At 67.9% G+C, this 57,671-nt stretch carries 46 protein-coding genes and 2 rRNA genes (2 of these 48 running past the window's edge); 27 read left to right on the top strand and 21 right to left on the bottom strand.

What is annotated here, in order from left to right; genetic code table 11:
- The 3 genes in view from FG323_RS13520 to FG323_RS13510 are tightly spaced (at most 44 nt apart) and all read left to right on the top strand, a layout consistent with a single transcriptional unit that may run on beyond the window.
- Positions 1-1,051, top strand: partial view of an SEL1-like repeat protein gene (locus FG323_RS13520; protein ID WP_141455189.1) — the 3' portion only. The gene continues 392 nt to the left of window position 1, outside the view; only the last 1,051 of its 1,443 coding nucleotides appear in the window; the start codon falls outside the window, past its left edge; it ends in the stop codon at positions 1,049-1,051.
- On the top strand, positions 1,048-1,557 hold the full coding sequence (locus FG323_RS13515; protein WP_255470177.1) for a PH domain-containing protein: 510 nt from the start codon (positions 1,048-1,050) through the stop codon (positions 1,555-1,557). The genes FG323_RS13520 and FG323_RS13515 overlap by 4 nt, the downstream gene beginning before the upstream one ends.
- A gap of 44 nt (positions 1,558-1,601) precedes the next feature.
- The gene (locus FG323_RS13510; protein ID WP_141455313.1) at positions 1,602-3,095 is read left to right on the top strand and encodes a PH domain-containing protein; all 1,494 of its coding nucleotides are present in this window, start codon (positions 1,602-1,604) and stop codon (positions 3,093-3,095) included.
- 4 nt (positions 3,096-3,099) lie between these two features.
- Here FG323_RS13510 and FG323_RS13505 read toward each other — a convergent pair whose 3' ends face one another.
- Complete coding sequence (locus tag FG323_RS13505) at positions 3,100-4,164, bottom strand: CDP-glycerol glycerophosphotransferase family protein (RefSeq protein ID WP_181444241.1); 1,065 nt, start codon at positions 4,162-4,164, stop codon at positions 3,100-3,102.
- On the opposite strand from FG323_RS13505, the gene FG323_RS13500 reads away from it, so the two are divergent.
- From FG323_RS13500 to FG323_RS13470, 7 genes are all read left to right on the top strand, one after another.
- The gene (locus tag FG323_RS13500) at positions 4,160-4,978 is read left to right on the top strand and encodes a glycosyltransferase family 2 protein (RefSeq protein WP_141455187.1); all 819 of its coding nucleotides are present in this window, start codon (positions 4,160-4,162) and stop codon (positions 4,976-4,978) included. The two genes, FG323_RS13505 and FG323_RS13500, sit on opposite strands and share 5 nt — an antisense overlap.
- 2 nt (positions 4,979-4,980) lie before the next feature.
- The gene (gene asnB / locus FG323_RS13495; protein WP_141455186.1) at positions 4,981-6,888 is read left to right on the top strand and encodes an asparagine synthase (glutamine-hydrolyzing); all 1,908 of its coding nucleotides are present in this window, start codon (positions 4,981-4,983) and stop codon (positions 6,886-6,888) included.
- A gap of 149 nt (positions 6,889-7,037) precedes the next feature.
- Entirely contained in the window at positions 7,038-7,985 is a 948-nt protein-coding gene (locus FG323_RS13490; RefSeq protein ID WP_141455185.1) for a UDP-glucuronic acid decarboxylase family protein, read from the top strand.
- On the top strand, positions 7,982-8,893 hold the full coding sequence (locus FG323_RS13485; RefSeq protein ID WP_141455184.1) for a glycosyltransferase family A protein: 912 nt from the start codon (positions 7,982-7,984) through the stop codon (positions 8,891-8,893). Before FG323_RS13490 ends, FG323_RS13485 begins: the two co-directional genes overlap by 4 nt.
- Before the next feature lie 243 nt (positions 8,894-9,136).
- Positions 9,137-10,339, top strand: coding sequence for an O-antigen ligase family protein (locus FG323_RS13480; RefSeq protein ID WP_141455183.1), 1,203 nt, complete (start codon positions 9,137-9,139; stop codon positions 10,337-10,339).
- A complete protein-coding gene (locus FG323_RS13475) occupies positions 10,336-11,175 on the top strand; it encodes a glycosyltransferase family 2 protein (protein ID WP_141455182.1) in 840 nt (279 codons plus the stop codon). The genes FG323_RS13480 and FG323_RS13475 overlap by 4 nt, the downstream gene beginning before the upstream one ends.
- A 25-nt stretch (positions 11,176-11,200) precedes the next feature.
- Positions 11,201-12,322 (top strand): glycosyltransferase family 4 protein, encoded by a 1,122-nt coding sequence (locus FG323_RS13470; RefSeq protein ID WP_141455181.1) that lies wholly within the window; start codon positions 11,201-11,203, stop codon positions 12,320-12,322.
- Between the two features lie 4 nt (positions 12,323-12,326).
- Here the strand turns inward: FG323_RS13470 and FG323_RS13465 are convergent, their stop codons facing one another.
- The 4 genes from FG323_RS13465 to def all read right to left on the bottom strand — a co-directional run bounded on the left by FG323_RS13465 (position 12,327) and on the right by def (position 16,932).
- Positions 12,327-14,015 carry a glycosyltransferase family 39 protein gene (locus FG323_RS13465; RefSeq protein ID WP_181444223.1) on the bottom strand — a complete coding sequence of 563 codons (1,689 nt, stop codon included), beginning with the start codon at positions 14,013-14,015 and terminating at the stop codon, positions 12,327-12,329.
- A gap of 73 nt (positions 14,016-14,088) precedes the next feature.
- Positions 14,089-15,396, bottom strand: coding sequence for a 16S rRNA (cytosine(967)-C(5))-methyltransferase RsmB (rsmB, locus tag FG323_RS13460; RefSeq protein ID WP_255470176.1), 1,308 nt, complete (start codon positions 15,394-15,396; stop codon positions 14,089-14,091).
- Positions 15,393-16,313: a methionyl-tRNA formyltransferase gene (fmt, locus tag FG323_RS13455; protein WP_141455178.1), complete on the bottom strand. Its 921-nt coding sequence runs from the start codon at positions 16,311-16,313 to the stop codon at positions 15,393-15,395. Before fmt ends, rsmB begins: the two co-directional genes overlap by 4 nt.
- A gap of 103 nt (positions 16,314-16,416) precedes the next feature.
- The gene (gene def, locus FG323_RS13450; protein WP_141455177.1) at positions 16,417-16,932 is read right to left on the bottom strand and encodes a peptide deformylase; all 516 of its coding nucleotides are present in this window, start codon (positions 16,930-16,932) and stop codon (positions 16,417-16,419) included.
- Between the two features lie 131 nt (positions 16,933-17,063).
- On the opposite strand from def, the gene FG323_RS13445 reads away from it, so the two are divergent.
- The 11 genes from FG323_RS13445 to FG323_RS13395 all read left to right on the top strand — a co-directional run bounded on the left by FG323_RS13445 (position 17,064) and on the right by FG323_RS13395 (position 28,491).
- Positions 17,064-18,233, top strand: a complete 1,170-nt coding sequence (locus FG323_RS13445; RefSeq protein ID WP_141455176.1) for a LysM domain-containing protein — start codon at positions 17,064-17,066, stop codon at positions 18,231-18,233.
- Positions 18,234-18,309: 76 nt separating this feature from the next.
- Positions 18,310-19,449, top strand: a complete 1,140-nt coding sequence (gene dprA / locus FG323_RS13440; RefSeq protein WP_141455175.1) for a DNA-processing protein DprA — start codon at positions 18,310-18,312, stop codon at positions 19,447-19,449.
- A 42-nt stretch (positions 19,450-19,491) separates the two neighbouring features.
- Positions 19,492-19,965 (top strand): DUF494 family protein, encoded by a 474-nt coding sequence (locus FG323_RS13435; RefSeq protein WP_141455174.1) that lies wholly within the window; start codon positions 19,492-19,494, stop codon positions 19,963-19,965.
- A gap of 30 nt (positions 19,966-19,995) precedes the next feature.
- Complete coding sequence (locus FG323_RS19945; protein WP_141455173.1) at positions 19,996-20,709, top strand: GYF domain-containing protein; 714 nt, start codon at positions 19,996-19,998, stop codon at positions 20,707-20,709.
- A 98-nt stretch (positions 20,710-20,807) separates the two neighbouring features.
- Positions 20,808-21,911: an RDD family protein gene (locus FG323_RS13425; RefSeq protein ID WP_141455172.1), complete on the top strand. Its 1,104-nt coding sequence runs from the start codon at positions 20,808-20,810 to the stop codon at positions 21,909-21,911.
- Between the two features lie 31 nt (positions 21,912-21,942).
- Complete coding sequence (locus FG323_RS13420; protein ID WP_141455171.1) at positions 21,943-22,845, top strand: RDD family protein; 903 nt, start codon at positions 21,943-21,945, stop codon at positions 22,843-22,845.
- Between the two features lie 12 nt (positions 22,846-22,857).
- Positions 22,858-23,796 carry an RDD family protein gene (locus FG323_RS13415; protein ID WP_141455170.1) on the top strand — a complete coding sequence of 313 codons (939 nt, stop codon included), beginning with the start codon at positions 22,858-22,860 and terminating at the stop codon, positions 23,794-23,796.
- A gap of 172 nt (positions 23,797-23,968) precedes the next feature.
- Positions 23,969-26,482, top strand: a complete 2,514-nt coding sequence (locus FG323_RS13410; RefSeq protein ID WP_141455169.1) for a DNA topoisomerase I — start codon at positions 23,969-23,971, stop codon at positions 26,480-26,482.
- A 68-nt stretch (positions 26,483-26,550) separates the two neighbouring features.
- On the top strand, positions 26,551-27,114 hold the full coding sequence (locus tag FG323_RS13405) for a Sua5/YciO/YrdC/YwlC family protein (RefSeq protein WP_141455168.1): 564 nt from the start codon (positions 26,551-26,553) through the stop codon (positions 27,112-27,114).
- Positions 27,115-27,160: 46 nt separating this feature from the next.
- Positions 27,161-27,877 carry a DUF4124 domain-containing protein gene (locus tag FG323_RS13400; RefSeq protein ID WP_141455167.1) on the top strand — a complete coding sequence of 239 codons (717 nt, stop codon included), beginning with the start codon at positions 27,161-27,163 and terminating at the stop codon, positions 27,875-27,877.
- Positions 27,877-28,491 (top strand): DUF4124 domain-containing protein, encoded by a 615-nt coding sequence (locus FG323_RS13395; protein ID WP_255470175.1) that lies wholly within the window; start codon positions 27,877-27,879, stop codon positions 28,489-28,491. The genes FG323_RS13400 and FG323_RS13395 overlap by 1 nt, the downstream gene beginning before the upstream one ends.
- 54 nt (positions 28,492-28,545) lie before the next feature.
- Here FG323_RS13395 and FG323_RS13390 read toward each other — a convergent pair whose 3' ends face one another.
- Positions 28,546-29,322 (bottom strand): SDR family oxidoreductase, encoded by a 777-nt coding sequence (locus FG323_RS13390; protein WP_141455166.1) that lies wholly within the window; start codon positions 29,320-29,322, stop codon positions 28,546-28,548.
- Positions 29,323-29,379: 57 nt separating this feature from the next.
- Here FG323_RS13390 and FG323_RS13385 point away from each other — a divergent pair, with 57 nt between their 5' ends.
- Positions 29,380-29,601, top strand: a complete 222-nt coding sequence (locus FG323_RS13385) for a hypothetical protein (RefSeq protein WP_141455165.1) — start codon at positions 29,380-29,382, stop codon at positions 29,599-29,601.
- Positions 29,602-29,868: 267 nt separating this feature from the next.
- On the opposite strand, the gene sppA is transcribed toward FG323_RS13385, so the two are convergent.
- Complete coding sequence (sppA, locus tag FG323_RS13380) at positions 29,869-31,782, bottom strand: signal peptide peptidase SppA (RefSeq protein ID WP_141455164.1); 1,914 nt, start codon at positions 31,780-31,782, stop codon at positions 29,869-29,871.
- A 90-nt stretch (positions 31,783-31,872) separates the two neighbouring features.
- Complete coding sequence (locus tag FG323_RS13375) at positions 31,873-33,240, bottom strand: MATE family efflux transporter (protein WP_141455163.1); 1,368 nt, start codon at positions 33,238-33,240, stop codon at positions 31,873-31,875.
- 100 nt (positions 33,241-33,340) lie between these two features.
- Between FG323_RS13375 and FG323_RS13370 the strand changes: the two genes are divergently transcribed.
- Together FG323_RS13370 and FG323_RS19715 are read left to right on the top strand one after the other, a co-directional pair.
- Positions 33,341-34,576: a DUF3667 domain-containing protein gene (locus tag FG323_RS13370; RefSeq protein WP_181444222.1), complete on the top strand. Its 1,236-nt coding sequence runs from the start codon at positions 33,341-33,343 to the stop codon at positions 34,574-34,576.
- The gene (locus FG323_RS19715; protein WP_181444221.1) at positions 34,573-34,887 is read left to right on the top strand and encodes a DUF4286 family protein; all 315 of its coding nucleotides are present in this window, start codon (positions 34,573-34,575) and stop codon (positions 34,885-34,887) included. Before FG323_RS13370 ends, FG323_RS19715 begins: the two co-directional genes overlap by 4 nt.
- An 18-nt stretch (positions 34,888-34,905) precedes the next feature.
- Here the strand turns inward: FG323_RS19715 and FG323_RS13360 are convergent, their stop codons facing one another.
- Together FG323_RS13360 and FG323_RS13355 are read right to left on the bottom strand one after the other, a co-directional pair.
- Positions 34,906-35,511 carry a DUF3106 domain-containing protein gene (locus FG323_RS13360; protein WP_181444220.1) on the bottom strand — a complete coding sequence of 202 codons (606 nt, stop codon included), beginning with the start codon at positions 35,509-35,511 and terminating at the stop codon, positions 34,906-34,908.
- Positions 35,495-36,526, bottom strand: a complete 1,032-nt coding sequence (locus FG323_RS13355; RefSeq protein ID WP_141455159.1) for a hypothetical protein — start codon at positions 36,524-36,526, stop codon at positions 35,495-35,497. The genes FG323_RS13360 and FG323_RS13355 overlap by 17 nt, the downstream gene beginning before the upstream one ends.
- Positions 36,527-36,967: 441 nt before the next feature.
- On the opposite strand from FG323_RS13355, the gene FG323_RS13350 reads away from it, so the two are divergent.
- Positions 36,968-39,151 (top strand): primosomal protein N', encoded by a 2,184-nt coding sequence (locus FG323_RS13350; protein WP_141455158.1) that lies wholly within the window; start codon positions 36,968-36,970, stop codon positions 39,149-39,151.
- Positions 39,152-39,369: 218 nt separating this feature from the next.
- Positions 39,370-40,983, top strand: coding sequence for a YadA-like family protein (locus FG323_RS13345; RefSeq protein WP_181444219.1), 1,614 nt, complete (start codon positions 39,370-39,372; stop codon positions 40,981-40,983).
- 81 nt (positions 40,984-41,064) lie between these two features.
- Here the strand turns inward: FG323_RS13345 and FG323_RS13340 are convergent, their stop codons facing one another.
- The 5 genes from FG323_RS13340 to FG323_RS13320 form a co-directional block, all read right to left on the bottom strand.
- A complete protein-coding gene (locus FG323_RS13340) occupies positions 41,065-43,809 on the bottom strand; it encodes a serine/threonine-protein kinase (RefSeq protein ID WP_141455156.1) in 2,745 nt (914 codons plus the stop codon).
- A gap of 28 nt (positions 43,810-43,837) precedes the next feature.
- Positions 43,838-44,386: an ECF-type sigma factor gene (locus FG323_RS13335; protein WP_181444218.1), complete on the bottom strand. Its 549-nt coding sequence runs from the start codon at positions 44,384-44,386 to the stop codon at positions 43,838-43,840.
- A 297-nt stretch (positions 44,387-44,683) separates the two neighbouring features.
- Entirely contained in the window at positions 44,684-46,291 is a 1,608-nt protein-coding gene (locus tag FG323_RS13330; RefSeq protein ID WP_141455154.1) for a YadA-like family protein, read from the bottom strand.
- A 136-nt stretch (positions 46,292-46,427) separates the two neighbouring features.
- Positions 46,428-48,173 (bottom strand): ATP-binding protein, encoded by a 1,746-nt coding sequence (locus FG323_RS13325; RefSeq protein ID WP_181444217.1) that lies wholly within the window; start codon positions 48,171-48,173, stop codon positions 46,428-46,430.
- Between the two features lie 77 nt (positions 48,174-48,250).
- Positions 48,251-48,937 (bottom strand): response regulator transcription factor, encoded by a 687-nt coding sequence (locus FG323_RS13320; protein WP_141455152.1) that lies wholly within the window; start codon positions 48,935-48,937, stop codon positions 48,251-48,253.
- A gap of 216 nt (positions 48,938-49,153) precedes the next feature.
- Between FG323_RS13320 and FG323_RS13315 the strand changes: the two genes are divergently transcribed.
- A complete protein-coding gene (locus tag FG323_RS13315; RefSeq protein WP_141455151.1) occupies positions 49,154-50,422 on the top strand; it encodes an NAD(P)/FAD-dependent oxidoreductase in 1,269 nt (422 codons plus the stop codon).
- Here FG323_RS13315 and FG323_RS13310 read toward each other — a convergent pair.
- The 6 genes from FG323_RS13310 to FG323_RS13285 form a co-directional block, all read right to left on the bottom strand.
- On the bottom strand, positions 50,416-50,994 hold the full coding sequence (locus tag FG323_RS13310) for a DUF1203 domain-containing protein (protein WP_255470174.1): 579 nt from the start codon (positions 50,992-50,994) through the stop codon (positions 50,416-50,418). The two genes, FG323_RS13315 and FG323_RS13310, sit on opposite strands and share 7 nt — an antisense overlap.
- Before the next feature lie 221 nt (positions 50,995-51,215).
- Positions 51,216-52,094, bottom strand: a complete 879-nt coding sequence (rpoH, locus tag FG323_RS13305; protein ID WP_141455150.1) for an RNA polymerase sigma factor RpoH — start codon at positions 52,092-52,094, stop codon at positions 51,216-51,218.
- An 86-nt stretch (positions 52,095-52,180) separates the two neighbouring features.
- Positions 52,181-53,893 carry an EAL domain-containing protein gene (locus tag FG323_RS13300; protein WP_181444216.1) on the bottom strand — a complete coding sequence of 571 codons (1,713 nt, stop codon included), beginning with the start codon at positions 53,891-53,893 and terminating at the stop codon, positions 52,181-52,183.
- 635 nt (positions 53,894-54,528) lie between these two features.
- Positions 54,529-55,761 (bottom strand): dipeptidase, encoded by a 1,233-nt coding sequence (locus tag FG323_RS13295; protein ID WP_141455148.1) that lies wholly within the window; start codon positions 55,759-55,761, stop codon positions 54,529-54,531.
- Positions 55,762-55,857: 96 nt separating this feature from the next.
- A 5S ribosomal RNA gene (gene rrf / locus FG323_RS13290) occupies positions 55,858-55,972 on the bottom strand.
- A 122-nt stretch (positions 55,973-56,094) separates the two neighbouring features.
- Positions 56,095-57,671 (bottom strand): 23S ribosomal RNA (locus FG323_RS13285); it runs 1,302 nt beyond the window's last position.

Here is a 57,671-nt window from a genome sequence, read left to right as displayed (position 1 = left end):
CATCACCGGCGATCACGCCGTCTCCGAGCTGGGCCCGCCGACCGAGAACAATTTCCAGTTCGGTCCGGACTTCGTGCGCGAAAAGGATGGCTGGAAGTACCGGCTGGAATCCTCGGCGCTGGCCGCGTCTGCGGCCTTCGATCAGTCCGCCACCAACGCCGGCGTCAGCGCCACCCAGATGACCGAGTTCGTGCTCGGCCGGATCCTGGAAGCCGAGCCGCCGCGGCTGGCGGTGCTGGATCGCGCGCCGGTGGACGATGCCGCCGCGCGCATCCGCCTCAACGAACAGTGGCCGGATTACGACAGCGTGTTCCGCTTCCGGGTGGAGGCGCTGTGGCGCAAGGCCGAGGCCGAGGACGGCCTGGCCCAGCTGGCGCTGGGTTCGATGATGCTGGACGAAAATCCACAGTACGTGCAGCGCGATCCCAAGCAGGCGCTGGAATGGCTGGAACGCGCCAGCAACAACGGCAACACGCGCGCGGCGATGTACACCGTCGGCCTGCTGATGCAGGACGCCTCGCAGTTCGGCGACGCGCTGTATCGCCGCGCGCTGCCGCACGTGCAACGCGCGGCCAACGCGTCCAACGGCATGGCGATGCTGGAGCTTTCGCGCTTTTACGTCGAAGGCCTGGCCGGCCTTCCGCGCGACTGCCGGCAGGCGGCCGACTGGCAGGCCCGCGCGGAGGAAGCCGGCATCGAGCACGCGCGCAACGAACAGGTATGGACGCTGGCGACCTGCCCGATTCCCGGACAGCGCGATCCGGCGCGCGCGCTGGAACTGGCGAAGTTCATGATGGAGCGCAAGGACAAGCTCTCCGCCAGCGAACTGGACACCGTGGCCGCGGCGCTGGCGGCCAACCGGCGCTTCGACGAGGCCGTCGCCTACCAGAATGAAGCCATCGAAAAGGTGCCTGCCGAGATCACCGACCGCAAGGCGCAGGCCGCGACTGTCAAGCGCATGCGCCAGCGGCTGGGCGACTATCGCAAGGGCAAGGATTACGTGCTCGACTACAACCTCTACGACGAAGCCAAAGAAGGGAAGTACCGGTGAGCGAACTCCCCGCCGATGCGTCGATCACCACGCCGGACATCGCGTCCGGCTGGCAGCCCGTGCCACCGCGCGGTGGCGTGCTGGCGGCCCTGGGCGGCGCGATGATCGGCATTCCGCTGGCGGTGGGCGCCGCGTTCGTCAGCCAGGCCTCCGGCTGGCTGTCGCCTTGGCTGGCCGCGCCGGCCGTGCTGCTGATCGGCGCGGTGCTGTGCGGCTGGTTGAGCCTGCGCCGGCACCTGCGCACGCGCTGGAAGCTGGATGAGTCCGGTTTCGCGGTACGACGCGGCAACTGGTGGCAGAGCGAAACGCACGTGCCGATTTCGCGCGTGCAGCACCTGGACCTGAAACGTGGTCCGCTGGAACGCGGCATGGGCCTGGCGACACTCGTGGTGCACACCGCCGGCACCCGCCAGGCCACGGTCAGCGTGCAGGCGATGGATGCGGCCGACGCCGAACGCCTGCGCGATCGGCTGGCCCGGCAGCTCGATGTCGACGACGCGCTGTGAGCGTTTCCGAACCACCTCCCCTTCCGTCCGCCGATGATCTGCCGATGGCGGTGGAGCAGCGGCTGCATCCCTGGTCCTGGCTGTTCGTGCTGGTACAGCAGCTCAAGCAGTTCATCCTGCCGCTGATCGCGCTGGTCGTGTTCGGAGGACGCGGCGATCCGGACAACCTGTGGGCCAACCTGGGCCCGGTGATCGCGGTGGGCGTGCTGGTGGTGGTGTCGGTGATCCAGTACTTCACCTACCGCTACCGGATCGGCCGCGACGGCCTGACCATCCGCAGCGGCTGGCTGCATCGCAGCCTGCGCGAGATTCCGTTCGCGCGCATCCACAACGTGGGCATCCATCAGTCGCTGCTGCATCGCCTGTTCCAGGTGGCCGAAGTGCGGCTGGAATCGGCCGGTGGACAGAAGCCCGAAGCGGAGATGCGGGTGCTGAGCCTGTCGGCGGCCAACGCGCTGGAGAACCTGATCCGGCATCGCGGCCAGGCCATGCCGGACGCGCCAGGCGATACCCCGGCGATGCCCGCTCCGAACACGTTGCTGGCGCTGCCGGTGATGGAAGTGATCCGGCTGGGACTGGCGTCCAATCGCGGCATGGTGGTGGTCGCGGCGGCGTTCGGCCTGGCCTGGCAGGTGCTGCCTGACAGGATGATGGCGCGGCTGGTGCAGCGCTATTCACGCGAAGCCCTCGGCTATGCGAGCCATCTGGAATGGAGTTGGCAGAGCGGCGTGCTCGCGGCGCTGGGGATTCTGGCGCTGGTGTTGGTGCTGACCCGGCTGCTGTCGGTGCTGCTCGCGCTGGTGCAGTTCCATGGCTTTCGCCTGAGCGAGGCCGATCGCCGCCTGACCGTCGAACGTGGCCTGCTGACCCGCCTGCGCAACAGCGTGTCGCGCCGACGCATCCAGGCCTGGACCCTGCGCGAAGGCGTGGTGCAACGCTGGTTGAAGCGACGCAGCCTGCACATCGACACCGCGGTGGCCAGCCGCGTCGACCATGACGACGGCCGCGCGCTGAAGGTGCTGGCGCCGATCGCCCAGCCCGAAACCTGCGATGCCCTCGTCCGCCATCTGCTGCCGCATTCGGCGTGGCCGCCCGCGCAGTGGCAATCGATGCCGATGCGGGCGGCATGGCGGCTGTGGTTGCCGGGGATGATCCTCACCCCGCTGCTGGCGATCGCGCTGTGGTTCGCGGTCGGCGCCTGGGCCAGCCTGGCGCTGCTGCTCTGGCCGCTGACCGGTTGGTCCGCCTGGCAGAACGCGCGCCGCTCCGGCTACGCCGTCGGCGAGGAGCTGATTGCCGTGCGCGGGGGCTGGTGGTGGCGCTGGTGGCGCTTCGCCGAGGTCGACAAACTGCAGGTATTGCGGCTGAGCCGCACGCCGTTGGATCGGAGGCTGGGCACCGCCACGCTGTGGCTGGACACCGCGGGGGATCGCGGCCTGAGCCCGCCGCTGCGGCTGCGCTTCCTGCCCGAGGCCGAAGTGCGGGCCATCTACCTGCGCCTGACCGATACCCTCGCCCGCCGCCGCCTGCGCTGGTGAGCGCTCAGCGCGCGGCCGGCCCCCAGTAACCCAGGTCCTTGCGGATCTGCAGCGCGCGCAACAGGCTGCCGAACGGCTTGCGCGCCAGCGGGCCCAGTTCGCCACGCAGCAGGCGCTCGGTGGCGATCATCACCCGCTGCGAGGAATGGCCGTCGTGGTACGGGTGGATCGCGGTGGCGTAGTTGGCCAGCGCGGCGTGCAATGCGTCATCCGGCACGAACGCGCGCGCCAGCATCTCCGCCAGGCGCGCCGGATCGTCGAAGTCGATCATGTGCGGCTTGGGCGCGCGGTTGCGGAAGGTCACCACCGGCTTGCGCTGGACCACGAACTCGCTGACCACCGAGGTGGTATCGGCGACCAGCACGTCGGCCGCGCGCTCGGCGCTGATCAGGTCCTCGGTCTCGACGAACACGGCGTTCGCCCCGGCCAGCGCGCGGTAGCGCGCGAACAGGTCCGGCGCGCACTTGGGGTGCAGGGTCAGCAGCCAGAAGCGTTCACCGGTCGCCACCTGCGCGGCGATGGCGTCGTACAGGTGCGGGGCCGCGCTCAGGCGTTCGGTGAAGGTCGACGCGAACATCACCACCGGCCGCCCGTTGGCCTGCGCGCGCCATTGCCGGACCCGCGCGTCCTCCGGCCCGAACAGCGGATCCAGCTTGGGCCAGCCGGTCTCGACCACCTTGAAGTGACCGGCCTCACGGGCGAGCGCCTCGAACGACACGGTGGTCGCGGGCCCCTGCGTGCAGTACAGGTCGAACATGCCGCGCACCCGGAAATGGCCGCGCGCGGCATCGCGCTTCTCCACGTTGAAGCCATGGAACAGCTGCACCTTGGCGCCGGACACGAAGGTCGGCACCCAGTTGGCGGCGCTGAACACCGCGCGCGGGCGCAGGTCCACGGCGTGGCGCGCGTGTTCGATCATCCGCACCGGCGCGGGCAGCCGCGAGCCGGCGGCACCATCGACGAACCAGGCGTGCGTGTCGTGTCCGGCGGCTTGCAGCGCATCGGCCAGCGGCTGCAAGATGGGCAGCGCATAGCGTTCCGTCGCAAACAACAGGTAATCCGCCATCAACGCCTCCTCGAACCACCGGGTCCCGATTTCGGCCTGCATTATCGCGTTTAACGAAGCGGACCGCATCGGCGATTGCCTGGCCTCGCTGGCGTTCTGCGACGAGGTCGTGGTGGTGGATTCGTATTCCACCGATGCCACGGTGGCGATCGCGCAGGCGGCTGGCGCGCGGGTGCTGCAGCGGGCATTCGACGGCTTCCGTAGCCAGAAGCAGTTCGCGATCGAACAGGCCAGCCACGACTGGGTGCTGTGCCTGGATGCGGACGAGCGCGTGGACGACACGCTGCGCGCGGCCATCGAATCGGCGCGTGGCGCGGGCTTCGACGGCGCCGCCGGCTACCGGTTCGCCCGGCTGTCGGATTACTTCGGCCGCTTCCTGCGCCACGGCAACGCCTATCCGGATCGGGTACTGCGCCTGTTCGATCGCCGCCGTGGCGGCTGGCGCGGCAAGCGCGAGGTGCATGAGGCCGCCAGCGTGGACGGTGCGGTGAAGACCCTGCGCGGGGACCTGATCCATTACCCGTACCGATCGCTCGAACAGCAACTGCTCAAGACCCAGCGTTACGCGCGGATGATGGCCGAGCACGATTTCGCGCGCGGCAAGCGCGCCACCCTGGCCAAGCTGGTGCTGTCGCCGGCCTGGCGTTTCTGGCGCGGCTACCTGCTGCGCGGTGGCTTCCTCGACGGCTGGCATGGCCTGATCTACGCCTACGTGCGCGCCAACTACGTGCGCCAGAAGACCATCATGCTGTGGTTGCTGCAGACCGGGCAGCCGGTCGTCACCCCCGTTTCCCCCGAACCTCCGAACAAGGCCTGACCATGTGCGGCATCGCTGGCGCCTGGTCGCCCCAACCGCGCACGGGCGCGGACGAACTCCACGCCCTCGGCCGGCGCATGGGCGAGGCCATTGCCCACCGGGGTCCGGACGACAGCGGCACCTGGGTGGACGCGGATATCGGCCTGGTGCTGTCGCACCGGCGCCTGTCGATCCTGGATCTGAGCCCGGAAGGCCACCAGCCGATGGTGTCGGCCGACGGCCGCTGGGTGATCGCCTTCAACGGCGAGATCTACAACCACGCCGCGCTGCGCGCGGAGCTGGAAGCGCTGGGACACCGGTTCCGCGGCCATTCCGACACCGAAGTGCTGCTGGCGGGCATCGCCCAGTGGGGCGTGCAGGCGGCACTGGAGCGCGGCAACGGCATGCTCGCGCTGGCGGCCTGGGATCGCCAGGAGCGGGCCCTGTGGCTGGCGCGCGACCGTGTCGGCAAGAAGCCGCTGTATTACGGCTGGACGACGGACGGCGCGCTGGTGTTCGGCAGCGAGCTGTCCGCGCTGCGCGCCCATCCGGGCCTGCGCCACGAGGTGAATCCCGACGCGCTGGCGCTGCTGCTGCGGTTGGACTACATCCCCGCGCCGTACGCCATCCTGCGCGGCGTGCACAAGCTGCCGGCCGGCACCCTGCTGCGCCTGGATCCGGCCGCGTTGGCGGCGGGCGACGCCGGCCACGATCCGCTGCGCGCGCCACTGCACTGGTGGAATGCGCGCCAGCGCCAGGAAGCCGCGATCGCACAGGGCTTCGACGGCGACGAGGACGCCGCGCTGGACGCGCTGGATGCATTGCTGCGCGACGCGGTCGCGCTGCGCATGGAGGCGGACGTGCCGCTGGGCGCGTTCCTGTCCGGCGGCACCGATTCCTCGCTGGTGACCGCGCTGATGCAGGCGCAGTCGGCGCGGCCGGTGCGCAGCTTCTCGATCGGCTTCGACAACACCGATCATGACGAGAGCGCCTATGCCACCGCGGTGGCGCGACACCTGCGCACCGATCACACCGAACTGCACGCCGACGGCCGCGCCGCGCTGGATCTGGTGCCGGACATGGCGCGGATGTTCGATGAGCCCTTCGCCGATTCCTCACAATTGCCGACCGCGTTGCTGTGCCGGCTGGCCCGCCAGCACGTGACGGTCGCGCTCTCCGGCGACGGCGGCGACGAACTGTTCTTCGGCTACGGCCGCTACCTGCGCGCGCTGCGCAACGATGCGCGGCTGGCACGCCTGCCCCGGCGCCTGCTGGCCCGGCTGGCCGGCAATCCCGGCGAACGCTCGCGGTTGGGCGGACTGGCGGCGGCACGCGCGGAATTGGCCACCGGCGACCTGCAGGGCGTCGCCCTGCAGCGGGTCAGCCGCTGGCGGCGGCCGGAATCGGTCGTGCGCGGCGCCCGCCGCGCGATCACCGCCTACGACGATCCAACTGCGCTGCCGGCCAACGGCGGTCCCGCCGATCGGCTGATGGCACTGGATTTCGCCTGCTACCTGCCCGAGGACATCCTGACCAAGGTCGACCGCGCGAGCATGGCGGTCGCGCTGGAGGCGCGCGCGCCGCTGCTGGACTGGCGGGTGGTCGAGTTCGCCTGGTCGCTGCCGCTGGCGATGAAGTACCGCGACGGCCAGCTCAAGCACCTGCCCAAGCGCCTGCTGGAACGCTACCTGCCGGCCTCGCTGGTGCACCGGCCCAAGTCGGGTTTCGGCGCACCGGTCGGCGACTGGCTGCGCGGTCCCCTGCGCGACTGGGCCGAAGCGCAGCTGGATGAGCGCCGCCTGCGCGAGGAAGGACATTTCGATCCGGCGCCGATCCGCGCGATCTGGCGCGAGTTCCAGGCAGGCCAGCGCAAATGGCACACCCATCTGTGGGGCGTGCTGATGTTCCAGGCGTGGCGCGAGCGGCTGTAGCGGCTGTAGCGCCCGCATCTCCCGAACGCACCATCACCGTGCTCGCCGGCGCCCTTCCCCCCGGCCCGACCCAGCCGTGACAATATGCGCCTGCCCGGCGGGCCCGCTTCGCGCCGCCGGCGGTGTTCTTCCTTCCAAGAGAGTGGTTCATGCAGCGCATTCTGATCACCGGCGGCGCCGGCTTCCTGGGTTCCCACCTGTGCGATCGCCTGATCCGGGACGGACACGACGTCCTGTGCGCGGACAACTTCTTCACCGGCAGCAAGCGCAACGTCGCCCACCTGCTCAACCATCCCTATTTCGAGCTGATGCGGCACGACGTGACCTTCCCGCTGTACGTGGAAGTGGATCGCATCTTCAATCTCGCCTGCCCGGCCTCGCCCATCCACTACCAGCACGATCCGGTCCAGACCACCAAGACCAGCGTGCACGGCGCGATCAACATGCTCGGCCTCGCCAAGCGCCTGGACGCGCGCATCCTGCAGGCCTCCACCAGCGAGGTGTACGGCGATCCGGAAGTGCATCCGCAGACCGAAGGCTACTGGGGACGAGTCAATCCGATTGGCCTGCGCAGCTGTTACGACGAGGGCAAGCGCTGCGCCGAGACCCTGTTCTTCGATTACCACCGCCAGCATGGACTGGACATCAAGGTGGTACGCATCTTCAACACCTACGGCCCGCGCATGCATCCCAACGACGGCCGGGTGGTCAGCAATTTCATCGTGCAGGCGCTGCGCGGCGAGGACATCACCATCTACGGCGACGGCAGCCAGACCCGCAGCTTCTGCTATGTGGACGATCTGGTCGAGGTGATCGTGCGGATGATGGACACCGAGCGCGGCTTCACCGGCCCGGTCAACATCGGCAATCCCGGTGAATTCACCATGCTGGAACTGGCGGAGAAGGTGCTCGGCCTGGTCGGCGGAAGCTCGCGCCTGGTGTTCCAGCCGCTGCCCTCCGATGATCCGAAGCAGCGCCAGCCCGATATCTCGCTGGCGCGGGAAAAACTCGGCTGGGAACCCAAGGTGGCGCTGGAAGACGGCCTGAAGGAAACCATCGCCTATTTCCGCACGCTGCTGGCCGAGGGCCAGGCATGACCCGCTTCGCGGTCATCGTCACCAACTACAACTATGCCCGCTTCGTGATCGAGGCGGTCGACGGGGTGCTGGCGCAGGGCCGGCGCGCGGCGCAGATCCTGGTGGTGGACGACGGTTCAACCGACGGCTCGCAGGCGCTGCTAGCCGAACACTACGGCAACCATCCCGGCGTGCGCCTGCTGTTCGGCGAGAACGGCGGCCAGTTGGCGGCGTTCCAGCGCGGCGTGGCGGCCGTGGATGCCGACGTGGACGTGGTCTGCTTCCTCGATGCCGACGATCGCTGGCAACCGGACTACCTGGAGAAGATCGGCGCGCTCTACGACCAGCGCAAGGATGTCGGCTTCGTGCTTTCGGACATCGGCCTGTTCGGCAACGAGGAAGGCCGCATCGGCTTCGCCGAAAAGGAACTTGACCTGGGCTACACCGCCATCAGCACCTATGCGCTGACCTACTGGTACGGCGCACCCACCTCGGCATTGTCGCTGCGGCTGCGCTATGCGCGCCTGTGCATGGACCTGCCGCCGCAGGTGAGCACGACCTGGCGGATCTCGGCCGACAACTGCCTGGTATTCGGCGCCAGCATCTTCGGCGCGCGCAAATACTTCCTGCCGACCGGCCAGGTCGGCTACCGCATCCACGGCAACAACGGCTGGTGGGCGCAGCAGAACCGGACCACCACCTTCCTCGGCCTGCTGCAGTCGCGTGGCCTGATCGCGCACTATGCGCGCGCCGCCGGCATGGACGACTCCTGCCTGGAACTGGCCAAGCTGGAGTACCGGACCAAGCCGGATCCCGATTGGGCCGAGGCGCGCCGCTACATGGGGTTGTGCTGGCGGGCGCGCTTGCCGTGGTGGAAGCGCCTGGAGCGCATCCTGAGCATCGTTCGCAGCCCGAAGCGCAAGAAATAGACACGCTCTACACGCAATGGATTGCGCGCAACGACAATCGGTGACTTCCGGCTTGGTTCCCGGGTGTAGCTTGCCTTACGCTTGGGCGGATCTTCCGCATTCCCCAGACCCTGCCGGACGCCGTGTTTGATTTCCCGAAATTCTCCCGCTTCCCCCGCGCCTGACGCCGCGCCGGTGCGCCCGCACACGCCCCCGCCCGTTTCCCGCGTTTCGGACCCCGACCGGCGCTCCGACGAAGGGCCGGTGGCAGTCCACCCGACGGTCATGCATTCGGCGATCGAAGTGGACGCGCGCTGGCGCAACCTGCTCTGCGGGGGATTGATGGTGCTGATCGCGGGTATGTGCATCCTGCCGGCGGGTCCCTCGTTCAACCCCGGCAAGCCTTACCAGTACCTGCTGGCGCTGACGCTGTATCTGCCGGCGCTGATCCTGGGATTCGCGCGCTTCGATCGCTGGCGCGACCTGGGACATCGCCCGCTGATGCCTTGGCTGTTGGTGCTGCTCTGCTGGTCCGCGGTGAGCCTGGCCTGGACCAACGCGAGCCGGCCGCTGGACGAGATCCTGCGCATCCTGAGCGTGCTGGTATTCCTGTTCGCCTGGCGGCACGGCATCGGCGACGACCCACGCCGCCAGCGCTGGTTGCTGGTGGGCGGTGCAGGCCTGCTGGCCGCCACCGCCATCGCGGCGATGCTCCGGTTCGCGATCCAGCCGCCGCCGGACGGTCGCGTGACCGGTTTTGGCGTGATGGCCAATGCCAACCTGCTCGCCGCGGCGATGGGGGCCGGTTTCCTGTGGCTGTGGCCTTGGCGTTTCCACATGCGGGGACAGCGCCTGTTGAAATGGTCCGCCATGTCCGTGCTGGTCGCCTGCCTGGTGCTGGCCGACTCGCGCAGCGCATGGGCCGCGCTGTTCGCCGCGGTGTTCGTGCTGCTCGCCATTCGCAGGAAGGAGCGTGCCTGGCGGCGCGTGGTCGCGCTGATCGTGGTCGGAGCGGGCGTGGCGGTCGCGGCCTACCCGGAACTGAGCGAGCGCGGCTGGTCGTTCCGGCCGCAGATCATGCAACACAGCTGGGACCTGTTCCTGCAGCAGCCATGGCTGGGTCTGGGGCTGGGCGCGCGCTTCACCCTGCCGGTCCAGGGCGGCATGGGCATGGATCAGGTCCATACCCACAACCTGTTCACCCAGATCGCGGTCGAACTCGGCCTGCCGGGACTGCTGTTGTGGTCGGGGATCTGGCTGGCCTTGGGCTGGCGTGCCTGGCGTCATCGAGACGAGGTGATCGGCCGGGTCGTGCTGGGCCTGTGGGTGTTCGCCAGCGTGATGGTGCAGTTCGACCTGCCGCACCTGATTGACAGCCCACGCCCGGGTTGGTTGATCATCTGGCTGCCGCTGGCGCTCAGCCTGTCGTTGCCATCGGCGTCCACCGACCCTTCGCGCGCACGATGAAGATTTCCCTGGCAATCCTCACCTACAACTGGCCCGAAGCCCTGGAGCGGGTGCTGGAAAGCGTCGCGCGGCAGCGTCGGATGCCGGACGAGATCCTGATCGCCGACGACGGTTCCCGGCCCGATACAGCCGAAATGGTGGCGCGCTGGCAGCAGGCGTTGCCGGTTCCGGTCCGCCATCTGTGGCAGGAGGATCGCGGCTTCCGCGCGGCGCGCTGCCGCAACCGCGCGATCGCCGCCAGCCGCGGCGACTACGTGATCCTGCTGGACGGCGACATGATCCTGCATCCGGACTTCATCGGCGATCACGAGATGCTGGCCGAGCCGGGATTCTTCCTGCAAGGGGGCCGGCTCAAGGCGACCGTCGCCGAGAGCAACCGCCTACTGGCCGGCGGAAGGCCGGTGTTCGCGCCGTGGGTCGACGCCGATTTCGACGAATTCGACGGCACCCGCCGCCAGTACGCGTTCCGCCAGCCGCAGCTGGCGCGCTGGAAGGCGCGCTCGCGCAACGGCGGGCGGGTGATGAGCTGCAACATGAGTTTCTGGCGCGCCGATCTGCTGAAGGTCAACGGCTTCGACGAGCGCATGGAAGGCTACGGCGCCGAGGATCGCGAGCTGGCGGCGCGGCTGGAGAACACCGGCCTGCGCCGGCGCGCGCTCAAGTGGGCCGCGCTGGCGGTACACCTGTGGCACAACTCGCGCGCGCCGCCGGACGTGGACGACATGAGCCTGCCCAACAATCGCCTGTTCCAGGCCACCCGCACGCAGAAGATCACCCGTTGCGAACACGGCATCGACGGCCATCCCGAGTTGCTGCAGGATCCGGTGGTCTCCTGATCCCGGCACGGACCCGGCCTCGTCGATGAAGCTGCTCTACACCAATTTCCACAGCGGCAGCGGCGGCGGCCATACCACCTATATCCGCGAACTGGCGCGCGCGCTCGGACCGCGGCACGAGGTCCATGTCGCCGCGCCAGCGGGCAGCCGCCTGCTGGCCGAAGCCACGGCGCTGCCCGGCGTGCGCACGCTGGCGCAGCCTTTCCCGAACGGACTGCGCAAGCTGCGCGAGCGCGCCGGCGCCATCCGCCAGCTGCGCGACCATCTGCGCGCGCACCGGTTCGACATCGTGCACGTCAACGGCTCGGCCGATCACCGCATCGTCATCGCCGCATTGCGCGGCGTCTCGCCGCGTCCGCGCGTGGTCCTGACCAAGCACAACACCAAGCCGATGGGTGGGCTCCAGCACGTCTGGCGCGCGCGTTTCCATACCGACAAGGCGATCGCGGTGTGCGAGTACGTGCGCCGGCAGCTCGAGGCCACGCCCTACCGCGCCTGCCATCCGCAGACGGTCTACAACGGCGTGGACACCACCCATTTCGGCCCCTGGCCGGACGCGGACGCGCGCATGTCGCGGGAACGCTTCGCGCCGGACGCCGGGTCACTGCTGATCGGCAGCAGCGCCGGTACCGCCGATTACAAGGGCTGGACGGATCTGGTCGCGGCACTGGAGCTGCTGTCCGCCGAAGAGCGTCGCCGTGTGCACGTGCTGATTGCCGGCCAGCCGCCTTCCGCGCGGCAGTTGGCGATCGTGCGCGAGGCCGGCCTGGAAGCGCAGTTCCATTTCCCCGGACTGCTGGAAGACGTGCGCCCGATCATCGCCGCGCTCGATGCCGGCTTCGTGCTGTCGCACGACATCGAGACCATCTCCTTCGCCTGCCGCGAGATGATGGCGATGGGCAAGCCGGTGATGGTCACCGACTACGCCGGCCTGCCGGAAAACCTGCATGCCGGCGAGGACGGCTGGGTGGTGCCGGTGCATGGCCACGAGGCGATGGCGACCACCCTGCGCTGGATGCTCCAGCATCGCGACGCGCTGGCCGGAATGGGCGCCGCCGCGCGAGCGCATGCGCTCGCCGAATTCGGCATCGCTCGATTCGCCGACGCCACCGAAGCGGTTTACCGGGATCTGCTGGGCGAGCGCTGATCGACTAAGGTTTCATCGCCTCGCCGCGACAGCCCGCCGCCGCGGCGGCATCCACCAGCCACCAGCTGCGGCGGTTGGCCGACCCCAGCGAACGCGCCTGCGCGCGATCCACGCAGGCCGGCAGGGTGGCGTCCTGCGCCATCAGCACGCGCCCGGCCGGGGCTTCGTGTAACCACGCCAGGCCGCGCTGCCATTGCAGATCGACCGGCGCGCGGAAACCGAACTCGGTCACCTCGCCTTGCGCCTGCAGCAGTTGCTGTTCCTTCCAGTCCACCAGCCCGATGGCGGTGTCCACGCCGGCGCGTGCGCGTGCTTCGGTCATCACGTCGCGCGCCGAGTTCTCGCCGTCCAGCAACGGCGCCAGCGCCATGCCGTAGCCGACCCACAGCACCAGCACGGTCACCAGGGTCAGCGGGATCGCGCGCGCGCGCCGCAGCCACAACGCGGCGGCGACGATCAGCCCGCCCATGACCGCCAGCGCCAGCCAGAGCTGGTCCGCGTGCGGATCACCGGCCAGGCCGCGCTCGGCTTCCAGCTTCAGTTCGAAACGCGGATCGCCGGTCAGCGCCATGCCGCCGGCCACCAGCAGCAGGCCGCCCAGCGCGACCGCGAACGCCAGCAACGCGGCCCGCACGCCACGGCGCTCGCCCAGAGCGGGCAGGAACGGGGCGGCCGCCCACGCCAACGCCGGCAGCGCGGGCAGGATGTACATGTCACGCTTGCCCGGGCTAGCGCTGAAGAACAGCAGCACCAGCAGCATCCACGCCAGCGGCCACCACACCCGCGCGTCGCGCTGGCGCCAGGCCTCACGCCACGGCTTGATCAGCCAGGGAATGAAGATCGAGAACGGCAGCCAGAACAGCGCGATGACTTCCAGGAAGTACCACGGCGGCGCCTGGTGGTGCCATGCGGCGACGTAGCGGGTGGCGGTCTGGCGGAACAGGATTTCGTTGAGATAGGCACGGTGCTCGGGATCGCCGCTGGTCAACGCGGTCACCACCATCGGCACGAACCACAGCGCGATCGCCAGCAGGAAACTGGCGCCGCCCAGCCACCAGCGACCCGCGCCCTTCAGCGCCGGTTCGGCCAGTCCCTGCCAGCCGCGCCAGCGCATCAGCGCGTAGGGAATCAGCGCCAGCAACGGCAGGAAGCCCACGCCCTTGCTGATCACGCCCAGGCCGGCGGAGAAACAGCCGAGCCAATACCAGCGCCAGTTCGGCCCCAGCAGCAGATGACGGCCTAGGCCGTACATGCCCAGGGTGATGAAGAACACCACGGTCGGGTCGATCTGCGCGCGCTTGCCCTGGTAGACGAACTGCATCGCGCACAGCACCGCGCCGGCGGCCCACAACGCCGCCTGGCGGTTCCAGGTGCGGCGTGCGAAGTCGTAGGTCAGTACCAGCGTGCCCAGCGCCGCCAGCAGCGACGGAATCAGGAAGGCGACGTTCCAGTGGCGCACCACCGCGTAGGTGGATGCAATCATCCAGAAGTACAGCGGCGGTTTGTCCGGATAGAGCTCCTGGCCGCGGTGCGGGAACAGCCACTGGCCGGACTCCCACATCTGTTTGGCCACCAGCACGAAACGCGGCTCGTCGGCCGGCCATGGCGCGCGCATGCCCAGCCCCGCGCCGATCACCACCAGCGCGAACAGCAGGAACCACCAGAACGCGGTCTTGTCGTCGGTCTTGATCATGGCGCGCGATGATACCGGCGATTTGTTATGCAATTGTCGGAACCGACCTTGCGGCCCGCCAATGTCGCGTGGCTCACGCCCCGTCGCTGCGGACCAGGCGCGCGTAGAAGAATCCGTCCATGCCGTCCTCGCCCGGCAGGCGCTGGCGGCCGCCGCCCGAGGCATGGCCGAAGCGCGGGTCCAGCGCTTCGACGCGGGCGTCGGGCGTGCGCGCCAGGAAGGCGTCGATCTGGCGTTCGTTCTCGTCCTTGAGGATCGAGCAGGTCGCATACAGCAGCACGCCGCCCGGACGCAGCAGGGTCCACGCCGCATCCAGCAGGCGCGCCTGCAGCGCGCGCAGCGCGGCGATGTCCTCCGGCCGCCGGTGCAGCAGCACGTCGGGCTGGCGACGGACGATGCCGGTCGCCGAACACGGTGCGTCCAGCAGGATCGCATCGAACGGCTGGCCATCCCACCAGATCGAAGGCTCGCCCGCGTCGGCCGCGCGCAGTTGCGCCCGCACGCCGACCCGCGCCAGCGTTTCGCCCACGCGTTGCAGGCGTCGTGCATCCACATCCATCGCCAACAGGCGCAACGTGCCGTCGCGTTCGAGCAGGTGCGCCGCCTTGCCGCCGGGGGCGGCGCAGGCATCGAGCACGCGCGCACCGACGGCGGGCGCCAGCGCATCGGCCACCAACTGCGCGGCGCCGTCCTGGACCGACACGTCGCCGTCGGCGAAGCCCGGCAGCGCGGCGACGGCCACCGGTGTATCGACGCGAATCGCATCGGCGGCCAGCGACGAGGCGGAAGCGAGGAGTTCCGGCAACGTCTGTCGCAGGCGCTCCAGATAGTCCGCCACCGGCATTCGCGCGCGGTTGACCCGCAGCCACAGCGGGGCGGCTTCGGCGCTCGCGGCGAAAACCGCATTGGCCTGCCCGGCCCAGTCCTGGCGCACGCGCTCGCGCAGCCACGCCGGCCAGGCCTGTTCGGGTGCGGCGGCCGGCAGGCCTTCGCGCTGCGCGCGGCGCAGGATCGCGTTGACCATCCCGGCCTGGTGCGAGCGCTTCAGTTCCCGCGCGGCTTCCACGGTGGTAGAGAGCGCGGCATGCGCCGGCAATTGCAATGCATCGATCTGGGCGAAGCCGACCCACAACAGCGCCCGCAGTTCGCCGTCGCGCCGGCCCAGCGGTTTCTGCATCCAGCGGCGCAGGGCTTCGTCATAGCGGACGCGCTGGCGCAACGCGGCGAAGCAGATCGCTTCGGCCAGCGCGCGATCCCGCGGGTCCGGCAGGCGTGGCAGGCCGGCGGCCAGTTCCGCCTTGAGCGAGCGCCCCCGATGCGCGACCGCATCGAGGATGCGCGCGGCCAGTGCGCGCACGGCGGCGCCGGTGCCCGGATTCACGCGGTCACCAGATCCCGGCGCGCGTTGAGGTAGTCGGCGGCGGTGATCGCCTTGCCGCCCTCTCGCTGGACCACCCGCAGGCGCAGCGCGCCCTGGCCGCAGGCGATGTCCAGGCCCTGCCGGCCCGCCGTGAGCAGCGTGCCGGGTTCGGCCCGGTGCGCCAGATCCAGCGCGACCGCGCCATGGATGCGCAGGCGTTCGCCGGCCACGCTCGCCTCGGCCACCGGCCAGGGTTCGAACGCGCGCACCTTGCGCGCCAGCACGTCGGCCGGCTGCGACCAGTCCAGCCGCGCCTCATGCTTGTCCAGCTTGTGCGCGTAGGTGGCACCGGCTTCGGGTTGCGGCTGCGCCACCGGACGCATGCCCGCGCGCAGCAGGCCAAGCCCGTCGGCGAGCACGCGCGCGCCGAGTTCGGACAGGCGATCGTGCAGCTGACCGCCGGTTTCCTGTTCGCCGATGGGCGTGCGTTGGGACAACAGCACCGGGCCGGTATCCAGCCCGGCTTCCATCTGCATCAGGCAGACGCCGGTTTCGGCGTCGCCGGCTTCGATCGCGCGCTGGATCGGCGCGGCGCCACGCCAGCGCGGCAGCAGCGAGGCATGCACGTTCCAGCAACCGTAACGCGGGATGTCCAGCACCGCCTGCGGCAGGATCAGGCCGTAGGCGACGACGATCATCAGGTCCGGGGTCAGTTCGCGCAGGGCTTCCCGCGAGGATTTCTTCCTCAGCGATTCCGGCTGCAGCACCGGGATGCCGCGCTGGATCGCTTCCAGCTTGACCGGCGACGGCGTCAATCCGCGACCGCGACCGGCGGGTCGATCCGGCTGGGTGTACACCGCGACGACCTCATTGCGCGCGTGCGCCGCGCGCAAGCTGGGAACGGCGAACGCCGGCGTGCCGGCAAAAACGATTCTCATGGAAGACGAGGTATCCGGAGAGGAAGAAGGAGGATGGCGGCCGGCGCGACCCGCAACCTGGCTCTTGCGAATCCCAAATCCCGATTCACCAATCCCGCGGCCGTCAGGCCGCAGCCTGACGCCGCTGCTTGGCCAGCTTCTTGCGCACCATCTCGCGCTTGAGCGGCGAGAGGTAATCGACGAACAGCTTGCCGTCGAGGTGATCCATTTCGTGCTGGATGCAGACCGCCAGCAGGCCGTCGGCGCGCAGTTCCTGCGCCTGGCCCTGGCGATCGACGAAGCGCACGGTGATTTCGTTGGAACGGGTGACGTCGGCATAGATGCCGGGCACCGACAGGCAGCCTTCCTGGTAGACCTGGTCGCCGGCGCGATCGAGGATCTCCGGATTGATGAAGACCCGGGGGTCGTTCTTCTCTTCGCTGATGTCGATGACCATGAAGCGCTGGTGCACGTCCACCTGGCTGGCGGCCAGGCCGATACCCGGAGCCTCGTACATGGTCTCGAACATGTCGTCCAGCAGGGTCTGGAAGGCCGGCTCGGTCACCCGCGCCGGGTCGACCGGCACCGCTTTGGTGCGGAGCCGGGGATCGGGGAATTCGAGGATGGGAAGCAGTGCCATGGTGTGTCCGAGATGGGGGCGCCAGTGGAATCCGGCAAGGCCTCACGGATTCTAACTCGGGCGCTTGCGTTGCGCCGGGTTTTCTGGACTATAGTGCGGACCACCTGTCGGGGAATCAGGTAGATACAGCCATGTTTAAACATTTTCGTACGGTTCTCGCCGTGGCGGCGATTACCGTGGGCAGCTATGCCGCCGCCGCAGAAATGGCGGGGGACCACCCGGACACCTACGTGGTCAAGCGGGGGGACACCCTCTGGGACATTTCCGCCCGCTTCCTGAAGAAGCCGTGGCTGTGGCCGGAGATCTGGCAGGCGAATCCGCAGATCAAGAACCCCCATCTCATCTATCCCGGCGACGTGCTCAGCCTGGCCTACCTGGATCGCGTGGCGGTCCAGGCCGGTCCGCGCCAGGAAGCCCCGCTGAACGCGATTCCGCTGTCCGAGGTCGAGCCGTTCCTGAAGAACCTGAGCATCGCCGACAGCTTCCAGCACCTGCCGTACGTCGCCGGGCTGGAAGAGAACATGCTGCGCGCCACCGCCGGCCAGAGCGTGTACGTGCTCGGTCTGGACCAGGCCCAGCCCGGCCAGCGCTACGCGGTCGTGCGCCCGGGCCTGCGCTACACCCAGACCCGGGTGAAATCCAGCGGCGAGTACCTGACCTACAAGGAAGACCTGGATTACCGCGGCGCCCGCATCAAGGGCGCGCCGGCGGACTGGAACCGCCAGTGGTCCAGCTCGGCGCTGTCCGACGGCGGCCCGGTCGAACTGCTGGGCTACGAGCTTGAGCAGGTCAACGTCGGCACCATCACCCGTGGCCGCGTGCCCGGCAGTGAAACGGTCACCCTGACCCTGCAGGACACCGGCAAGGAAGTGCGCGCCGGCGATCGCGTGGTCCCGGTCGAGGCCAAGCCGTACGACCTGCAGTTCTTCCCGCACCCGCCGGCCACGGCCATCGCCGAGGGCAAGCTGCAGATCCTGGCCGTCGCCAACGCGCTGACGTCCGGCGGCCCGCGCGACGTCGTCGCCATTTCCGGCGGCAGCCGCGAAGGCATCGACAACGGCACCGTGCTGTCGGTCTGGCGCCGGGGCGATCACGTCGCCAACAAGGTGCGCTGGCCCAATTCCTCGCGCATGGACGACTCGCCGCGCAACGGCGCCGGCCGGGTCAGCCTGCCGGACGAGTATGCCGCGCACGTGATGGTGTTCCGTACCTTCGACAAGGTCAGCTATGGCCTGGTGATGGAAGGGGTGAAGGCCACCCGGGTGGGCTACGAGTTGAAGCATCCGGACGCCACCTACTGAGTCTTCGGACAAACCCTACGCAACATCGCGACGGCGCCCGAGGGCGCCGTCGTCGTCTCCGCACTAGGCTGGCCTCATGTCATGCCGTGAAGACGATCCCGAAGCCCTGTTGCGCCTGATTCTGGCCGGCGGCGGCAGCGCCGCCCGCCGCCGCCTGCTGGAACACCATGGCAGCCCCGGCGCCGCGTTCGCGGCCGGCCCGCGGGGGTGGCGGGCGGCCGGACTGGAGGATCGCCAGGTCAAGGCCCTGGTGACGCCTGCCGCCCCGGAGCTGGGAATCGCCCGCGAGTGGCTAGCCGCCTCGCCCCGCCATCACCTGATCGGCTGGGGTTCGGCCGACTATCCACCGCTGCTGCGCCATTGCCCCCAACCGCCGCTGGCCTTGTTCGTCGATGGCGATCCGGCGTTGCTGTGGCGCCCCGCGGTGGCGGTGGTCGGCAGCCGCTCGCCGACCGCGGGCGGGCGCGACAACGCCTCGGCATTCGCCGCCGCGCTGGCCCGCGCGGGGATCGTGGTGACCAGCGGCATGGCCGCCGGTATCGATGCCGCCGCGCACGAAAGCGCCCTGGGACAGGCCGGGGGGACGACGGTCGCGGTCCTGGGCACCGGTCCCGAACAGGCATATCCGCGCAGGCACGCGCCATTGCGGGATCGCATCGCCGCGCAGGGCGCGGTGGTCAGCGAGCATCCCCCCGGCACCGGCGCGCACCCCAGCCACTTTCCCCGCCGCAACCGGATCATCGCCGGCCTGTCGCTGGCCACGCTGGTCATCGAGGCCGCCGAGCGCTCCGGCGCGCTGATCACCGCCCGCCAGGCAGCGGACAGCGGTCGAGACGTGTTCGCGGTACCCGGCTCCATCCACAACCCGCTGGCGCGCGGCTGCCACCACCTCATCCGCGATGGCGCCGGCCTGGTCGAACGCGGGGACGAACTGCTGGACGCCCTCGCCGGGCAGTTCGCCGGGGTGGTCCGGATCCTGCGCGAACAGCTTGGCGAACCTGAACAGACCCCTCCCGAACAGCCACGTCCGGCCCGCGGCGACCGGGACTCCGACTACCACACGTTGTGGCGCGCGCTCGGTCATGACCCAACGGGTATGGATCAACTGGTGGACCGGACCGGATTGACGATCGCCGCCCTGTCCTCCATGCTGCTCGCCATGGAACTGGATGGACGCGTATCGGTCGAACACGGCCGTTACTGCCGCAAAGGCTAGTTTCTTTCCTCCACAGCGCCACCGCGCGCAGGCCGAGGGGCAATGAAAGAGAGCATCCTGGATGTATTGCTGTACCTGTTCGAACACTATTTCACCGAGGACGCGGACCCCGTCCGTGATCGCGACTCTCTCCAGAACGGCCTGATCCAGGCCGGTTTCAGCCCCGCCGAAATCAACAAGGCTTTCGACTGGCTCGACGCCCTGGCCGATCAACGGCCCGGCGCGCCGCAACCGCGCGTGGGCGGCCCGACCCGCATCTTCCATGGCCCGGAGCTGGAAAAACTGGACGTGGAAGGTCGCGGCTTCCTGATGTTCCTGGAGCAGCACGGCATCCTCGATGCCGATCAGCGCGAACTGGTGCTGGATCGGGCGATGGCGCTGGACCAGGACGAACTGGATCTGGACGACCTGAAATGGGTCGTGCTGATGGTGCTGTTCAACCAACCCGGCTCCGAAGCGGCCTATGCGTGGATGGAAACGCAAATGTTCGTGGACGAACCTGAACCGGTACACTGAGCCGACTTCAACCTGCTTTCGGGGGAAAGCATGGCTCAGTGGTATTACGCGGAAGGACCGGGGCGGAATGTTGGACCACTGACCACGGAAGAACTGGCCGCCTGTTTCCGGCGCGGCCAGTTGATGCTGGATTCGCAGGTCTGGCGCGAAGGCATGACGCAATGGCAACCCTTGCGTAGCGTGGCCGCCGAGTTGGGCCTGGACGCCGCCGCGTCGGCCACCGCGCCGATGCCGCCGCCGCTTCCCGGCGCACCGGGCCACGCCGGCCCGCGCCTGGGCGCTCCGGCAATCGCGCCCGCACCACGAGGGATGAGCCGCGGCACGATCATCCTGCTCATCTGCCTGGCGACCGTCATTCCCGTGCTTGCCATCCTCGGCATCCTGGCGGCGATCGCCCTGCCCGCGTACCAGGAATACACCTCGCGCGCCCGGCTGATGGAACCGATCGCCGCGGGCGATGCATTGAAGCCGATGATTGAACGTCATCTGGCCGAAGGCCGCTGTCCCGACAACGACGCCGACGGCTTCCAGCCCGAAGCCGCCTACGCATCCCCGCATGTCGCCGGCATTCTGGTCGGCGAGTTCGACGACGGCACCTGCGGGGTGGAGGTGCGCGTCCGCGGTACCGGCAATTCGCGCATGGACGATCACGCCATCTGGATTTTCTACGACGGCCAGTCCCGGCGCTGGGGCTGCACCTCGGACATCGAGGACCGGCTGCTGCCGGAGCGGTGTCGCGGCTGACGCCGCATGCCGGCGATCCCGCCCGCGGCGGTCGCCCATCTAGGCGTTGACGAGCGCTTGCGGTAACGTTCGCAGCGCAACGGTTTGGGGAAACCAGCATGTCCACTTGGTATTACGCCGGGGCCGAGCGGCAACCGCTCGGCCCGTTGTCCACGGATGAACTGAAGCAGCACTTCCACAGCGCACGGATCGCACTGGACACGCTGGTCTGGCGTGACGGAATGATGCAGTGGCGACCGCTGGCGGATCTGGCCCAGCAGCTCGGCCTGCTGGAGGTGCCGCGCCCGGCACCATTCGATGCCGCACCGGCGGCGCCTGCCGCGTTCGCGCCTCCGGCACCGCCGACGGTCCCCGCGCCGCCGACCATCGCACGCGTGGAAGTGGAAGAAACCGCAGCCGTAGCCGCCGTCACCGCGCCGCTCGAACGGATGCCGGCGCCATCGGCCGCGCCGGCCGGTGGCCGCGCGGTGTTCAATCTCGGCAGCGACCCTTCGCCCACGCCGGTATACGAGCGTCCGGAGATCATCGAGCGCATGTCCGCGGCGGGCGCCGGCGAGGCCACGACTTCCCGCAACCCTTACCTGGCCGCGCGCGCGCCGCTGCAGGCGCAGCCTTCCTTCGTGGCGGACCAGAACGTCGTCTACGCCGGATTCTGGAAGCGCGCGGCCGCGACGATCATCGACGGCTTCATCCTGTCGCTGGTGGTGGGCCTGTGCGGCGAACTGTTCGGCGTGATCCTCAGCGATCTCGCCGGCGGCGGCGAGCTGGCCACGGCGATCACCACCTCGCTCAGCACGCTCGCCCTGAACGCGCTCTACTTTGCCTGGTTCCATTCCACCTTCAACTACGCCACGCCGGGCAAGATGGCGATCGGCATCAAGGTGGTGCGCGGCCATGGCGAGCCGATCTCGTTCCTGCGCGCGCTGGCGCGCTTCTTCGCCACCATCCTCAGCACGCTGACGCTCTTCATCGGCTACCTGATGGCCGCGTTCACCGCGCGCAAGCAGTCGCTGCACGACATCATCTGCGACACCGTGGTGGTCGACAAATGGGCCTATACCAACGAGCCGGAACGCCAGCGCAGCGAGCTCGGCCTGGTCGCGATCGTGGTGCTGGGCCTGTATGGTCTGGTCATCGTGGCCGGCGTGATTCTGATTTTCTTCGTCATCGGCCTGGCCGCGACCACCCAGCGGTTCGGTTGATCAAGCAACAGCAACAGGAGCGGTACATAACATGAGCAGTTGGTATTTCGCCGTCGGCGAGCAGCGCCAGGGCCCGATCAGCGCGGAAGAACTGGGCGCGCGTTTCCAGCGTGGCGAAATCACGCCGGATGCGCTGGTCTGGCGCGAAGGCATGGACGGCTGGCGCCCGCTGGGCGAGATGGCCGCGGAACTGGGCCTGGCGATTCCGGCCGCCGCGCCCGCCACCGCACCGGTGGTCAACGAGCCGGCCTCGCCGTATGCGGCGCCGGCCGCGCACGTTCCGCTGCAGTCCGCGCCGGTATTCGCCGGCCAGGTGGTGATGGCCGGCTTCTGGAAGCGTTTCGCCGCCTCCTTCATCGACGGCATGGTGATGATGGTGGTGACCCTGGTGGTCGCCCTGGTCGGCATCATGCTCACCGGCGGTGCGGCCGCGCTGAATCCGCAGGCATTCGCCAACGACATGATGCGCGGCACCCTCGGGATCACCTTCATCCTGGCGTTCTACGTGCTGCCGATCCTGGCCCAGGCGGTCTACTTCACCTGGATGCACGCGTCCGCGTCGCAGGCGACGCTGGGCAAGCTCGCGGTCGGCATCAAGGTGGCGCGCACCGATGGGCAGGCGCTCACCCTGGGCCGCAGTTTCGGTCGCTGGTGCGCGTACTTCTTCCTCAACCTGGTCAGCTGCGGCGTCACCACGCTGGTATCGGCATTCACCGTCGGCCTGACCGAGCGCAAGCAGGCCCTGCACGACATGATTGCCGATACCCTGGTCGTGGACCGCTGGGCCTTCACCGCGCATCCGGAACGGCAGCGCCGCGACCTGGGCGCGGTGACCTGGACGATCATCGTGCTGGCGGGCCTGTTCTTCGTCGCCTACATCGGGTTCTTCGTGTTCGCGATGGGCATGGCCGCCATCGCCGGCGGCAACCAGTAAACCCGGCGGGCGATGAAGCACTGGTACTACGCGGACGAGGCGCGGCAGCCGCAGGGTCCGGTGGATGCCGCGATGCTGCGGGATCTGCTGGCTGGCGGTCGGATTTCCCACGCCACCCTGATCTGGCGCGACGGCCTGTCGCAGTGGCAGGCCGCCGGCGATTTCGCCGGGGAACTGGGCCTGGGCGCCGGCACGCGTTTCCGGCAACCACCAGGTATCGCGGAAGACACCGGGGAATCGACGGCCGATGCGGTTCCCGATGCTCCGTCCTTCCCGCCCCCGGACACCACGCCTGAAACGGACGCGTCCCCGTATGCCGCGCCCGAGGCCGCAGTCGGGCTCGTGTCGCAGGTCGTGCAGGGCGGCGAAGTCGTCTATGCCGGTTTCTGGAAACGCACGGCGGCCTACACCATCGACAGTTTCCTGCTGACCATCATCACCACGGTGATCAGCACCGTGACCGGGCTTGCGATGCTGCCGCTGGTCATGGCCGACGCGACCCAGCCGCTGCTCGTCCTGGTGCTGCAGGTCGCGTCCTATCTGGTTCAGATCGTGGTGATGGCCGGGTATTTCGCCTGGTTCCATGCCTCACCGCACCAGGCGACGCCCGGCAAGATGGCGGTCGGCATCAAGGTGGTGGACAGACAGGGCGCGCCGATCAGCTTCTGGCGCGCCATCGGCCGGTTCTTCGCGACCTTCGTCAGCACGCTGCTGCTCATGGCGGGCTACCTGATGGCGGCCTTCACCGGCCGCAAGCAGGCCCTGCACGACCTGATCTGCGGCACGCTGGTGGTGGACAAGTGGGCCTACACCCATTATCCGGAGCGCCAGCAGCCGAAGCTCGGCGTGGTCACCTGGATCGTCCTCGTCCTGGGGGGTCTGCTGTCCCTGCTGTTCCTGCTGGCGGCCGGTGTGCTGGTCGCCGCCATGGGAGGCGTTTTCGGAAAGTGACGGGCTTCACGGAACCCGTTCAGGGTTGACAGCCGTGCCCGGGCATGATTCCACTAGTAAATAGCGAAACCTGAACGCCCGGGGCCACGGCTCCGGGCGTCGGCTTCTCTGCCGCCCGCTTTTGCGCCACCCTTGCCGGCCACGCGCCGCCCCCACCGCCCATCGGAAGGACATGTCCAAGCACCTCCTCATCGTCGAATCGCCGGCCAAGGCCAAGACGATCAACAAATACCTCGGCAAGGACTTCCACGTCCTGGCGTCCTACGGTCACGTGCGCGACCTGGTGCCGAAGGAAGGGGCGGTGGACCCGGACAACGGCTTCGCGATGCGCTACGACCTCATCGACAAGAACGAGAAGCACGTCGATGCGATCGCCAAGGCGGCCAAGGCGGCCGAAGACATCTATCTGGCGACCGACCCGGATCGCGAGGGCGAGGCGATCAGCTGGCACATCGCGGAGATCCTGAAGGAGCGCGGCCTGCTCAAGGACAAGCCGCTGCACCGGGTGGTGTTCACCGAAATCACCCCGCGGGCCATCCGCGAGGCGATGAACCAGCCGCGCCAGATCGCCAACGAACTGGTCGATGCCCAGCAGGCGCGCCGCGCGCTGGACTACCTGGTCGGCTTCAACCTGTCGCCGGTGCTGTGGCGCAAGGTCCAGCGCGGGCTGTCCGCCGGCCGCGTGCAGTCGCCCGCGCTGCGCATGATCGTCGAGCGCGAGGAAGAGATCGAAGCCTTCATCGCCCGCGAGTACTGGTCCATCGAGGCCGAATGCGCGCATCCGCGCCAGTCCTTCACCGCCAAGCTCACCCGCCTGGACGGCCAGAAGTTCGAGCAGTTCACGGTCACCGACGGCGACACCGCCGAAGCCGCGCGCATGCGCATCCAGCAGGCCGCGCAGGGTTCGCTGCATGTCACCGACGTGACCAGCAAGGAACGCAAGCGCCGGCCCGCGCCGCCGTTCACCACCTCCACCCTGCAGCAGGAAGCCGCGCGCAAGCTGGGCTTCACCACCCGCAAGACCATGCAGGTCGCGCAGAAGCTGTATGAAGGCGTGGCGATCGGCGAGGAAGGCACGGTCGGCCTGATCAGCTACATGCGTACCGACTCGGTGAGCCTGTCGGTCGAGGCGCTGAACGAAATCCGCGACGTCATCGCCCGCGACTACGGCACCCAGGCGCTGCCGGACAAGCCCAACACCTACCAGACCAAGTCCAAGAACGCGCAGGAAGCGCACGAAGCCGTGCGCCCGACCTCGGCACTGCGCACCCCGGCCCAGGTCGCCCGCTTCCTCAGCGACGACGAGCGCAAGCTCTACGAACTGATCTGGAAGCGCGCGGTGGCCTGCCAGATGGTGCCGGCCACGCTCAACACCGTCAGCGTCGATCTGGCCGCCGGCAGCGAGCACAGCTTCCGCGCCAGCGGCACCACCGTGATCGATCCCGGCTTCCTGGCCGTGTACGAGGAAGGCAAGGACCAGAAGGGCGCGGAAGACGACGACGAAGGCCGCAAGCTGCCGCCGATGAAACCGGGCGACCGGGTGCCGCTGGACCGCATCCACGCCGACCAGCATTTCACCCAGCCACCGCCGCGCTTCACCGAAGCCGCGCTGGTCAAGGCGCTGGAGGAATACGGCATCGGCCGTCCCTCCACCTACGCTTCGATCATCCAGACCCTGCTGTTCCGCAAGTACACCGAGATGGAAGGCCGCGCCTTCAAGCCCACCGACGTGGGCCGCGCGGTCTCCAAGTTCCTCAGCGGCCACTTCACCCAATACGTGGACTACGACTTCACCGCCCGGCTTGAGGACGAGCTGGACGCGGTCTCGCGCGGCGAGGAGGAGTGGGTCCCGCTGATGGAGAAGTTCTGGGGCCCGTTCAAGGAGCTGATCGAGGAGAAGAAGGAATCGGTCGATCGCAGCGAGGCCACCGGCGCGCGCGAACTCGGCACCGATCCCAAGTCCGGCAAGCCGGTCAGCGTGCGCCTGGGCCGGTTCGGGCCCTATGCCCAGATCGGTGACAAGGACACCGACGAGAAGCTCGAGTTCGCCTCGCTGCGTCCGGGCCAGTCGATGCACACCATCACCCTGGACGAAGCGATCGAGCTGTTCAAGCTGCCGCGCAAGCTGGGCCAGGACAATGGCGAGGAAGTCAGCGTCGGCATCGGCCGCTTCGGCCCGTTCGCCAAGCGCGGCAGCACCTACGCCTCGCTGAAGAAGGAAGACGATCCGTACACGATCGATCTGGCGCGCGCGGTATTCCTGATCAACGAGAAGGAAGAAATCGCCCGCAACCGCATCATCAAGGAATTCGACGGCAGCGACATCCAGGTGCTGAACGGCCGCTTTGGTCCGTACATCAGCGACGGCAAGCTCAACGGCAAGATTCCCAAGGATCGCGAGCCCGCCTCGCTGACCCTGGCCGAAGTGCAGCAGCTGCTGGAGGAAACCGGCAAGCCCGCGCGGCGCGGTTTCGGCGCCAAGAAGGCCACCGCCAAGAAGGCCGCGGTGAAGAAGGAAGCCGCGCCGAAGAAGACTGCACCCAAGAAAACCGCCGCCAAGAAGACCGCCGCGAAGAAGGCCGCCGTGACCGTCACCGAACCGGCCAAGTCGCTGCTGACCCCGGCCAAGGTGGAACCCGGCAAGAAGCGGGTCGCCAAGAAGCAGAGCGACGACGCGCCGTTCTGATTCTTCGCCGCAAGCCGCGCCCTGCGGGGCGCGGTGGACACACGGGCCTGCCGTGGCAGAATCGCGCCATGAACGATCCCCTGCCCTTGTCCGCCGCCGTGGAATGGCTCCAGCACGGCGGCGTGATCGCCTATCCGACCGAAGCCGTCTGGGGCGTGGGCTGCGATCCGTTCGATGAAACCGCCGTGCGGCGCCTGCTGGCGGTCAAGGAGCGCCCGGTCGAGAAAGGGTTGATCCTGATCGCCGCCGATCTGGAACAGCTTCGCGCCTGCCTGGATCTGGACGCGCTGCCCACCGATCGTCTCGCCGAAGTGCTGGCCAGCTGGCCGGGTCCACACACCTGGGTGATGCCGGCGAACGCACGGGTGCCGCGCTGGCTTACCGGCGAGCATGACGGCATCGCCGTCAGGGTCACGGCGCATCCCACGGTCATCGCGCTGTGCCGGGGCTTCGGCGGTCCACTGGTCTCCACCAGCGCCAACCTGAGCGGGCAACCGGCACCGCGCGATCGCGCGGGTCTGGATCCCGCGCTGCTCGAGCGCCTGGACGGCGTCAGCGAAGGCGAAACCGGCGGGCTGGATCGCCCCTCCTCGATCCGCGACGCCCGTACCGGCGCGCAGTTCCGGGCCTGAATCCGTCCGCATTGTCCCTGCCGCCGTTCGCGCGCAAGATGCGGGCATGCGCATCATCCTGGCCGCCTGCCTGCTTTTCCCGCTCGCTCCGGTGGGCGGGACCGCCGCTGCGCAGGAAGTGACGATCTACCGCTGCGTCGGCAAGCAGGGACAGGTGGCGCTGCGGGATTCTCCCTGCCTGCCCGGCGAGACCCAGCAGACCCGCAGCATGCAGCGGCCACGCGATCCGGCGCCGGTCGCGCGACCGGCGGTGCCCAGCATCACGCCCGCGCCGCCGGTGCCGGCGCCCACCGAGCGCATCGTCTACCGGAATCCGCCGCGTGCGATGTACGAATGCATCACCCCGGACGGCGAGCGCTATACCAGCGACGATGGCGAAGGCCGTCCGCGCTTCGTGCCCTACTGGGCGGGTGGCTATCCCTATCCGGCCTGGCCCCGTCCGCATGGCGGCAGCATCTCCGGGCATATCCCGATCGGCAATGGCGGCAACATCACGTTCCAGAGCGGGAATCCCACGCCGCTGCCTCCGACACCGCGTCCTCCCGGGCATGGGCCCGGCAACGTCATCGTGCCGGCGGGCGGTATCTGGGTTCGCGACCAATGCCACGAACTGCCGCAGGCGGAAGTCTGCGCGCGGCTGTCCGATCGCCGCTATGAAATCCTGCGCCGCTACGGCAGCGCGATGCCCAGCGAGCGACGCACGCTGGATCTGGAACAGCGCGGCATCGATGCGCGCATGGCCAACGATTGCGGGAATCCTTGATGCCCTACCGTCTCGCCTGGCTGATGCTCCTGGCGACCCCGGCCGCGCATGCGGACGAAGTGGTGATCTACCGGTGCACCGATGCCGCCGGCGCGCTCACCGTGCAGAACATGCCCTGCCCCAAGGGCAGTCGGCAGCAGGTCAAGCGGATGCCGGCGCTGGCGACCGTACCGATGGCACCGGCGGCGTCCACGCCCGCCGTCGCTCCACCGGCGGCACCCGCCATTGCGCCCGAACCGGCGGCAGCGGCGGCGCCAGCCGAGGCCACACCGGCCGCGACGGCCGCACACCTGCCGCCCCCCAATCTGTTCCGCTGCACCACCCGCGACGGCGGCGGCTACCTGACCGAGGACAGCGAACCCGCCTCGCGCTGCGAGCCGCTGCAGACCACCGGGCTGGATGGCAATCCGCAGGGCGGCGCGGGCCAGGCCTGCGAAGTGGTGCGCGACACCTGCGCCCGGGTCCCCGACGAAGGGTTGTGCGAGGCGTGGAAGAAGCGCCGCGATGAAGCCGAAGTGGCCTGGCGATTTACCCGCACGGAAACCAGCGAGAAGAACAAGGCCGAGTTCGAGCGCGTGCAGCGCATCCTGGCCGAGAGCACCTGCGGCGGCTGAACCCGCGGCAGCAGCAACTTGAGCGGCAGCAACCACCTCCGGGTGGGCATCGGCTCAGAATCCGTAGCGAAGAAAGCCACCGTCCACGGCAATGCATTCGCCGGTCACGTAGCTGGCCGCCGGCAGGCACAGGAATCCCACCGCCGCGGCGACCTCCTCGGGCTCGCCGATCCGGCGCATCGGCGTGCGCGCGATCACTTCCTCGTAGTAATCCGCGTCGGAAAGCGGCCCCGACGTGCGACGGGTGCGGATGTACCACGGCGCCACCGCGTTGACCCGCACACCGTCCTCGGCCCATTCCACGGCCAGGTTGCGGGTCATCTGGTGCAACGCGGCCTTGGTCATGCCATACGGCGCACCGCTGCGCACCGCGGTGACGCCGGACACGCTGCCGACGTTGACGATGGCGGAACTGGCGTGGCGGGTCAGCAGCGGATGGGCGTAGCGCGAGAGTTCGAATGCGGAGAACAGATTGGTCTCGAAGATGCCGCGCCACTCGTCCTCGGTATAGTCCACCGCCGCCTTGGTGACGTTGCCACCAGCGTTGTTGATCAGCAGGTTGAGGCCGTCGGCATGATCCTCCACCCAATCAAGGATGGCGCGCCGCTCCTCGTCATCGGCCACGTCGGCGGCCATCGTGGCCACCTCGCGTTCGGGAAACTCTTCGGCCAGATCGTCGCGGGCGGCGTCGAGCAGATCCTCGTCACGCGCCACCAGCATCACGTCCGCACCGAAACCCAGCAACTCGCGCGCGATCGCCAGGCCGATGCCGGCGCTGGCGCCGGTGATCAATGCAGTCTGCCCGTCCAAGCGCCAACGATGGGATGCCATGCGCCACTCCGTCCGAATGGGGGTAGCATACCGCCAGCCATACCGGAGGGGCATTGCATGAAAACGCGCCCGATCGCCTGCCTGCTGCTCCTGTCGTTGTGCGCCTGCCGACCGGCGCCGCCGCCGACCGAGCGTCCGCCGGAACCCCAGGCCGCGCGCGCCACTGAACTGCGCGACGCCATCCAGGCCCCCATCGACAAGGCCAAGGCGGTGGAGGAAGCCGCCCGCAAGGCGGCCGACGAGCAGCGCGCCGCGATCGACGCGGCCGAGCAGCAGTAACCCCGCGCGAACCGTATCGGCAGGTGGCAGACCGGCGACAAAAAACCTCCGCGCTTGCGGAACGCCTCCACGAATACCCCCTTCGCAGAATGGCGCGGGCGACCGGGGGATTGACCCGCCATGCGGCGATTGGGGAGGGCTTGCTTTTGCGTGGAAGAGCAAATCCCCCTCAGTCCCCCTTCGGAGAAGGGGGAGGCAAAGCAACGCCACAAAAAAGCCCTCCTTGCGGAGGGCTCTTTTTTGCCGCCACTGACGCGCGTCGCGTGATCAGAATCCGCAGAAGCAATACGCCAGCGCCTTGACCGGCGCGCCGCCTTGGCGGTCCTGCAGGGCTTCCTCGACGAATCGCAACTGCGTGTTGGCTTCCGGCAGGCGCTGCGCCAGCATCGCGCGGGCGATGTCGGAATCCTTCAGCCACAACGCACCGATACGGCTTCCCGCCATCCGGCCCATGAACTGGGCAAACGGCGAAGCGTTCTGTTCGATGTAGCGAACGCGGTACTTGTCGGCAGCGCCGAGCTTGGCCAGCTGCGCGGCGTAGTCGGTTGCCGCCTGCATGCCGCCGAGTTCGTCGACCAGGCCGCGCTCCTTGGCCTGCGCACCACTCCAGACGCGGCCGCGGGCGACTTCGTCCACCGCCTCGACCGGCTTCTTGCGCGCGTCGGCGACCTTGCCGGTGAAATCCGCGTAGCCCTTGTTGATGATCGACTGGATCACCTGGCCGACGGCCGGATCCAGCGGACGGGTGATGTCGAACGCGCCGGCGAAGCGCGTGGTGCCCACGCCGTCCGTATGCACGCCGATCTTCTCCAGCGTGCGCGGCACGGTCGGAATCATGCCGAAGATGCCGATGGAGCCGGTGATCGTCGACGGGTCGGCGTAGATGCGATCGGCGTTCATCGAGATCCAGTAACCGCCGGAGGCGGCCAGATCGCCCATCGACACCACTACCGGCTTGCCCGCGGCCTTCAGCGCAGCGACTTCGCGGCGGATCTGCTCGGACGCGAACACGCCGCCGCCCGGGGAATCCACGCGCAGCACCACCGCCTTCACGTCCTCGTCGTCGCGCGCTTCGCGCAGCAACGCGGAGGTCGATTCGCCGCCGATGCGGCCGGCCGGCTGTTCGCCGTCGGTGATTTCGCCTTCGGCCACCACCACCGCGATCTGAGGACGCTTGTCCAGCGTGGCCGCGCGCTGCGTGTCCAGGTGGGCGAGGTAGCCCTCCAGGGTGACCTGGCGGAAACCGGTGTCCGAATCCTCGTCGGCCACGCCGCGTTCGATCAGCAGGTTCTCAACGTCCTCGCGGGTCTTCAGGCCGTCCACCAGCTTCTGCTGGAGGGCGAACTTGGCCAGATCGCCGCCGGCGGCGGCGATGCCTTCCGGCAGCGTGTCGATGCCCGCGGCCAATTGCTGCGGCGTCAGCTTGCGTGCCTTGGCGACGTCGCCCAGGTAGCGCTGCCACACGTCGTTCATCCAGAACAGATCCGCTTCCTTGGATTCCGGCGAGGCGGCGTCCAGCACATAGGGTTCGACCGCGGACTTGAACTCGCCGACCCGGAACACGTGCACGTCCACGCCCAGCTTTTCCTGCAACGCCTGGCGGAAGTACTGGCGATAGCGCCCCAGGCCTTCCAGCAGCAGCCCGCCCATCGGATCCAGGTAGACCTCGTTGGCCTGCGCCGCCAGCAGGTACTGGTGCTGGCCCAGGTTCTCGCCGAACGCCACGATCTGCTTGCCCGAGGCGCGGAAGCGTTCCAGCGCCGCGGCCACTTCGCGCAGCGAGGCGTAGCCGGTCGGCTGCAGCTTGTCCACGCGCAGCATCATGCGCTCGATCTTCTTGTCCTCGCGCGCCGCGTCAATCGCGCGCACGAGATCGCGCAGCTGGATTTCCTCGGCGTCCTTGTCGTTGAGCAGCTTGGCCAGCGCGCGGGTCGCCGGGTCGGTGCTGTACTGCTCCACCAGGCGTCCTTCCGGCGCGACCACCAGGGTGGTGCGATCGATCACCGGCTTCACGGCGCTGCTCGAACTGATACCGGCCAACAGGATCATGAACATGATCAGGAACAGCAGGAAGCCGAAGAACAGCACGTTCAGGAACAGCTTGCGGGCGAAATTCACCACGTTCCAGGCGCCAAAGAAGAAGGTGGCGACGGGTCCGCGGGCGGGAGGCGGTTGGTTCATGGGGGTGGAGACTCCGGTATTCCTGGGGCCAGCTTAGCGGGTCGGGCCCCGCGGCGGCATGCCCCTTTAGTCACCGTGCGCCAACGTCAGTCAGGTCGCGTCCGCTGCCAGCAGGCGCCGGCTGCTGCGGTTGAAGCGCCAGCCCAGGCTGATGGCGGCGGCGGTAAGGCCCATGATCAGGCCCAGCCACATGCCCTGCGGACCCCAACCCAGCCACAGCCCGAAACCGGCACCCAGCGGCATGCCCAGGCCCCAGTAGGAGAACATCGCCAGCCACATCGGCGCGCGGGTGTCCTTCAACCCGCGCAGCGCGCCGGCCGAGAGCACCTGGATGCCGTCCGGGAACTGGAAGGCCGCCGCGTACAGCAACAACGTGCCGGCCAGGGCGGCCACCGCCAGGTCCTGGGTGTACAGGGACACCACCGCGTCGTGGCCGAACAGGAGCACCAGCGCCGACAGCGCCTGGGTGCACAGCACGATCGCATAACCGGCATGCGCGGCCCGGCGGATGCCGGCCGGATCGCCGGCGCCCAGCGCATGGCCCACCCGTACGGTGGTGGCCTCGGCCACGCCCATCGGCACCATGAAGCACAGCGCGGCGACATTGATGGCGATCTGGTGCGCCGCGGCGGACACCGCGCCCAGCCGGGCGATCAGCAGCGCGGTCACGATGAACAGGCTGCCCTCCATCAGCACGGTGATCCCGATCGGCAGGCCGGTCCGGAGCAGTTGCCCGATCGCGGCCCAGCGCGGCGGCTCGAAGTGGCTGAACAGTTTCAGATGGGCGAAGCGGCGCGAATGCCACAGGTACAACGCGAAGCAAGTCGCCTGTATCCACATCGTGATCGCCGAGGCGGTGCCGAGCCCGGCCGCGCCCATCTCCGGCAGGCCGAACTTGCCGAAGGTCAGCACGTAACCGACCGGTCCCAGCACCAGCAGGCCGCCGAAGCCCAGCAGCATGGTCGGCAGGGTCCAGTGCATGCCCTCGCTCAGGTAGCGCATGCAGAAGTAGAAGGTCAGTGCCGGCACGCCCCAGCGGATCGCGTGCAGGAAGCCGGTCGCGCCGGGAATGATGTCGGGGGCGATCCCGAACGCGCCCAGCGCATAGGGCGCCACGGTCAGGAAGCCGAACATCAGCAGGCCCAGGCCCAGCGACAGCCAAAGCGCCTGGCGGAACAGCGGTCCGATCTCATCGCGGCGATTCGCGCCGTCCAACTCCGACACCGATGCGGTAAGCGAGATGAGCGTGCCGATCGGCACCATCATCGGCAGCCACAACAGCGCCGTGCCGACCGTGACCGAGGCCAGGGTCTGGGTGCCGTGGTGTCCGGCGATGACGTTGTCGACGAAGCCGATGAGGCCGGTGGAGACATGGCCCAGCACCAGCGGCAGGGCAAGTTTCGCGGAAGCGCGGACCTCATCGCCGAAACGCGGCGAATGGGAGACGGTGGAGGACATGGGGGAGACCGCCGGACTACGGTCGCGCGGTCGCGCGCTGGCACCGGGTCACGGGAGGCCGGTATCTTACCCGCTCGCGCCAGGGGAAGCACAACCGCAGATGAGCAGCCAGACCGACGCCTTGCGTCAAGACGACCACGCACCCGCCACTTGCGAAAACTGCGACACGCCGTTGCAGGGCGAGTTCTGCCATCACTGCGGGCAGACATCGCACAATCCGCTGCGGCATGCCGGCCACGCCATCGAGGAAGTGTTCGAATCCTTCTGGCATCTGGACGGACGCATCTTCCGCACCCTGCGCGCGCTGTGCACGCCGGGTCGCCTGGCCAACGCCTACCTGTCCGGGCATCGCGCCCCTTACGTCGCTCCGCTGCGGCTGTTCGTGATCGTCAGCGTGCTGACCTTCTTCATCGCCCAGTTCGCCGTGCATATCGGCGAGCCCTCGTCGGACGCGGTGGTCAAGGGCAATTTCGAGGAAGCGACGACCGTCGCCGAAGTCGAACGCCAGCGCGACGAAGCCATCCGCGGGCTGCTCGAAGGCAAGGCGGCGGTCGGCGACATCCCCGGTGCCAGCATCGGTTTCGATCGCAGCATCAAGGCACTGCGCGAACAGGCGCGGGAACGCATCGCCGAACTGGATCCCACCCACCCTTCGCTACAGCAGCCCCTGGAGGCCACCGGACCCGCCGCCACGCCGGCACCGGAGGTGACCGACGCGCCCTCGGACGCACCGCCGGGCATCCGGCTCACGCCCGATTCCTCCACCGGGGACGCCCAGTCCGCGGCCTCTCCCTCGTCCACTGTCGCGGACAGGGATCAAGCGACGCAGGCCGAACCCAAGGGTTTTCTCGACCGCTGGCTGAAGAAGAAGGCGCAGCGCGCGGAAGAGAACTGGGAGCGCTTCCAGAAGGATCCGGAGCTGTTCAAGAACGCCGGGCTCAAATCCATTCCCACCGCGCTGTTCTTCATGGTCCCGATCTTCGCGGTGTTCCTCAAGATCGCCTATCTCGGTTCGGGCCGGCTGTACCTGGAACATCTGGTCGTCGCCCTCTACAGCCATGCGTGGCTGTGCCTGGCGCTGCTCGGCATCTTCGTGCTGATGGCGCTGGACGAATGGATCACCCCGCATGCCGGCTGGTTCTCCAGCGTCACCGGCTTGCTGCAGTTCGTGCTGTGGTGGTGGATGCCGATCTACCTGTTGCTGATGCAGAAGCGGGTCTATGGACAGGCATGGTGGCTGACCGTGCTGAAGTACCTGGCCGTCGGCATGGTCTACCTGTTCCTGGTGAGTTTCGCGGCGACGTTCGTCCTGCTCACCAGCTTCATCAACGCATGACGATCATCTACGAAGTCGATCTCGCCATCGACGTGGACATCGCCGAGGCCCACGCGCGCTGGCTGGACGCGCACGTCCGCGAGATGCTCGGTTTCGCGGGGTTCCTGGAAGCGGAAATCCTGGATCGGCGGGATCCGCCCGCCGAGTCCGGATGGGTGGCGCGCTGCGTGCGCTATCGACTGGCCGATCATGCCTCGCTCGATGCCTACCTGCGCGATCACGCGCCGCGCATGCGGGCCGAAGGCATTGCCCGTTTCGGCGAACAGGTGCGCGCGAGCCGGCGGATTCTCGCCGTCGCCGCCCGCTACTGAGTCGCGCCGCGCAAGGCGCTACTGATTGCGGCGCCGGTGCAGCCAGTCGCCTCGACGCGCCGGCTCCACCCGCAGCAAGGCTTGCCGGAACGCGGCGCGCTCCTGTGGCGGGATGCGCTGCGCCAGCGCCGCCAGATCGTCGCGTTGGGTCGCGTCCAGTTGCCGCAGCAACGCCAGCAGCGCATCGCGCTCGGCCGCCGGCACGTAGGCGAACAGCGGCTGCAGACGCGGCCAGTCCGCGCCCAGTTCCGGTCCCAGTGCCCAGCCCCGCTGCTGCAGGGTGTCCTGGCTGTCGTAGAGCGTGCGCAGGCGTGCCTGTTCTTCCGCCGGCAGGGCGGAGAATGCCTGCGCGGCCGCGCGCAGTTGCGCGCGCTGCGTTTCGTCCAGCGCGCGCCAGGCCAGGTAGCGTGCCCGCTGGCGTTCACGCTCCATCGGCGCCAGCCCGTCCCAGGCCTGCGCGCGCGTGGCGGCCTGGGCGCGTTGCTCGGGTGCGAGCGCGGACCAGCGCGCCTGCCGTTCCGCCAGCCGTGTTTCCGTCGACGGCGATTGCGCATGGCCGCACCAGGCCGTGCCCGCCACCAGTAGCGCCAGCAGCGTCGCGCGGCGATCAGAACGTCGTGTCACGGCCTTCCTCCTGGGCACCGGCTTCAACGGCGCCATCCGCCGCTTTTCCGGCGGGCAGTGGCTGGCGGGTTCCGGCCAGGTACCACGCATAGAAGGCCGCGTCGTTCGACAGCGTTTCGCTGTCCGGATCCAGCAGCAGATCCAGATCCGGATGCAGCGCCAGGGCCTGGTCGGCCGCCACCGTTGCCGCGGCGGCTTCGGCGGGCGGCAGCACTTCCTGCTCGATATCCGGTTCCTCGGCCAGTCCAAGGCCGGCGCGGCCAGCCTCTTCCAGCGAATCGCCGCCTCGTCCGAACAGGCCTCCCGGATCGAAGAAGGTCAGCGCCAGCCCGCCGGCGCAGGTCAGCACGATCGCGATCACCGCCCAGCGCCGCCAGCGGCCCCCGGCAGATCCCGCGGCAACGGCAGGAGCCCGGGTTGCCGGTGCCACCGATGCCTGCGTTTCGGGTCGCGGAAACCGAGCGGGCGCCTCGGGCCTGAGCGCGGCTTCGCGCAATCGCGCCAGCCGGGCCAGACGCTCGGGAGGGAGGTCCCGCATCTGTTGCTGGATGGCCTCGGCCAGCGCCCGCCAGCCGGCGGCGTCGGGCTGGCCGACGGCGTCGGTGGGGCAGGCCGCCGCCAGCGCGGCACGGTAACGGGTCATGTCCACGCCCAGCACTTCCACCGCCTCGTCCTCGGGCAAACCGGCCGCCAACCGGCTCAACAGCGCCTGGCGATCCTCGGGAGTCAGCGCGGCCAGATGGGCCATGGCGCCCGGCCAGCGCGCGCCTGCGGGCGGACGATGCAGGGCCGGCGACGCCATCATCTTCTGCCAGAAGCCACGCGGCCAGTCGGCCATGGGCTGGGACGGCGCCTGCCCGACGAATGCCCGCATCGCCGCGGCGAGTGCGGCATCGCCGTGCTCCGCGTCGCCGCACTGGAGCTGTGCGAACAGCGCGGCGCGGCGTTCGACGCCCCGCAGGAAGGCCGCCAGGGCGGCGGGGGCCGGGGCGGCGGACGGCGATGGATCAGTCATGGAATCGCGGGCTCATCGCCGCGAATCATAGCGGCCAGGAAGGTGATTCCGGACGCTTGACACCGCTTGGAATCCTGCTCTCCCAAGCGCCGCAAGGCTTTCGCCAATTTGCGTTGTGCACAGCGGTCACGCGAATGTCATGTCGCTCCAGCGGAGGGTGGCCAGCCGTCACATTTCAACTTGGTTTCACAATTAAGTTGATGATTATAAAAAGAAAAGTTGCGTTGGCGTTTTTTTCACCAAACACCGGCCGAGGCCCGAAAATGGGTCATCGGCGCGTGGAGCAATGGCGACATGCACAGATTTATCCACAGCTCGTGTGGATAAGCCGGAATCTCTTTGACTCACACGCACTTGCGTGAACTTCGTCATTTTTTTGACAGATTGATCCCGCAACCCCATCCGACCCGCAGTGCTTGACCGGCTCGCTAAACTGCGGAGATGCCGTCGCCCGCAATTCTCCGCGTCGCCCTGCCCGTTCCGCTGCCCCGACTGTTCGACTATCGCCCGCCGGCGGACTCGACGGTTTCGGCCACGGACGTGGGCCGACGTGTGCGCGTGCCCTTCGGCAGCCGCGAACTGGTGGGCTGGGTGGCCGAGACCGGACCGGCCGAAGAGACGGTCGAACTGAAGGCGGCCCACGCATGGCTGGATGCCGCCCCGCTGCTGCATGGCGAACTCCTGGACTCGCTGCGCTGGCTGGCGCGCTACACGCACGCGCCGCTGGGCGAGGTGTTCGCCACCGCCCTGCCGGCGCCCCTGCGCCAGGGCGAACCGGTGCCCGCCGCCGAACAGGCCTGGCAGTGGCGATTGACCGAAGCCGGCCTCGCCGCCCTGCCGCGTCTGCGCGCGGGCAGCCGTCCGCGCCAGCTCGCCGAATGGCTGTCCACCGGACCGCAGCCGGAGGACCAGCTAGCCGTCCGCATGGCGCAGTGGCGCGATGCGGCCCGCACCCTGGCCGGGCGGGAGCTCGCCGAACGGATTCCGGCCCCGCCCGGCGTCAGCGAAGCCACGCCCCGTCCCGGCCCCACCCTCAACGAAGAACAGCAACAGGCGGCCGACGCGCTGGCCGAGGCCAACGGCTTCAGCCCGTTCCTGCTCGACGGCGTCACCGGCAGCGGCAAGACCGAGGTCTACCTGGGCGCGATCGCCGATTGCCTGGCGCGCGGCCGACAGGCGCTGGTGCTGGTGCCCGAGATCGGCCTGACCCCGCAGACGCTGGCGCGCTTCCGCACCCGCTTGGGCGTGCCGGTGCACGTGCTGCACTCCGGCCTCAATGACAACGAGCGGGCGCGCACCTGGGGCGCCTGCGCGCGCGGCGAGGCCCGGGTGGTTGTGGGAACCCGCTCGGCGGTGTTCACGCCGTTGCCGGAAGCAGGCCTGATCATCGTCGACGAAGAACACGACGGCAGCTACAAGCAGCAGGACGGCATCCGCTACCACGCCCGCGATTTCGCTTTGGTGCGGGCCAAGGCGCTGGACGTGCCGATCATCCTGGGCAGCGCCACGCCGTCGTTGGAAACCCTGCACAACGCCCGCAGCGGCCGTTACCGGCACCTGCGCCTGCGCCGGCGCGCGGGCGAAGCGCAACCGCCACGCGTGCGCGTGCTGGACGTGCGCAAGCGCGCGCTGGAGGCCGGCCTGTCGATGGAACTGCAACAGGCCATCCGCCAGGCGTTGCAGGCCGGCGGCCAGGTGCTGGTGTTCAAGAACCGGCGCGGCTACGCGCCGGTGCTGCTGTGCCACGACTGTGGCTGGAGCGCGCACTGCAAACGCTGCGACGCCTCGATGACGGTGCACGCCGGCGGACGCCGGCTGCAATGCCACCATTGCGGCGCGCGCCAGCCGGTGCCGCTGGCCTGCCCGGACTGCGGCGGACTGGCCCTGCAACCGCAGGGTATCGGCACCGAACGGCTGGAGGAGCATCTGGTCGGCGCCTTTCCCGAGGTACCGGTACTGCGCATCGATCGCAGCACCACCCAGCGCCGGGACGCACTGGCGAAGCATCTGGACACGCTCGGCGACCGGCCCGGCATCCTCGTCGGCACCCAGATCCTCGCCAAGGGCCATGACCTGCCGCACCTGACCCTGGTCGCGGTGGTGGGCATCGACGAAGGCCTGTTCTCCGCCGACTTCCGCGCCGGCGAGCGCCTGGCGCAGCAACTCATCCAGGTCGCCGGACGCGCCGGACGCGCGGACAAGCCCGGCGAGGTCTGGTTGCAGACCCACCATCCGGATCACCCGCTGCTCAACACGCTCATCCAGGGCGGCTACCACGCCTTCGCCGATGTCGAGCTGGTACAGCGCGAAGCCGCCGGCTTTCCTCCTTTCGCCCATCTCGCGCTGTTGCGCGCGGAAGCCCAGCAGGTCGACGCGGCGCAGGCGTTCCTGCTGGCCGCGCGGCAACGGTTGCGCGAACACGATCCGAAGCTGGAACTGCACGGCCCCTTGCCGGCGCCGATGCCGCGACGCGCCGGCTATCACCGCATGCAACTGGTGCTGTCCTCCCCCGAGCGACGCCTGCTGCATCGCCTGCTCGATGCCGTCATTCCGCTGCTGCACGCGCTGCCTGAAGCGCGCCGGGTGCGCTGGTCGCTGGACGTGGATCCGCTGGATCTCTACTGAGCTGACAACAGGCGCCGCGCCGGGCATCCGGCCTTGAAACAGTCTTTCCGCACACCGCCGCCATCTGCCCAACAAGGTGCGGGCGGGCCTGTTTACGGGTGCCGGTCGCCGGCCTCGCAAAAAAAATGACGCTCGCCCGCCATGGAACGCGGTTTGGGAACCAGACACGCCCGGAAAGCTCCGGGCGCGGTTTTCCCACCCTCCATGGAGATGCGTTCATGCACACCCGGCAATCTGTTTGTTCCGCTTCACCCGCCCGCCCGCGCCTTCACCGCCTGGCGTTGACCCTGTCCTTCCTGATCGCCGCCCCGGCCTGGGCCGGCGACGTCTGCGATCTGGCCACCGCCGGCGAGGATGGCGCGGGCGCCAACGCATTGGGCAGCAATTCGCTGGCCTGCGGTACCAACGCCAGCGCTTCGGCGGGCGGCGTCGCGCTCGGCGCCAGCAGCGTGGCCACGTTCGAGAGTACCGCGCTGGGCACGAGCGCCCTGGCCACGGGCAACGGAAGCACCGCGATAGGCAGTTGGCGCGACCTCAACAACGACGGCCTGGTGGGGCTGGATGAAATCACCATCGCCAGCGCACAGCGAACCACCGCCGTGGGCGCGGCCGCGCAGGCGACCAACGATTTCGCCACCGCGCTGGGTGGCAACGCCAACGCCTCCGGCTGGGCCAGCCTCGCCATCGCCGGCAGCGCCTCCGGCGAAGCCGGCATCGGCGTGATGGGCGTGGCGACCGGCGATTACAGCATTGCGGTGGGCTATTCCAGCCGATCGTCCGGCAGCGGCAGCACGGCCATGGGCCTCTATGCCGAATCATCCGGCGAAGACAGCACGGCACTGGGCGGACATAGCTACGCCGATGGTGCCGACGGCACCGCCGTGGGCTATTCCAGCCGGGCCGGCGGGGCCGGCAGCGCGGCCCTGGGCCACGACGCATCGGCCACGGGCCGCAGCGCCGTCGCGATTGGCGAGAACAGCGATGCAGGCGGCGAGAACGGCACCGCCGTGGGCGGATGGCGGGATGTCAATGGCGACGGCATCCGCCAGGCGGATGAATCCACCGAAGCCGCCGCGCTGGACAGCAGCGCGTTCGGCGCGGGCGCGAAGGCAAACGCCGAATCGACCAGCGCCTTCGGCGCAGCGTCGGCAATCCATGCCACCAACGGCACCGCGCTGGGCGCACACAGCATGGTCACCACGCAAGGCGACAACGCCGTTGCGCTGGGCGCCGGCTCCATTGCGGACCAAGCCAACACGGTATCGATCGGCAGCGTCGGCAGCGAACGACGCATCGTCAACGTCGCCGCCGGCACCGGCGCCACCGATGCGGTCAACCTGTCGCAGCTGCAGGCCACCCTGGCGACGGCCAACGCCTACACCGACACCGCGGTCGCCACCGGCGGCACCGCGGCCAATGCCTATACCGACAACCGCGAAGCCGCCATCCGCAACGACATGGAAGCCGGCGACGCTGAAACGCTGTCGGCGGCCAACGCCTACACCGACAGCCAGATCGCGCAGTTGGTTGGCCTGGATGCGGGCACGATCAGCGACCGCTTCGACAACATCGACCGTCGCCTGCAACATCAGGATCGACGTATCGATCGCCAGGGGGCGATGGGGTCCGCCATGCTCAACATGGCGATCAATGCCGCCGGGTCGCAGAGTCCGCGGGGCCGTGTCGCCATCGGCGCCGGCTTCCAGGGTGGCGAACAGGCGCTGTCGATCGGCTATGGCCGCCGCATCGGCCAGCGCGCGTCGTTCTCGTTGGGCGGTGCTTTCAGCGGCAGCGAGAAATCGGCCGGCATCGGCTTCGGCGTCGACCTCTGATCGGCGTGTGGGCGGCGCATGCCTTCATCGCGCCGCCCGCTTTTTTGACAACGGCCCGGAGCCACCGCGGATGCGGGCGCGTCACAATCGCGCCCGCGCCGCCTCCATCCGTTGCAGGTCCCGGGCGTGCGGACTGAGCTGGCGTCGCAGTGGCACCTCGGCGCTGGCCAGCTCGCGTCGCGCGTTGGCGCTGTCGCCGGCGGCCAGCAACGCCTCCGCATACGGCACGCGCAACTGCGCGGTCACCGCGCTGTCCGCGCCGGTGAAGCCGGTGGACATCGCCACCGCGCGTTTCCATTCCGCGACGGCCTCCGGAGCACCGCGCCGGCTGGCGATCTCGGCCAGCAGCGACTGCCGCTCCAGCGCCGCGGCGGGATTGTCGGCCGGCACGTCCGGCAACGATGCCCGCGCCTCCTCCCACAGGCCCTTTCGCAGCAGCCATTCGGCCTGGACCAGCCGCGTGTTGATCCGCTCCGGCGAATCGCTGTCGGCAACGAAGAATCCCTGCCAGGCGGGCAGCGCGCGTTCCATCAGCGCGCTGGCCTCCGGCATCCGTCCCATCCGCGCGAGCACGCGTGCCCAATAGACCTCGTTGCGGACCCGGGTACGGTCCCCGGGAGGCCGGCGCGCGCGCCGTATCTCGGTCGCGACGCGGTACAGCGGCTCGGCGGCCGCCAGATCACCGCGCTGCTCCTCCAGCGTCGCCAACTGGCTGGCCACCACCGCATAGTCGATGCTGTCCCGGCCGAGGACCCGCTCGGTGATGCCCAGGGCTTCGCGATAGTGCTTGCCGGCGCCGATGTAATCTCCGGATTGCTGCAGCACCATCGCCAGTTTCATTTCGGTATCGGCGGCACGCTCGCTCTCGCGGCCGATCAGCGCCTCGGCCAGCGCCACGTTCTCGCGCAGCAACTGCGCCGCTTCGGTGAAGCGTCCCCGTGACGCGAGCACCATCGCCAACCCTTGCCGGCTGTTGTGCAGGGTCACGCTGCGCGGGGCCTGCCGCACCTTGATCGCCAGTGCGCGCCGATAGTGGGATTCGGCCGCTTCCGCATCCCCTTCCGTGCGGTAAAGCAATGCCATGTTGTGCAGCAGCCCGGCGGTTTCCAGCGCGTCCGGGCCGTACACCTGCAGGTGCAGTTTCAACGCCTGCGCGTAGGCGGCCCGGGCACCGGGGAAGTCCACCGCGGTCTTCTTCGCCAGGCCCAGCACGTTGTAGGAATCGGCGAGTGCGGCCGGCGTGCGATCGTGCGCCATGCGCAGAGACAGTGCCTGCTCGGCGGCCACCAGCGCGTCATCGGCGCGCATCTGGTTGCTCATCAGCGTGGACAGATGGCTGTAGGCCTGCGCCGCCAGATCGGGGCGGCCGAGCGAAGGCTGCCGCAGGGCTTCGCCGGCCTGCCGGAGCATGGCTTCGGCGCGCTTGCGCTCGCCCAGATTGGCGTAGGCGCGGCCCAGGACCAGGCGCATGCGCGCCAGCACGGCGGGACTCTGCGCCAGTTCGGCGTCCACCTTGGCCACGCCCACATCGAGCACGTTGCGCGCGGTGGGTTCTTCGGTGCCCTTCGCGCCCCGCATGCGCGGGTCCGCGGCATTGAAGGTATCCACCAGGAAGTCGCTGACCTGTTCCGCCGTGGCCGCCTCGCGCTCCGCGCGATCACGCTCCATTTCCAGGCGGGCGACGAACAGCAGCGCGGCCACCGACGCGGCACCGGCCAGCGCGACCGCGCGCCAGTGGCGCCGCCCCCAGCAACGCAGGCGATAGGGAAACGTCGCGGCGCGCGCGCTGACCGGATGGTGGCTGCGATGACGCAGGAGATCGCCGGCGAGCGCTTCCACCGAGGGGTATCGCCGCGCCGGATCGATCGCGCAGGCACGCATCACGATGGCGTCGAGGTCGCCTCGCAGGCGACGCCGCCAGGCGCAATCCGGCGCTGCGGCTTCACTGGGCTTGGCGACGGGCTGGAACGCATCCTGGAGACCACGCTCGATGCGCTGGCCCGACAGCAGTTCCGCCAGCAGCACGCCGAGGCTGAATACATCGCTGGCCGTATTCACGGGTCCGCCGCCGCTGCGCAGCTCCGGACTGGCATAGGCCGGCGTGCAGAAGCCCGCCGCATCGTCACCGCCGGCGGCACCCATCCAGCGGGCAATGCCGAAATCCAGCAGCACCGGCTCGCCATCCGCGCGAACCAGCACATTGCTGGGCTTGAGATCGCAGTGGATCACCAGTTGCCGGTGCGCCGCCTGCACCGCGTCGCAGACCTTCAGGAACAACGTGATGCGTGCGTCCAGATCCAGCCCGTGCGCGTGGCAATACGCGTCCAGGGCGACGCCGTCGACGTACTCCATCACCAGATAGGGCTGCCCGGCCGGAGTGGTGCCGCCGTCGTACAGGCGCGCGATATTGGCATGCCGCAGTTCGGCCAGGATCTGCCGCTCCGCGATGAGTCGCTGCACCAGAGCGGGGTCGGCGAGCGCGCTGCGCAGCAGTTTGATCGCCACGCACTGCCGGAACGATTCGTCGTCGCGCTCGGCCACGAACACCGTGCCCATGCCACCGCTGGCCAGCCGGTGCATCAGGCGCCAGGGGCCGACGCGATCGCCGACGCTCAGTTCGGGTTCCGGCGAGGCGCTCAGCAGATCGCGCAAAGGCTCCAGCGCGCGCTCGAAGCTGGCGGTACGCGCCCGCAGCATCGCCATCGCCTCTTCGATCAGGGCCGGATCATCGCTGACGCGTTCCAGCTCCTCCCGCCATCGGGAGGGCGGCAGATCGCAGACGGATTCGAACAGGTGCCGCAACGACTCCCAGTGCACGGATTCCATCGTCTCCCCCGTGGGGCCGCATGGCCGGTCAGGCCAGTTCCTTGCGCAGCCAGGCCTTGGCCACTTTCAGGTCGCGGTCGATGGTAGAGGGAGAGACCCCCAGCACACAGGCGATTTCGTCACGTTCCATGCCACCGAAATAGGCCATTTCCAGGCCCTGGGCCGCCCGTGGGTCCCGACGGGCCAGCCGCTGCAGCGCCAGATCCAGCGCCAGCACGTCGAACGCCTCGTTGCCGGCGACCGATTCGGCGTGCGACAGCGTGAGCACCGCCACTTCGCCGCCACGTTTCTCGGCCAGTTGCGCGCGCGCGTGGTCGACCATCACCGCGCGCATCTTCAGTGCCGCCATCGCGAAGAAATGTGCCCTGTCCTGCCAGTCGACCTCGTTCCCGAGCAGGCGCAGCATCGCTTCGTTGACCACGGCGGTCGGCTGCAGGGTGTGGCTTGCGCCATGCCGATGCCAGCGCATCCGGGCCATTTCGCGCAGGGTGTCATAGACGTCGGACAACAGGCGATCCCGCGCCATTGCGTCGCCGGCACGCCAGCCCTGCAGCAGGCGGGTGAGGTCGTCTCCCATCGCCCCTCCATCACGACCCGGCAAAGAGGCCGCATGCATGGTAGCGAAGTTCTTCGGCATGGCGCATTGCATGGTGGGAACAACGGGAATTTTTCCTGCCGGCGGCCACTGCCGCCGACGTCCGCGACCGGCAGACGCGCCGCACCCGTTCCCGGCCTGCGCCAGGGCTGCGTCATCACGAACCTGTCCGCGCGTTGTTTCCCGGGATATCCCCTCCTGGCGGCCATGCCCCGCCGGCTGTTCTCCAGCCGATTCGGAAAGTGTGGAGTGCCCGCCCGCGCATCCCGTTCCGATTTGCTACCAGCTGAATCCCGCGCCGGCCGACACGCTCTTCTCGCCGCCGCCGAACGCCGCGCCAATCGAAACGCTGGCGCGGTTTCCGACCACGCGCTGGTAGCCGATCGCCATTGCCTGTTCCCCGCCTTGCGAACCGACGCCCACGCCGACCCGGTTCCTGCCCGCGAGACCGGCGGTGTTCATGGCCATGCCCGCATAGGCTCCGCTCATCGCGGCCATCTTGTCGATCCGGCGATCCATCTGGTTGATGCGACGATCCACGTCGCCGCGGAAAGCCTCGAAATCGTCAGCCAGTCCGGTGAGTTCGGAGAAGCGGGCATCGGTATACGCATTCGCGGAGGCGAGCGTCGCCGCATCGCCGGCATCGGCGTGGTCGCGGGCGGCATCCAATGTTCTCGCGTCACCCGCGTCGGCGTGACTCCTCGCCGTGTTCAAGGTCTGCGCATCGCCCGCATCGGCGTGATTCCTCGCCGCGTTCAACGTCTGCACGTCACCCGCATCCGCGTGACTTCTCGCCGCGCTCAACGTCTGCGCATCACCCGCATCGGCATGGCTCATCGCCGCGTTCAACGTCTGCACGTCACCCGCGTCGGCGTGACTCCTCGCCGCGTTCAACGTCTGTGCATCGCCCGCATCGGCATGGCTCATCGCCGCGCTCAACGTCTGCGCATCCCCCGCATCGGCATGGCTGTTGGCGGCCGTCAAGGCATTCGCAGTCGCGGTGTCGGCGTAGGCCTGGGCATCGGCCAGGGACGCCGCGTTGCCCGCCGCCATGTCACTGCGGACAGCGGCTTCCCGCGCGTCGGCATAGTCATTGGCCGACGCCAGCGTCGCGGCATCGCCATTGTTCATCTGCGCAACATTGACCGCGTCGTTCGCGGCGGTGCCCGCCGCGACATGGGTCACGCGGCGCTGGGATGATGCGGATCCCACCGAGACGACGTTCGCCTCGCCGCCATCGTTGCTGCCGGCACCCAGTGCCACCGAATTGCCACCCGTGGCGCTGGCGCCATTCCCGAGTGCGGTGTTGCCATTCGTTCCCGCTGTCCCGGTTGCCCCAGGGAAGCCGCAGCACATGTCAGCGCCATTCCCTCCCGATCCGGCCACGCTGTTGTTGCCCAGCGCGATGTTGTCATTGCCGCCGCTCCCCCCCATGCCCCCTGTGCCCCCCGCGACACCCTCGCCGCCGCCGCCGCCCAACCCGGCCTGGCTGTTCTGGCCGATCGCGATGTTGCGTGATCCCCCGGTTCCACCCACGCCACCGTTGCCGCCCGCCGTGCCATTGGCGCCCGTGCCACCGTTGCCCGACTGGGCGCCGTTGCCGATGGCCGTGTTGCCGGTGCCACCGGCACCGCCGGCCGAGCTGCTCCAGCCAGGCTGATTAGGACCGGGCTGGCCAGCATTGCTCGCGGAACTCCCCGTGCCGCATGCAATGTCCTGGCTGCCTGGATTCTGGGTGCAGGGTTCGGTTCCGGTTCCGCCGGTCGCTTGTGCGAACGCTGTGGGCATCGGCAGCACCAGCGCCGCAGCCAGAAGTACGCCGCAGACCCCGGGTACGAGAACGGAAACCGTCGGGAATCGGCGGCGGACAGTGTGGACGGAATCCATGGGGGCGCTCCAGCGTGACGGACGGTTTCCCCGGAAGACGTCTCGTCTTCCCGGGCGCGCAAGAGCGTGCCCTCCGTCGTCCGCATCGGACATCCCCGGAATCAGGTAGTCCCCTGTCGACGCATGCAGGCCTGGCTCAGGCCAGCAGTGGAAACTCCAGCCGCAGCCGGGTTCCCCCGGTGTTCGATTCGATGCGGAGCTGCCCGCCGAGGCGCTGGGCGCGCGCCCGCATGCTGCCCAGCCCGGCACCGGGGACCAACCCATCGCCCTCGCCCACCAAGCCCTGTCCGTCGTCCTCGATATGCAACTGCAAGCGGTCATCCGCCCTGGCCAGGCGAACATTCACCTGGCGGGCCCGGCTGTGCTTGAACACGTTGGTCAGCGCTTCCTGCAACAAACGCATCAAGTCCAGGCTGCGCGCGGGACCGAGTTCGATGCCCTCCAGTCCTTCCAGTTGCCACCGGCTGTCAATGTCGGCGGTCTCCAGCAGCCGGCCCAGCCGATGCCGCAGCGGCGCCAGCTGCGCCGCCAGTGCCGCCTGCTCCCGCGCGGTACTGTCGATCACCAGTCGCAGATCGTCACGCATTTCCTTCAGCGTGCCCACGATCTGCGCCTTGGTCGTGTCTTCCGGCGCGTTCTCCAGTTGGGCGATGGCGCCCACCAGGGTGCCGCCGAAACCGTCGTGCAGATCGCGTACCAGTTGCAGGCGTTCCCCCGCCCGGCCATGCGCCAGTTCCAGCGCATGCTGTTGCGACAGTGTGTCCGACAAGCGTGATGTCGCCGCCACCACTTCCTGCCGCAGTTCATCGTTGAACCCCTCGATACGCCGCATCGCGGTGACGAAGCGGTGGGACAGGACAAAGCCGATGCCGACCAGCGTCAGCACCGAGGTGAGGCTGAGCAAATAGGTATCGCTGTGCACCCAGCCGAAAAACAGGGCGAAGTCATAGAAGGACACCAGCACCGGCAGCAACAGGCAGGCGGCCAGCACCAGGAAGTCGATCCGACGCCGCCGCCACGCCTGCGCCAGGAAGTAGCCGATGCCGAGGTAGAAGAACAGGCCTCCCACCACGATCCAAGGCGTGCGCGCCGGTCCCATCCAGCCCGGCGCCAGCAGGGCGGTTGCGACCGCGGCCACGCTCACCAGCGCCATCATCGTCTCGATGCGCGGAAACCGCCGCTCCGCGTAGCGGAACAGGAACATCGTGTAACTCGCGCCGGTCACCAGGTACATCGCCACCACGAACGCCTGCCAGCCGTCGGTGGTGGTGAACGGCCAGGGACTGGAAACGATGTAATTCGCGCCGTACAGCGATCCCGCCAGCTCCGAAAGGGCGAACCAGCCGTAGACCGAATCCTGGCGACGGAACAGCCACAGCATCAGGAACAGGCCCCCCATCACCACGCTCATGGCAACGTTGATCAACTTGATGTCGTGGCGCGCGAAACGTTCCTGCCGATACAACGCCTGCACGGCAGCGGGTTCGCCCACCGTCACGGTACCGAATCCGGGTTGGTAGGCCGAAAGGCCCGAGACCCGCACCAGCAGGGTGTTCTCGCCCTGGCGCAGCAGCGCCGACGGAATCAGTTGGTAATACGGCGCCACCCAGGCGCGCGACAGCGGCTCGACCAGACTCGGGTCGCGCGCCACCAGATTGCCGTTGACGTAGATCGCGCCGGACAGGCAGATGTAGTTCACCAGCAGGCCGATGGGCTGGCGGGCATCCGCCTGTTGCCATCGCAACCGATACCAGACGACGCCATCATGGTCCGGCCAGCGCCTGTCCCAGAAGTCGACCAACTGCACGGGCTCCCAGCCACGGTCCGGCGGTGCGGATTCATTCCAACCAGTCCGCACCGCCTCGGCGCGATCAATGGTCACCGTCCGGGCCGGCTGCGCCCCTGCCAATCCAGGCCATAGCAGGCACAACAGGAGTATCCAGACACGCACGCGCAAGCTCACGGCAGCAGTCCCATGGCCCGGGCTTCGAACACCGCCGCCGTGCGCGAACCCACCGCCAGCTTGCGGTAGATGTTCTTGGTGTGGCATTCGATGGTGAGCCGTGACAACGACAACAGATCCGCCATCTCGCGATTGCTGAACCCCTGTGCCACCAGTCCGAGGATTTCGCGCTCGCGATCGGAGAGGGAGGCCTCCTGTCGCGCTTCTCGTGTGGTCGAGGCGGCGGGCGCCGCCATGGCCGCCGGCAGCAGCGCCAGGATTCGGCGGGCGATCATCGGATCGATGGGCGCACCGCCTTCACGCAGGCTTTTCAGGGACATCAGGATCTCGGCGTCATCGCGCTCCTTCAGCAGATACCCGACCGCACCCGCGCGCACGCCCGCGAGGATGATTTCCTCCTCCGCCCAGGCGGACACGATGACCGCCTGCGTGCCCGGTGCGTGTTGCTGCATCCAGGCGATGAGGTCGATGCCGCTGCCGTCCGGCAACTGCACGTCCACCAGCGCCAGCGCGAAGGGGTGTTCCCGCAGGCTCGACCGCGCGGATGCCAGGCAGTCGACGTCCACGATCCGTGCGTCCGGTTCGGCTATCCCGGTCACCAGCCGTGAAATCCGGCGGCGGACGCCAGGATCGTCCTCGATGACCAGCACTGCATCCAGTGTGATCGGCTGTGGCTGCATCATTCCCCCTGCGCCGTCGCACCTTTGTCGGCTCCGGCAACCAAGTCTAACGTGGACCGGGATAACCCGCGCATGCGCGCGTGCGTGCTTCCGTCTTGCGTATGCCCGCGTCCGTGCCAGAATTCCCTGCATGGATATCGTCGCTCTCCTCCCGTCGGCGTTGCCGTCGGCGGCCATCCGGCATCGATCCGGCGCCGGCCACGCCCACGGAGGGCGTCAATGAGCGCTTCCCGTCCCCACGTCGTCATCGTCGGCGGAGGTTTCGCCGGCCTGTGGGCGGCCAGGGCGCTGTCCAAGGCGCCGGTGCGGATCACCCTGATCGATCGCCGCAACCATCACCTTTTCCAGCCGTTGCTCTACCAAGTGGCGACCGCCGGCCTGTCCGCACCCGACATCGCCGCGCCGTTGCGCCACATCCTGCGCCGCCAGGCCAACGTGGAAGTGCGGCTGGCAGAGGTCACCCGGGTAGACGCGTCGTCACGCCGGCTGCAACTGGGTGATGCCGGCTCCCTGGACTATGACTACCTGCTGCTGGCCACCGGTGCCACCCACGCGTATTTCGGTCACGATGAGTGGGCCAGGCACGCACCCGGGCTGAAGACCCTCGACGATGCGCTGTACCTGCGACGCCACCTGCTGGTGGCATTCGAACGGGCCGAGGCCGAGCCGGATCCGGCGCGGCGAGCGGCCTGGCTGAACTTCGCCATCGTCGGCGGTGGTCCCACCGGCGTGGAGTTGGCCGGCACGCTCGCGGAGATCGCGCGGCATACGCTGAAGAACGAATTCCGCAACATCGACCCGGGTGAGGCGCGGGTGCGCCTGATCGAAGCCGGTCCGCGTGTCCTGGCTTCCTTTCCCGAAGATCTGTCCGCGCGCGCGCGACGCCAGCTGGAGAAGCTGGGGGTGGAAGTCAGCACCGGCGTTCCGGTCACCGCCATCGACGAGGCCGGCTACCAGCTCGGCGATACCTTCGTGCCCGCCAGGACGGTGGTCTGGGCGGCGGGTGTCGCGGCTTCCCCGCTCGCGCAATCCCTGCATGTCCCGCTGGACCGGGCCGGGCGCGTGATCGTGCGGCCCGACCTCAGCGTCCCCGGGTATCCCGACATCTTCGTCGGCGGCGACCTGGCCTCGGTGCAGAGCCAGGGTCGGCCCGTCCCCGGCGTCGCTCCCGCCGCCAAGCAGATGGGACGCCACATCGCGGCGATGATCCGCGCGCGCCTAGCCGGCAAGCCCACGAGCGCTTTCCGCTACCGGGACTTCGGCAATCTCGCCACCATCGGCCGCATGGCGGCGGTCGTCCATTTCGGCCGGCTCAAGCTGTCCGGCCTGCTGGCCTGGTGGTTCTGGCTGGCCGCGCACGTGTTCTTCCTGATCGGCTTCCGCAACCGGCTGGTCGTGCTGCTGAACTGGGCGTGGGCGTACTGGAGCTACCAGCGCGGCGCGCGCATCATCTTCGGCGCACCGGACGAGACACCTCCGGATCAGTGACGATCCACGCGTGCGGCGAAACAGCCGGGGCGCGCATTGTGCACATGCAGGTAGGCCACGTCGTCGCGCTGGAAGAAGGACGCGATCAGCGGTTCCAACTGCGTGCCTTCCACCACCTCGGCTGCCTGCATCCAGCCTTCCGCATCGTAGGCGCGGACGGATAGCAGGCGGCGCAGGAACGCTTCGGGAATTCGATCCTCGAACACGGCGGCCCGCGTCGCCTGCTGGCGCACAAAGATCGGACCGCCCGCCCGGTACGGACCGGCCACCTCATGATGCTGGAACGGAAGCAGGAGCAGGGATTCACCGGCACGCGCATCGTCGAGCGAAACCCGGCAGGGAAAACCCCGATCCTTGTCCGCGACCACCCGCCGTATCGATTGCGCGGCCAGCGCTGCATCATCCAGTGCCCAAAGGTGGGTGAACAGATCGGGAGAGAGTCCAGTGATTCGGTAGGCCATGGCGAAAGTTCCAGTGAATGGACTGGAAGCATCCTCCTGACGAAGCCGCATCGCCATCCGGTTCTTGCGCGGAATACCGCTGGCGTGCGCTCCTTGATGGAGCCGCGACAACCGTTTCCTGTCGGAAGGCAGCGTTGCGCCTTCTGGCCGGTCTGCCTCACGGCTACCGGAACAAGCGCCTCCAGGGCGACCGTGGAGCGGAGAACACGAATTTCCCGTCATTCGCGTTCGACGGGAAAAACCGTTCCACGCGGATTTGCCGCATTCATGGAAGAAAAAACAAACGGCCCCGTTTCCGGGGCCGTTGCTTGTTTCGTCGAAACTTGCCGAAGTCAGGCGGCGAACAGCGCCTTCATCTTCTTCAGCGCATTGGCTTCGATCTGGCGGATGCGCTCGGCGGAAACGCCATATTCGTCCGCCAGTTCCTGCAGGGTGATCTTGCTGTCGGCATCCAGCCAGCGGCGTTTGATGATGTCGCGCGAACGCTGGTCCAGGCCGGCCAGGCCTTCACGCAGCAATTCCAGCTGATTGTCCTCGCTGTCGGCGCGCTCGTAGGCCTGCGACGGATCCTCGTCGCCCGCCATCAGGTAGCTCACCGGCGACGGCGGCGCATGATCATCGTCCTCGTCGCCCGGCGCGTCGAAACCGATATCGCGACCGGACAGGCGCGACTCCATTTCGAGCACTTCGCGTTCGGATACGTTGAGGTCCTTGGCGACCGCGCTGACTTCCTCCGCGTTCATCCAGCCCAGACGGGTCTTGGACTTGCGCAGGTTGAAGAACAGCTTGCGTTGCGCCTTGGTGGTCGCCACCTTCACGATGCGCCAGTTCTTGAGGATGAACTCATGCATCTCGGCGCGGATCCAATGCACCGCGAAGCTCACCAGGCGCACGCCCATGTCCGGGTCGAAGCGCTTCACCGCCTTCATCAGGCCGATGTTGCCTTCCTGGATCAGGTCACCCAGCGGCAGGCCATAGCCGTTGTAACCGCGGGCGACATGCACGACGAAACGCAGGTGCGAATGCACCAGCTCGCGGGCGGCATCCAGATCTTCATCGTCGCGGAAGCGACGCGCCAACGCCTGCTCGTCATCGACCGTGAGCACCGGAATCTGGTGCACGGCGCCGATATAGGCCTCGAGCGAACCGAGCGCGCTGGGGATGGGGAGGTTGTTCGCCACCAGGGCGGTGGCAGCAGTGTTCTGGCTCATGTGGGTCATCTTAGCAGTCGGGTTGTTCGACTGCTAACCGGTAAAAGAGTTCCCCATCATTCCGACAGTGGAACGATGGGCAGAAATCATTCAGCTTCCGTAAGGGAAACGGAACCTTGGACACTCGTCCGGCCAGGCACCACTCCATCCACAAGTTTCCTTTTTCCATCAATGTCTTGCGGGAAATCTGCCCACCTGGCACCCGCCAGCACGCCTCGCAACAGGGAAACCGGCACAGGCCGGGCGAACAGATAGCCCTGCAGGAGCGCCACGCCGTGACGGGCCAGCGCATCGGCCTGGGCCCGGGTCTCCACCCCCTCCGCCACGACGTCCAGATCCAGGCGTTCAGCCAGGTCGAGGATGGTCCGTAGTATCGGTGTGATGCCATCCGGGTCCGGCAGCCGTTCGACGAAACCGCGATCGATTTTCAGCCGGTCAACACGGAGTTCCTGCAGATGGCTGAGGTTCGAATGGCCGACGCCAAAGTCGTCCAGCGCGATGCGCACGCCCAACTGCCGGACCTCGTCCAGTACCGCATGCACGCCGGCATCCGGCACGATACCTTCGCGCTCGGTCAGCTCCAGGATCAACGCTATCCGCCCCGCTGGAAACGCGGCAAGGAAGCGCCGGCATTGTTCGGGCAGCCAACGGCCAGCCAGATGCGCGGGGGTGATGTTGAAGGCGATATGGAATCCCGCCGGCAATACCGACGACATGCTCGCCAGATCGTCCGCCACGCGCGACATCAGCTGCGCCGTCATCGGCAGGATCAGGTCGGATTGCTCCATCTCGGCCATGAAGGCATCCGGAGCCAGCAGGCCACGCCGGGGATGCTCCCAGCGCGCCAGGACTTCCGCCCCGGCCCAGCCTCCGTCCGCGGCACGCACGACGGGTTGATAGAAAGGAACGAATTCGTCCTCCCGGATGGCCCGCTGGAACTCCCGCTTCAGGCCTCGGCGGCGTCCCGCCCAGCGAAGGGCCAGATAGCCCATCGGCATTCCGGCCAGCGCCAGCAGCCACACTGCTGTGGAGGATGGACGCCATGGATGTCCCGTCAGCTCGCCGCGAGCATCCGAAGCGATCGCCACCGGATAGCGTGAGGATGTGACCAGGGGAATTTGCGCGTCGGCACCCGGCGACAGAATGCGCAGATCGCCGTCGCGTTCAAGCCGCTTCGTTCCCACCATCCACGCCGATTCCTGGTCGTTCTGTACTGAGCGGCGGACGTGCCGCGCATCCAGCACGGCGATCGCTTCATGAGGTGCGCGTGACACGCGATACAGCAGCAGGGGACGATCCGGCGCGACGTCATTCCCGGCAACCAGCGTCATGACATCCTCGGAAAATCCCATCACTTCCGTCGGCATGTCGATTTCGCCAAACAGGGTGCTGCAGTAGGCCAGTCCGTTGCGTGCCAGCACGAGCGATCGCGCCTGCGGCAAGGTCGCCGCTTCCAGCCGCAGTGCATCCACCACGTCCGCACAGTCACCAGCGGCCAGAGGCAAGCTCGCATCCACGGTGGAATGAACTTGATCCAGCGTCGCCTCGAGCTTCGACATCACGGCGCGCCCGTGCTCGGCCTCCTGCTGTCCAGCCACCATCCACTGGATACGATGCCAGCCCAGGCCCAGCAACAACGGAGCGGACACAACCAGCGCGATGGCGCCCGCATGCAAGACACGACGCGACAGCCATGCGCAACAACGCTTCCACACCGCCGTCGCCACCCCACGAGCATCCACCGCACGTCCGCTCCGGGCGTGCCCCACGGCGTCAGCAGGAGAATGTGCAATATGCATGAGGTTCCGTCGGGAGAGATTTCGCAGCGGGCTCGGCCCGCGCGCAAGGTTGGCTCGGTCCATGATTCCCATGACGAGGAGAGCCGGTCCTGGAAATGGCTACCGGTGTATCGACCGCGACTTCCGTGTCGCGGACTACACTTTCACCCAATGTGACTCGCCGCAGGAATCGGAAACTTCCGAAAAAGGCAGCCGATGGCGACGCCTCGCATTCAACAACGAGTCATTGCACTCGAATAGGCATCCCGGGCGGTTGCACGCAGCCAATGATGGCCCCGGACAACGGAGCGGATTACCCACGCTCTGTTGACAGGTAGACGATTCCGTTGGCGCTCATTGCGCCGGCAAACCGGTCGAACGCGCTCGATCGGCACTTGCCATCGAGCGCGTCGAAGATGGCGCCGCGGGCGCGACGTCGGGCTTCTTCCAACACGACAGTCCCTCGGCCGTCCGGACCCTGCACATTTCAAGCCTCAGTATCCGCGGCACGCCAGACGCGCCACAAGGCGGGGCGACGATTGCTTTGTTCGGTCAGCAGCGTACCCGTGGGCGCGCTGCTCCACGTCCACCTCCATTGCGGAGCCTGTTCACGCGGCAAGGACTCCCTCCCCGACGGGAGGGAGTCGCGCAGCTATCTATCGCCGCGATGGCTCGGCCACCGCCTCGACCGCACGAAGCACGCGGAGCAGGTTGCCTCCCCAGATCGCGTGGATGTCGGCTTCGCTGTAGCCTTCCTTGAGCAGACGTTCGGTGATCTTCGGCAACGCTGCGACGTCTTCCATTCCCGCCACACCGCCGCCGCCGTCCCAGTCCGCGCCGATCCCGACGTGCTTCGGCCCCGCCACCTTCAGGATATGCAGCAGATGCCGCATGTAGTCCTCGAACGTGGCTTGCGGTACGGGGAACCGTTGATCGATCTCCGCCCGTTCCTTCAGATAGGCCTGCACCTTCGCCTCGTCCCGCTCGCTTTCGTCGCCATACTTCTGCGAAAGCGCTTCAAGGGCGGCTTCTCGCTGCGGAGGTCTGGGAATCGATATCAGATAGCCGCCGTACGCGTTGACGTGGATCACGCCCCCCTTGGCCGCCAGCTTGCGGATGCGCGCATCATCGATGTTGCGCGGATGGTCGAATACCGCGTCGGCACTGGTGTGCGACAACACGATGGGTGCCTTGGAAAGCTCCAGCAATTGATCGAAGACCTGGTCGCTCGCGTGCGAAGCATCCAGGATCAGACCCAGCCGGTTGGCCTCCGCGACGAGTGCCTTGCCCTTCGGACTCAGGCCATTCCACTGCAGGCCCGCGGCGTCGGTGGACGAATCACCGAAATCATTGTTCTTGACGTGGGTTATGCCCAGCATCCGTAGGCCGAGCTTGTGGTACAGCTCGAGCAGACTGGGATCGCTGGCGAGCGGCGATGCGTTTTCCATGCTGATGAAGGAAACCCGCTTGCCTGCGGCGGCGATGCGTTCGGCCGCCGCCGCGGTCGAAGCCAGTTCGAAGTCGGCCGCGTTGGCGGCGATCATTTCGCGGATTTCCATCAGCCGGGTCAGGCCATGGTCGCGTGCGGCGCGATTGCCGGCCTCGTCGCGCGCGCCCTGTTCCGTGTAGATCACCCAGAATCCACCATCCAGACCGCCTTCCTTCATTCGCGGCAGATCCACCTGCGATTGATCGCCGTCATGATCGTGGCGATCGCGGATACTCCAGCCCGGGCGCGAAAAATTCGCCGGCGTATCCAGATGTGTATCCAATACCAACGCCGATTCGTGCACCTGCTGCACTTTGGCCGGCGTGACTTCCTTGCCTGCCGCCCATGCTTGCGCTGCCAATGACACGCCTAGGGCGATGGCCAGAACACTTCGCTTCATCCCCGGATCCCCTGTCTGTTAGGAAAGTCCGATTGTTGGCGATCAGCGGGCAAGAAAAAACCCCCAGCCTTGCGGCTGGGGGTTTAGGGGTAAAGCCCCTGGCGATGACCTACTCTTGCATGGCTTAGGCCACACTACCATCGGCGCAGCTGCGTTTCACTTCCGTGTTCGGGATGGGAACGGGTGGGACCACAGCGCTAATTTCACCAGGGAGACGGTTGGAGCGTCGCCATCCGAAGGGATGAGGCGCCTGTCTCACATAGGGTCTTGTGACGTAGCGGGCATTGGATTCTCATCGACGTTGCCGTCGAGTCCAAGGCCACTTGAGGTTATATGGTCAAGCCGCACGGATCATTAGTATCAGTTAGCTCAACGCCTTGCAGCGCTTACACACCTGACCTATCAACCACGTAGTCTACATGGTTCCTTCAGGGGGCTTGTGCCCCGGGAAGTCTCATCTTGAGGCGCGCTTCCCGCTTAGATGCTTTCAGCGGTTATCGCTTCCGAACATAGCTACCCGGCAATGCCACTGGCGTGACAACCGGAACACCAGAGGTTCGTCCACTCCGGTCCTCTCGTACTAGGAGCAGCCCCTCTCAAACTTCCAACGCCCATGGCAGATAGGGACCGAACTGTCTCACGACGTTCTGAACCCAGCTCGCGTACCACTTTAAATGGCGAACAGCCATACCCTTGGGACCGACTACAGCCCCAGGATGTGATGAGCCGACATCGAGGTGCCAAACACCGCCGTCGATATGAACTCTTGGGCGGTATCAGCCTGTTATCCCCGGAGTACCTTTTATCCGTTGAGCGATGGCCCTTCCATACAGAACCACCGGATCACTAAGTCCTACTTTCGTACCTGCTTGAGCCGTCGCTCTTGCAGTCAAGCACGCTTATGCCTTTGCACACAGTGCGCGATGTCCGACCGCGCTGAGCGTACCTTCGAGCTCCTCCGTTACTCTTTGGGAGGAGACCGCCCCAGTCAAACTACCCACCATACATGGTCCCCGACCCGGATTACGGGCCTAGGTTAGAACGTCAAGCACATCAGGGTGGTATTTCAAGGTTGGCTCCACCACAGCTAGCGCCATGGTTTCATAGCCTCCCACCTATCCTACACAGACGAACTCAACGTTCAATGTAAAGCTATAGTAAAGGTTCACGGGGTCTTTCCGTCTTGCCACGGGAACGCTGCATCTTCACAGCGATTTCAATTTCACTGAGTCTCGGGTGGAGACAGCGCCGCTGTCGTTACGCCATTCGTGCAGGTCGGAACTTACCCGACAAGGAATTTCGCTACCTTAGGACCGTTATAGTTACGGCCGCCGTTTACTGGGGCTTCGATCAAGAGCTTCGCCTTGCGGCTGACCCCATCAATTAACCTTCCAGCACCGGGCAGGCGTCACACCCTATACGTCCACTTTCGTGTTTGCAGAGTGCTGTGTTTTTGATAAACAGTCGCAGCGGCCTGGTTTCTGAGGCCCTCTTCAGCTCAGCTGCGCATGCAGCCACCAAAAAGGGCGCACCTTCTCCCGAAGTTACGGTGCCATGTTGCCTAGTTCCTTCACCCGAGTTCTCTCAAGCGCCTGAGAATTCTCATCCTACCCACCTGTGTCGGTTTACGGTACGGTCTTCGTGAGCTGAAGCTTAGGAGCTTTTCCTGGAAGCGTGGTATCAGTGACTTCGCTCTAAAGAGCTCGTCTCGGTGCTCGGTGTTAAAGGAACCCGGATTTGCCAAAGTTCCACACCTACCGCCTTTCCCCGGGACAACCAACGCCCGGTACACCTAACCTTCTCCGTCCCTCCATCGCACTCACGCGAGGTGCAGGAATATTAACCTGCTTCCCATCGACTACGGCTTTCGCCCTCGCCTTAGGGACCGACTAACCCTGCGTCGATTAACG

The sequence above is a fragment of the Pseudoxanthomonas sp. z9 genome, assembly GCF_006542425.1.
In the GTDB taxonomy this organism is placed as follows: Bacteria; Pseudomonadota; Gammaproteobacteria; order Xanthomonadales; family Xanthomonadaceae; genus Pseudoxanthomonas_A.
The sequence above is the reverse complement of the archived record's forward strand: the minus strand, read 5'-3'. Positions and strand labels throughout refer to the sequence as shown.

Excerpts from the sequence above, each read along its gene's own strand:
- FG323_RS13510 (WP_141455313.1), top strand. The coding sequence starts at position 1,602 with ATGGCGGTGGAGCAGCGGCTGCATCCCTGGTCCTGGCTGTTCGTGCTG.
- asnB (WP_141455186.1), top strand. The coding sequence starts at position 4,981 with ATGTGCGGCATCGCTGGCGCCTGGTCGCCCCAACCGCGCACGGGCGCG.
- FG323_RS13490 (WP_141455185.1), top strand. The coding sequence starts at position 7,038 with ATGCAGCGCATTCTGATCACCGGCGGCGCCGGCTTCCTGGGTTCCCAC.
- FG323_RS13485 (WP_141455184.1), top strand. The coding sequence starts at position 7,982 with ATGACCCGCTTCGCGGTCATCGTCACCAACTACAACTATGCCCGCTTC.
- FG323_RS13475 (WP_141455182.1), top strand. The coding sequence starts at position 10,336 with ATGAAGATTTCCCTGGCAATCCTCACCTACAACTGGCCCGAAGCCCTG.
- FG323_RS13470 (WP_141455181.1), top strand. The coding sequence starts at position 11,201 with ATGAAGCTGCTCTACACCAATTTCCACAGCGGCAGCGGCGGCGGCCAT.
- FG323_RS13465 (WP_181444223.1), bottom strand. The coding sequence starts at position 14,015 with ATGATCAAGACCGACGACAAGACCGCGTTCTGGTGGTTCCTGCTGTTC.
- fmt (WP_141455178.1), bottom strand. The coding sequence starts at position 16,313 with ATGAGAATCGTTTTTGCCGGCACGCCGGCGTTCGCCGTTCCCAGCTTG.
- def (WP_141455177.1), bottom strand. The coding sequence starts at position 16,932 with ATGGCACTGCTTCCCATCCTCGAATTCCCCGATCCCCGGCTCCGCACC.
- FG323_RS13445 (WP_141455176.1), top strand. The coding sequence starts at position 17,064 with ATGTTTAAACATTTTCGTACGGTTCTCGCCGTGGCGGCGATTACCGTG.
- dprA (WP_141455175.1), top strand. The coding sequence starts at position 18,310 with ATGTCATGCCGTGAAGACGATCCCGAAGCCCTGTTGCGCCTGATTCTG.
- FG323_RS13435 (WP_141455174.1), top strand. The coding sequence starts at position 19,492 with ATGAAAGAGAGCATCCTGGATGTATTGCTGTACCTGTTCGAACACTAT.
- FG323_RS19945 (WP_141455173.1), top strand. The coding sequence starts at position 19,996 with ATGGCTCAGTGGTATTACGCGGAAGGACCGGGGCGGAATGTTGGACCA.
- FG323_RS13425 (WP_141455172.1), top strand. The coding sequence starts at position 20,808 with ATGTCCACTTGGTATTACGCCGGGGCCGAGCGGCAACCGCTCGGCCCG.
- FG323_RS13420 (WP_141455171.1), top strand. The coding sequence starts at position 21,943 with ATGAGCAGTTGGTATTTCGCCGTCGGCGAGCAGCGCCAGGGCCCGATC.
- FG323_RS13415 (WP_141455170.1), top strand. The coding sequence starts at position 22,858 with ATGAAGCACTGGTACTACGCGGACGAGGCGCGGCAGCCGCAGGGTCCG.
- FG323_RS13410 (WP_141455169.1), top strand. The coding sequence starts at position 23,969 with ATGTCCAAGCACCTCCTCATCGTCGAATCGCCGGCCAAGGCCAAGACG.
- FG323_RS13405 (WP_141455168.1), top strand. The coding sequence starts at position 26,551 with ATGAACGATCCCCTGCCCTTGTCCGCCGCCGTGGAATGGCTCCAGCAC.
- FG323_RS13400 (WP_141455167.1), top strand. The coding sequence starts at position 27,161 with ATGCGCATCATCCTGGCCGCCTGCCTGCTTTTCCCGCTCGCTCCGGTG.
- FG323_RS13395 (WP_255470175.1), top strand. The coding sequence starts at position 27,877 with ATGCCCTACCGTCTCGCCTGGCTGATGCTCCTGGCGACCCCGGCCGCG.
- FG323_RS13390 (WP_141455166.1), bottom strand. The coding sequence starts at position 29,322 with ATGGCATCCCATCGTTGGCGCTTGGACGGGCAGACTGCATTGATCACC.
- FG323_RS13385 (WP_141455165.1), top strand. The coding sequence starts at position 29,380 with ATGAAAACGCGCCCGATCGCCTGCCTGCTGCTCCTGTCGTTGTGCGCC.
- sppA (WP_141455164.1), bottom strand. The coding sequence starts at position 31,782 with ATGAACCAACCGCCTCCCGCCCGCGGACCCGTCGCCACCTTCTTCTTT.
- FG323_RS13375 (WP_141455163.1), bottom strand. The coding sequence starts at position 33,240 with ATGTCCTCCACCGTCTCCCATTCGCCGCGTTTCGGCGATGAGGTCCGC.
- FG323_RS13370 (WP_181444222.1), top strand. The coding sequence starts at position 33,341 with ATGAGCAGCCAGACCGACGCCTTGCGTCAAGACGACCACGCACCCGCC.
- FG323_RS19715 (WP_181444221.1), top strand. The coding sequence starts at position 34,573 with ATGACGATCATCTACGAAGTCGATCTCGCCATCGACGTGGACATCGCC.
- FG323_RS13355 (WP_141455159.1), bottom strand. The coding sequence starts at position 36,526 with ATGACTGATCCATCGCCGTCCGCCGCCCCGGCCCCCGCCGCCCTGGCG.
- FG323_RS13350 (WP_141455158.1), top strand. The coding sequence starts at position 36,968 with ATGCCGTCGCCCGCAATTCTCCGCGTCGCCCTGCCCGTTCCGCTGCCC.
- FG323_RS13345 (WP_181444219.1), top strand. The coding sequence starts at position 39,370 with ATGCACACCCGGCAATCTGTTTGTTCCGCTTCACCCGCCCGCCCGCGC.
- FG323_RS13340 (WP_141455156.1), bottom strand. The coding sequence starts at position 43,809 with ATGGAATCCGTGCACTGGGAGTCGTTGCGGCACCTGTTCGAATCCGTC.
- FG323_RS13335 (WP_181444218.1), bottom strand. The coding sequence starts at position 44,386 with ATGGGAGACGACCTCACCCGCCTGCTGCAGGGCTGGCGTGCCGGCGAC.
- FG323_RS13330 (WP_141455154.1), bottom strand. The coding sequence starts at position 46,291 with ATGGATTCCGTCCACACTGTCCGCCGCCGATTCCCGACGGTTTCCGTT.
- FG323_RS13320 (WP_141455152.1), bottom strand. The coding sequence starts at position 48,937 with ATGATGCAGCCACAGCCGATCACACTGGATGCAGTGCTGGTCATCGAG.
- FG323_RS13315 (WP_141455151.1), top strand. The coding sequence starts at position 49,154 with ATGAGCGCTTCCCGTCCCCACGTCGTCATCGTCGGCGGAGGTTTCGCC.
- rpoH (WP_141455150.1), bottom strand. The coding sequence starts at position 52,094 with ATGAGCCAGAACACTGCTGCCACCGCCCTGGTGGCGAACAACCTCCCC.
- FG323_RS13300 (WP_181444216.1), bottom strand. The coding sequence starts at position 53,893 with ATGCATATTGCACATTCTCCTGCTGACGCCGTGGGGCACGCCCGGAGC.
- FG323_RS13295 (WP_141455148.1), bottom strand. The coding sequence starts at position 55,761 with ATGAAGCGAAGTGTTCTGGCCATCGCCCTAGGCGTGTCATTGGCAGCG.